Genomic DNA, 57,671 nt, shown 5'->3' with positions numbered 1-57,671 from the left:
AGTCTCAACTGCCGTGTTCGGCCACGATACAACCCAAAGCTGGCATTTAGGTGGATTAAGTTCAACACAACTGCTAGGAATTTTGGAAGTTATCTTCTTAGCAATCGTAACTTTCTGTGCTGCTAAGGGAATTGATAAAATAAAGGCCATCAACAATATTGGTGGGATCTTTACTTTGGCAATTGCCATTGGCTTTACAGCAGTATCATTATTCGTGTTTATTTTGAATCATGGTCAACTTGCTGAGCCTGTAACTGCACAAAACTTGGTTCACTCACCAAACCCATCATTCCAGTCACCAATTGCGGTTGTTTCATTCATCGTTTATGCATTGTTTGCTTATGGTGGTCTTGAAACAACATCAGGTGTTATTGACTCAGTTGATAAGCCAGAAAAGACTTATCCAAAGGCCTTGATTATTGCCATGGTAATGATGACTGCACTTTATGTAGTTAACATCTTCATGTGTGGTGTGGCTGTTAATTGGAACAAGGACTTAGGTGTTAAGGGCGTTGACCTTGCGAACGTAGAATATATCTTGATCAATAACTTGGGTGTAGTTACTGGCCACAGCTTAGGCTTGTCAGAATCAGCATCACTTGCCATTGGTTCTGCATTCTCACACTTTGCCGGAATTGCCGACGTATTGTCAGGTATCGCTGCTGCCTTTTTGATGGTTTACTCACCAATCAAGTCATTTATTGAAGGTTGTGATCCTCGACTTTTGCCTAAAAAGCTAGTTGAACTTAACAAGCACGGGATGCCTGAACGTTCAATGTGGGTACAAGCAATTATCGTTAGTGTAATTATCTTGTTCATCTCATTTGGTGGTAATGCTGCTAGCCAGTTCTACACAATCTTGATGGACATGATGAACGTATCTTCATCTGCGCCATACTTGTTCTTGATTGCGGCATATCCATTCTTTAAGGCAAAGAAGAATTTGGATCGTCCATTTGTCTTTATTGAAGGCAAAAAGAAGGTCTGGGCAACAACTATTGTTGTTTGGCTCGTTGTTGCAATTGGTATTATCTTCACTTGTATCGAACCACTCTTTACAGGCGACTACCAAACATCATTCTGGACAGCCATTGGTCCTGTAGCATTTGGTGTTGTGGCTTGGGTATACTACTCATACCGCGAACGCAAAGAAAAGGCTGCTTTATAATAGGAAAAAATAGCACTCGATTGAGTGCTATTTTTTATGTTGTTCAGTTGTTAAATTTAAATTCTTTGATACCAATTAGCTCTTGAGCCAGGTACTACGAAAAATGTTCGATGATTATGATAATATTTGCCACCTTTGATTACCCAAACACCACCTGTACTCATAAGCCATCTGGAAATATAAATCTTGGTACCTTTGTGGGCATGACCTGCATGATAAAATCTGTTTTCGGCTTCGCAATGTCCAGTTTTACATCTGTAAACAGGCATAGTCCTAGTAACTACTACATGACGAGTAGCCAATGAAGCGTAATTGTTTCCACTTAAATAGCTTGCTTGAACTTTATTGGAATTGGTGGCTGTAAAAATACCTGCGAATCCCAAAATCATAATTAAAAGTACAATAATTCTTTTGTTCTTCAAAACTAAATCCTCTCTATATCACTAAATAGCTTTCAAAACATCTATATTATAGGTCTAATAAAGTATGAGAGATTGGAAAATTAAATCACACAGTCTCCTTTTTGATTTAGCTTCATATATAATAAAGAAGACACGTATATGCAGAAATGGGTGACTATTATGGTATCTAATAATAAGATGAATCCTCTAGAAGATAAAATGAATCTTACAGAAGAGGACATAAAAGAAAGATATATTACTCCGGCTATTGAAAAAGCAGGATGGAAGAAATCAGATAAATTAATGGAATATTACTATACTGCTGGTAGGATTAACGTTGTTAATGATGTAGTGGAGCGAAAAAAAGGGAGGAAAGTAGACTATTTACTTTTTTATCGTCCTAATTATCCATTAGCGGTTATTGAAGCTAAAGATAGAAAAAATCATGCCTTACCAGGAGCAGGTTTGCAGCAGGGTATGAGATACGCAGATGATTTGAAAGTTCCATTTGCTTATTCATCTAATGGGGATGCTTTTGTAGAGCATGACATGATTACGGGTAAAGAAAGAGATATATCATTAGATGAATTTCCTACTAAAGAAGAGTTATGGACACGCTTTAAAGAAGAGCAGAAACTTACACCTGAACAAATTAATGCAATGGTTCAACCATATTATTCAAGTAGAGAAACATACCCACCACGTTATTACCAAAGAGTTGCTATTAATCGTGTTGTTGAAAGTATTGCTAATGGTCGCCCAAGAATTTTATTACTTATGGCAACTGGTACAGGTAAGACCTATACAGCCTTTCAAATTGTTTATCGATTACTTAAAGCAGGCATTAAGAAACATATTCTATATTTGGCAGATCGAAATATCTTAGTGGATCAGCCAATGCAGAATGACTTTAGTCCTCTGCAAAAGTTAACTACTAAAGTCCAGAAAGGTAAATTAGATAGTTCTTACCCAATTCATTTTGCCTTGTATCAACAACTTGTCGGTAGTGAAGAAGAACAAGCTCAAGGAAAAGAACCTTTCAGACAATTAAAGCGAGACTTCTTCGATATGATTATTATTGATGAAGCCCATCGTGGTTCTGCCAAAGCTGATAGTCAATGGAGAAAGATTCTAGATTACTTTGACGGACCAGGTGTTACTCATTTAGGAATGACGGCAACGCCGAATACTAAAGAAGGTTCATCTAATATTGCTTATTTTGGCGAGCCAATATACACTTATACTCTTAAACAAGGAATTGAAGATGGCTTCTTGGCTCCATACAAAGTCATTAGAGTTAATTTTGATGTTGATGTCAATGGCTTTAGACCAGCTAAGGGACAAGTCGATAAGCATGGTCAGGTAATTGAAGATAGATTGTATACTTCAAGAGACTTTGACAAAACTTTAATAATTGATGATCGTACTAAAGCTGTTGCACATTATGTTAGTGAGTATCTTAAGAAGAATAATTGTCGTTTTGATAAGACAATTGTCTTTTGTGAAGATATTGAACATGCAGAACGAATGCGTCAAGCATTTGTAAATGAAAATAGTGACTTAGTAGCTCAAGATCATCGCTATGTAATGAGAATCACGGGTGATGATAAGGAAGGTAAAGGCCAACTTGATAATTTTGAAGATGTATCAAGTAAATATCCAACAATAGTAACGACCTCTAAGCTGTTAACTACTGGTGTTAACGTTAAGATGTGTAAGATTATTGTTTTGGATTCTAATATCAATTCAATGACTGAATTTAAGCAAGTTATTGGTCGTGGTACTAGACTTGAAACCGATCATGGTAAATATTTCTTCACTATTATTGATTTTCGTGGTGTATCAAGATTATTTGCAGATCCAGAATTTGATGGCGAACCAATTGAAATTATTGATGGTGGCTCAGGTTCAGGCTCAGGTGGTAGCCATGGTGGTTCAGGCGGTGTATCAGAACCACCGAAGCCAAAATATGAGGTTACAAAGCCGGAAGTTAAAGTAATTAATGATCAAACACAATATTTAGATGAAAATGGTAGATTAATTACTACTTCATTGACTGATTACACTAAGAAAAATATTTTAGGCAAATATGCCACTTTGGATAAATTCTTAGCTGATTGGAATGCGGCAGATGATAAACAAAAATTGCTTGATGAAATGGAAGAGCATGGCATTTTCTACAAGCAAATTATGAAAAATGAACATATCAAAGATATGGATCCATTTGATTTGATTCTCCATCTAGCATACAATCAAAAGCCGCTTACAAAGTCTAAACGAATTAACAATGTGAAGAAATCAGGCATCTTAGATCATTACAAGGGTGCTGCTAGAGAAATCCTTGATAAGCTCCTTGAAAAATACAAAGATGATGGCATTGCTGATCTTGAAAATAAGAGTGTTCTTGGACTGCCAGAGTTTGAAAAATATGGTGGTACTATCAAAATTATTATGTCCTTTGGTGGTAAGAGAAATTACGAAGATGCAATTAAGCAGATAAAAGAAAAAATTTACGATTAGAAAGAAAGTATTAAATGGCTGGAACAACCCAATTTGTAAAACGAATTAGAGATATTATGCGTAATGATCCTGGTATCAATGGTGATGCGCAAAGAATTGAACAATTATCATGGATCCTATTTTTAAAGGTTTATGATGACCGTGAAATGGTTTGGGAGATTGACCAAGATGATTATGAATCAATCATTCCGGAAGGGATGCATTGGCGTGAATGGGCTAAAGATAATAAAGATGGTCAAGCTTTAACTGGTGATGAATTACTAGATTTTGTAAATAATCATTTATTACCGGCATTAAAAGGAATCACTGTTACTCCAAATACCCCAATCAGTAAGGCAATTGTTAAAGATGCTTTCATTGATGCTAACAATTACATGAAGAACGGTGTCTTATTGCGTCAAGTAGTTAACGTTGTTAATGAAGTTGACTTCACTGATCCAAAAGACCGTCACTTATTTGGTGATATTTACGAAAGTATCTTAAAGGAATTGCAAAGTGCTGGTAGTTCTGGTGAATTCTATACTCCACGTGCTTTAACTGATTTTATTGCTAGAACATTGCAGCCAAAATTAGGCGAAAGAATTGCTGACTTAGCTTGTGGTACTGGTGGCTTCCTTGTCAGTGCATTGAATATCTTGAAAGGTCAAGTTAAAAACGTTGAAGATCGTAAGAAATACAATGAAGCAGTCTTTGGTATTGAAAAGAAGGGTCAACCATATATCTTAGCAGTAACTAACTTGCTTCTTCATGATGTTGATAATCCAGATATTATTCATGGTAATTCATTAGAAAAGAAAGTTACTGAATATACTGATAAAGATAAGTTTGATGTCATTATGATGAATCCACCATTTGGTGGTTCTGAATTGCCAATCATTAAGCAAAACTTTCCAAGTGATTTGCAGACAAGTGAAACTGCTGACTTATTCTTGGCCTTAATTATGTATCGCCTTAAAGATAATGGCCGAGTTGGTGTGATTCTGCCTGATGGTTTCTTGTTTGGTAATGATGATGCCAAAATTAATTTAAAGAAGAGAATGCTAAAGGACTTTAACTTGCATACGATTATTAGATTGCCAGGCAGTATTTTTAGTCCTTACACTTCAATTGATACTAATATTCTGTTCTTTGATAAGACTGGTCCTACTAAAGAAACTTGGTTCTATCGTTTAGATATGCCTAAAGGATATAAGCACTTCTCTAAGACTAAGCCAATGAAGCTGGAACACTTTAAACCAGTTGAAGATTGGTGGAGTGATCGTCAGGAAATCCAAGACGATAAAGGTAACTATAAGTCTAAAGCTTATACTCCAGAAGAAATTGCAGATAATAACTACAATTTGGACTTATGCGGATTCCCTACTGAAACTGAGGAAGTATTGCCACCTGAAGAATTGATGCAAAAATATGAGGAAGAAAGAGCTGAATTGAATCAAAAGATTGATAAGACTTTAGCTGCTATTAAGAAGTTACTTGAGGAGGATGACTAATGACTCCTGAACAATTAAGAGCTTCTATTTTGCAATATGCAATGGAGGGTAAGCTGGTTAAGCAAGATCCTAATGATGAACCAGCAAGTGTATTGCTTGAGAAGATTAAGGCTGAAAAAGAGCAATTAATCAAAGAAAAGAAGATTAAACGTACTAAAGCGTTGCCTGAGATCACTGATGATGAAAAGTCTTTTGATATTCCTGATAATTGGGAATGGGTAAGATTAGGGGATGCTTTTACTATTTTACGTGGCGGATCCCCTAGACCTATAAAGAATTACCTTACAGATGATAAAGATGGTATTAATTGGATAAAAATTGGAGATACTGATCCTAACAATAAATATATTAATCATGCTCAAGAAAAAATAATTTCTGAAGGATTAAAAAAGACGAGAATTGTACATAAAGGAGATTTTATTCTTTCAAATTCCATGAGTTTTGGAAGACCTTATATTTTAAAAATAGATGGTGCAGTTCATGATGGATGGCTAATTATTTCTAATTATAAAAAACTATTTAATAAAGATTTTTTATACTATTTATTAATATCTCCTTTTATAAATAATCAGTTTACTTCATTAGCTACAGGATCTACTGTAAAAAACTTAAATAGAGAAAGGGTAGCTAAAACTATAGGAGTTATTCCACCATTAGAAGAGCAAAAACGTATCGTAGTTAAGATTGAAAAAATGCTACCACTTGTTGATCAATATGCTAAAGCATACAATCGATTGAAAGAGATTGATGATAATTTCAACGACAAGCTGAAGCAATCTATTTTGCAATACGCAATGGAAGGTAAGTTGGTTAAACAAGATTCTAATGATGAGCCAGCAAGTGTATTGCTTGAAAAGATCAAGGCGGAAAAGGCTGAACTTGTTAAGGAAAAGAAGATCAAGAAGAGTAGGCCACTTCCTCCGATTACCGATGACGAGAAACCTTTTGATATTCCTGATAGTTGGGAATGGGCAAGATTAGGGGATATTTTCTATCTAAAGGCTGGCAAGAATAAAAAATCATCAGAAATTAAATCTGTGCAAGATGCTATTTATAAATATCCTTGTTTTGGAGGAAATGGTATTAGAGGATATGTAAAAGATTTTAATAAAACTGGTGACTTTGCTTTGATAGGTAGACAAGGAGCATTATGCGGAAATATTAATTGGGCACAAGGAGATTTTTATGCTACCGAACATGCTGTAATTGTAAATACATTTGCAGAAGTAAGCTCTAAGTGGTCAGGTTATTTTTTACGTGCTCTAAATTTAAATCAATATTCCACTTCGACAGCTCAGCCAGGATTGTCAGTAAGTAAAATTAATTATGTACTAATTCCAGTTCCTCCATTATCAGAGCAAAATCGTATTGTTAATAAAATAGAACAACTTTACGGTCTGATATAGCTAACATTTCTAATTTTAAATTTTTTCTTTATAGGTGAAAATATGGAGAAATACGATATTTTAAAAAGAAGTTCAGTTGAGTTAATGTTAATTGGAGGATCAGGTGATATTTATTCAAATAAGGCAAATTCATATGAAAGAAATGAATTTCCGTATTTAAGTGGACCTGAAATATGTGATTTAGCGGAAGAATTTGGTCTGACAATTGAGTACGATAAACCATCGCTTAGTAGACAAATGTATTTAGACGAATTAATAGACTACTGTAAAGCGAATAATATGTTAGATAAATTAGCATCATATTTCTTTTCAGATAGGAACCTAATAAGAAGCTTTATTGATTTACCAGAATCTCAAATTATTAGAATGATGGATAATTATCGAACTAAATTGTTGGATAAAATAAATGGTTTAATCTTTGATACAGATTATAGATTTGTAAAAAATGGGGATAATGTATCCTTAAAACCCAAGGGAAGTCAGTTTAAAATTGAAAATTTTGATTTAACATCAAATAAAAGTGATTGGTTACGAAAAGAATACAAAAAAATAGATCATGAAATAAATAGGAAAGACTATTCATCGGCGCTAACTAAGACTGAAACAATGATTGATCAGGTTTTAAGATGGGGAGTTAAGAAAAAAGGAGATTCATTACCTGAAAATAGTAAATTTAAAGATAAATTTAACAAGGTTGCTGAATTGTATAAGATTGAAGCAGATAAGGTAACAGACAAACGAACTAAAAAATTAATAAGTGGTCTTAATACCATAGTTGATTCAATAAATGAAATGAGAAATTGGAATGGGGATGCCCATAGTCATACTCATCCAATTAAGATAAAAAAGTATCATGCGTATTAAGCATTAAATTCTGGTATAACGTTGTGTGAATTTTTATTGAATGTTTATGAAGAAAATTCATAAGTAATTATTTGTAAATGTTAACCTTCAATAGTGATATAGGATAAAGATTAATGAGTAAGAATGAATTGATAAATATATTAATTAGCAAAATTAATTCTAATATGGATAAATTTTTGCATTAATTGCGATTCTTATAGCGATATTTGCTTTTTTCAATGGAGACTGTCTAGTTCACAAGTTGAAAAGCTTAAACGTGAAGTAAAAGAAAATATTATAAAAGAATATCAGCTTGAAAGAATAAATTCGTTGATAAAAAAACAGATAGAAAATGAAAAAGTAGAACAACAATTAATGGAACAAATAGCAATATTGATGGAAATGCCATTTTTTGTATCTGTGGGTCGATTAGTAAATTTGGGTAAAAATAGATATGAAAGATATTTTGATTTGCAACAAATAGATACTTAACTGGTTTTGTTACTACTGATGGCTTATATAATAATTTATTCGCTATTATAAATCATTTAATTAAGGTATTTAAGGTTTGGAAAACTTTTGATTTAACTTCTAAAGATGAAACCGAATTATAAAAGATATATTTTACAATCGGCCAAAATTAATTTTCTAAGGAGTCTCTAAATAAAAGGATGGCATTTAAAATGAAGAAGCAAATTATTATTTTAGGAAATGGATTTGATTTAGCGTGTGGATTAAAAAGTAGATATGCAGATTTTTTTAAGAATAGATTCGAAAAACTATTTGGTAAGAAGGATCATGATGAAATACGTAAAGCCTTAACGAATGAAGATGAACTTAAACAATCTGTAAATATAAAAAAGGATTATTTTGCAGAAGTAGCAAATAAATATAACAATGAAAATATTACTAGATGGGATATTATTTTCCTTTTCGCTGAAAAGTACATGAATAATGAACAGGAAAATTGGAATGATATTGAAAATATGATTTCTAAAATAATTACTATCGCAGCAGATCCTTATGGTGAAGGATACTCTTTTCATGATACTGCTATGGAAAAGATAGTAAGAATGTTTTCTGGTTCGAGTGATACAGATGAATCAGGGGATCGAGAAAGAATAAAGGTATTATTTCATTCGCTATTAGCTTTTGAAAAGGTGTTTAGTAACTATATTTATGATCAGGTTTCTAATAATAAAGAATTCATTAGCAAGGCAAATGATTTGCTTAATAAGTTGATAAAGTATAAAGGGAAAAATGATCGAGTTGATATTATTTCGTTCAATTATTCATTAAACGAAAGTACTAAACGTTTTTTACCAGCAAATATAAACAGCTGGACTAATATACATGGGGTAGCTGGATATGATAAATTATCAATGAAAAATTTCTTTTCAAAGAATTCTCAAAATATTGTTGATACAATTCCTTCTCCTGTTTTCGGCATCGACAATCATGATATAAAAAATAGTAATGATTTGCGAATTTCTTTTACTAAATCATATAGGCTATTAAACAATAATATAAATAATATTAGATCTAAAGTTGATTACACAGGAACTGATTTAATTACAATTTATGGACATTCATTAGGAAGAGCAGACTATTCATATTTTGAAACACTTTTTGATTTAAACAATATGTATAATAGCAATACTGTTTTACAATATTATTACTACCCAGGAAGTAATGAAATTGAAAGTAGACAAAAGTATACTAAATTGTTAATGAATCTATTAACAGAATACGGATTATCTTTAAGTAATATTCACGGTGAAAATATTGTAAATAAATTGATATTAGAACAAAGAATTGAAATATTACCAACAAATAACTAAATGATGACAAAAAGTAAGTAATAATTAAAGTTAGCAAAACAGAATCGCTAACTTTTTTTATTAAAAAAACACGGGAGGCAATACATGAAGGCATTATCAGTGCGCGGCGACTACATCATGGACATGATCGCTGGCAAAAAGAAAATTGAATATAGGTCATGGAAGACGAATTATCGCGGGCCGATTCTGATGTGTTCAACTGCCAAGAAGGTGGCTGGTGCGGCACCTGGTTATGCTCTTTGCGTCGTGAATCTAACTGGCATTCAATATTTTCCATGGGAAGATCTCTACTATTGGAACATCGAGCTTGCCAATGTGATCAAGCCGATTCATGTGAAAGGTCAACTGAAGCTCTTCGATGTCAATGATGATTTGATTAAACCAATCAGTAGAAAAGAATTTGATTCAGAAGTAAAGCCATTGATTTATTCTCCAAGGAGAAAAAGCTTGCTGAATAATGAGTAATTTAGTCCTCGAAGTTAGGTAATTCCTAATTTCGAGGACTTTTTTTGTTAAAAAATCATGCATTTATTGTTAAAAGAAACACGAGAATGTAGTATAACGTAATACTTAATCTTAAAAACTGAAAATTAATAGCAAATCAATTGCTATTGTAGTGTTTAACGCTAATGAAATACTACAGCTTTTTAAAAGTTATTTGACAAAGTAAAACGTTATACTATAATAAACGGTGTAAAGAGAAAGCGCTTCCCAGATATAAAGAAAAAGGAGATAAAACTATGTTAAAAGGAATTGTTCCAGCAGTTGGTACTGCAAGTTTGGTTAATTCTCTTAAGCAAAAAGATAGAACTTATTTTTTAAGTGGCCGTCTTGTAGCTCAAGCATTATTAGGTAGCGATAATGAAGGACTAATTTCTCTTTCAGAATATGCCCAAGTTTTACGTGATATAAAAATTGAAACAGATCAATCAATCATCGCTGATGCACAATCTGGCTTTGGTAATCCACTCAGCATGTGGAATGCAGCTGTTGAATTAGATCGTTCTGGAGCAGATTACTTAATGATGAATGATCAATTATGGCCATCTCATTCAGAAAAAATATCGGGTTCTGATGATGATGCTAGTTTGCTTGGAAAGATTGAAGCTGCAATTGATGGTAGTAAGGACTCAGATGTTACGGTTTTAGTTAAATTAGAAGGCATTTCTAATTATGGCTACGATGGCTTAGTTGATCGTATTAAGCTCGCACTTAAAGCAGGTGTTAAGCAAGTTGTTGTGGCAAGACTTAACAAAGAGCAAGCAACTAAATTAAGTAAAGAATCATTCTACGATAAAGTTGGTCTAGAACTAGACGATGATAATTTGACTTTAGATGATGCTAAAAATTTGAAACCTGCCTTCATTATTCCAGTTGCTTCTTCTTTAAAGGCACTAGAACAAGCACGGACAAGTTTAAGCAATATTTTAGCTTAATGGATGGGGGATTTAACAATGAAGAATAAAGCCGAGAGAATGCGTGAAGCTTTTGATGAAATGATTCATAGACCTAATCACTTAGTAGCAATGCCAATTGCACCAGATGCTTTATCAGCTAAGATCTGTGAACAAGAGGGTTTTGAATGTATTAATGCTGCTGGTTATGCAACAAACGCAAGTGATTTGGCAGAGCCTGATCGTGGATTTGCTGATTTTGGTATTATGCTGAATAAAGCACGTGAAGTTATTAATGCAGTTAATATTCCAGTATTTTGTGATACTGATACTGGTTATGGTGATTCTGCAAATATTGCTAGAACTATTAGAAGCTATGAAGCAATTGGTGCAGCTGGTTGTTTTATTGAAGACCAAACGTGGCCTAAGCGTTGTGGGCATATGGCTAATAAGAGCGTTGTTTCAGCAGATGAGATGGTTGCCCGGTTAAAAGCAGCTCTTAATGCAAGAAAGCACAAGAACTATATGATTATGGCACGTACTGATGCTAGAGCCGTTTATGATTTGGATGAAGCAATTAGAAGAGCACATTTATATAAGGAAGCTGGAGCCGATATTATTTTTATTGAAGCCCCACAGAATATTGATGAATTAAAACGTATTGTTAAAGAATTTCCAGATACTCCATTACTTGCTAATATGCTTGAAGGTGGAAAGACTCCATTGGTAGATCTTGAAGATTTAAGAAAATTAGGCTTTTCATTATCAGCTCACCCAACTGCTCTGACTTATGGTCAAGTATATTCAGATAAAGAAATTGCCGATGATTTGCTTAAGAATGGTTCTACTAAAGATTCAATTAATCATATGATTACTTTTAGTAAATTTAATCAGATTGTTGGCCTTGATCAAGTTAATGCACGTGAGGCAATGTATTCAGATCAAAAAATGCAGGATAAAATCGATAATTGGAAAAAGGCAGGAGAACTTTAATCTTAATAAAAGGGGTAAGAACTCAAAGTTCTTACCCTTTGTTAATTGAAGGTTTCTCTTAAATGTAATTCTGGCGAAAGAAGAATATGCTGCGGAATATTTTTATTGTTTAATTGTTTCTGAATGATTGCAATTGATTCTTTTGCAATATCACTAGTTGAAAGACTAATAGTTGAAATCGAAGGTGTTTGATAAGCTGTGAAATTCTGCTCAAGTACACTCAAGGTTAACAATTTTAATTGCTGAGGGATTTGAACATTATGATGATTAAAGTAATAAACCATACCTATTGCGGTTAAGTCTGATTCAGCGATAACAGGATGAAAATCTTTTTTAGCAATCATTTGTTGAGCTACTTTTGTACCGGATTCATTACTATATTGTGATTGATAGGTTGCAAAAACTTTAATTCCAACTTTTTTTGCTCTAGAAATAATAGCTTCCATTCTAGTATTAGAAGCAGAATAATTATTAGCATCTAGTACTACAGAAATAGTTTTTATATGCTTTGCTTGAAGTAAAGTGATTGCTGTTTGAGCAATTAATTGTGGATCTACACCTACAGTTGATAATCTATCTGAAATTCGATTAAGTAGCACTATTGGTATTAATAAATCTGAGTTTTCAAGATCGTGAATATCTTTAGAACTTGCAGCCGCAATTAAAGCAGCATCATAGTTACCTTTTTTAAAGGTTTTAATAAGTTGATCAGCCTTATCATTTTGAAAAGGTTTAATAACTAAGTTCCAAGGCAGTTTCTTGCTTACAATTTCTTTTTGAATATAAGAAATGAGTGCTGGCAAAACTTCAATTAATCCAGTATTTGGATCAAGAGGAAAGCAAAGTGCAATTGATAGATTAGTTGGCCTAGCAGAGCGTAATTGTTGGGCGTTTCTATTAGGTTTATAGCCTAATTGTTGCATTGATTTGCGAACCTTATCGACGGTACTTTGAGGAATGTGACGTTCCTTTTGATGACCGTTAACAATTATGGAAACTGTTGAAACTGATACCCCCGCATTTTGGGCAACTTTTTTCATTGTAACGTGCATTAAAAAGCCTTCTTTCACCTTTTAGTAAAATTATACTAGTAAAATTAGCTAATTAAAAATAGAAAATGTGATTTTTATGAAAGAGCTAAACAAAATTAAAATTGCACATTTACCGCTAATAGATTTTTTGATTATTGCTGTAGTAGTTCTAGTGGCTACTTATACAGGGACTTTAGGTGAAAACAGTATTGGTGCATTAGCACTTCTCTTTGTACTCGGTGGAATTTTCTTCTATGTTGGTGGAATTTTGCCAATTATAGGTAAGTGGTTAGGTGGAGCGGTTCTACTACCATTATTTGGTGGATCAGCACTAGTATATTTTCATCTTTTACCTAAATATACTATCAAATCAATTTCGACTTTTATGTCTTCTGGATTTATTGATATTTATATCGTGGCAGTTATAGTTGGCTCTATCCTAGTTATGGATAAAAAATTACTATTGAAAGCAGCATGGAGAGTATTGCCAGTGATTATTGGCACGCAATTATTTATTGTTTTATTTCTATGGCTAGGTGGCTTGTTGTTACATTGGTCGCCACTTAAATCTATATTTATGACTGGCTTACCAACCTATGCTGGTGGGTCAAGTGGAGCTATTGTGGCAGTACCAAGTATTTATCAAAGTTTTTTCCATCATGATGTTGGATCATATGCTGCAAAATTCTTGGTGTTTTTAAACATTAATAATGTGCTCTGTGTCTTTTTATGCTCAGTTATGAATCAATTAGGTATGAAAAAACCGAATTGGACTGGTAATGGGCAATTGCTAAAAAGTTCTAGTGGAAATCAAGATATGGTTTCAACTAATGATTTAAGTCAGGTTAAAGTTACTCGTGAAGATATGCCAATAAGAATGAGCGTTGGATTTTTAGTTTGCTTAGCATTCATTATATGTGGACAAATATTAGGAAAATATATTCCACGAATTAGTGTGATCGCCTGGACTGCTATTTTAGTGATTTTATTTAAGGCAAGTCCTTTTGCCAGAAATGATTTATGTGTTGATGCTGGCTTATTCGAAAACTTTATGTTAAAAGGATTATTAGCAGCATTAATTACTGGAATAGGTATTTCATCTCTAAATTTGGCTCAAGTAGCAGAATATTTCAGTCCAGCTAATTTATTTGTTTTAGTAATGGGATTAATAGGTGCCGTTGTAGGATCTTTGATTTTTGGCTTAATCTTTCATTTCAATCCAATCGAATCTATTGTTTCAATTGGATTGCAAGTTGGAAATACCGGTGGATCTGGAGCGGTTGCTACTTTGACTGCTGCTAATCGAATGGAGCTAATGCCTTTTGCGACAATTGCCAATAGAATTGGTGGAGCAATCATGTTGATTTGGATTAGTTTATTATTACCATTGTTTCTTTAAAGAAAGAAGACTTTATTATGAAAATTGCATTATTTAACGCTAGTCAAAGTGAATTGAATGTTATCAATACTTGGAATGAAACACATGATGACAAAATTGATGTTAAAGAAGGAGTATTAACGGCCGAAAATGTTGATGAAGTAAAAGGCTATCAAGGAATTGATTTAAAGCAAACTGTGCCATTAAAAGATGAAGAAATCTATCGGAAACTTCATGAATTTGGCTTAAAATCCATTGGGTTGCGAATTGTTGGTACTGATATTATTAATATTGATTTAGCTAATAAATATAAGTTAAAGGTTACACATGTTCCGGTTTATTCACCACGCGCAATTGCTGAAATGGCAGTTACACAGGCAATGTATTTACTTCGCCATATCGGTGAATTTCGTGAAAATATGGATAAAAATGGTGATTTTACATATCCAGATGAATTAATCAGTGATGAGATTTTTAACAAGACAGTTGGTCTGATAGGTGTAGGGAATATCGGCTCAGCAGTTGCACAAATTTTCTCGGCCTTAGGTGCCAAAGTTTTAGCTTATGATGTCGTATATAATCCAGCTAATGAACCATTTTTAACTTACACTGATTTTGATACTGTAATTAAAGAATCAGATATTATTTCTTTACATACGCCTTTGTTACCATCTACTACAAATATGATAGGAGAAAAAGAATTAAAAGAAATGAAGAATTCTGCTTATCTTATCAATTGTGCACGTGGTGGTTTAATTGATACGCAAGCTTTAATTTCAGCTTTAAAGAACCATGAAATTTCTGGAGCAGGTCTTGATACATTAGCTGATGAAAACAGCTATTTTGGTTTAAAGGTGCAAAAAGATAAAATTCCAGCTGATTATAAAGAATTAGCTGCCATGCCAAATGTTGTAATTACTCCACACTCAGCTTTTTATACTAAAACTTCAGTTAAAAATATGGTTGGCATTAGTGCAAAAGATATTATTGATGTTTATAATGGTAAAAAATCACGTAATGCTATTAATTAATATGTTAATGTGAAATCAATTTAAATGTTAAAACAGTTTTGTTTTATAAAAATTTTGCCTGGGATACAATTAAAAGAAAGCGATTAGATAGAAAGATGAAATCCTATGGCATACGATTTTAAAAAAGAGCAAAAACAGTTCTATAAACCTGGTAAAAAGCCGGAAATTATTGAAGTTCCCAAGATGAATTGCATCGCGGTTCGCGGTAAAGGCGATCCTAATCAAGAAGATAGTGAGTATAAGAAGGCCATCCAGCTGCTCTATGGAGTTGCTTATACAATCAAGATGAGTAAAAAGAGTGATCATCAGATCAAGGATTACTTTGATTTTGTTGTTCCACCGCTAGAAGGACTGTGGTGGCAAGAAAACACTACTGGCATTGATTATGCGCACAAGGAAAACTTTGAATTCATTTCCATGATTCGCATGCCGGAGTTTGTTACTCAAGAAGTTTTTGATTGGGCAATTGAAGAAGCAAGTAAGAAAAAAGATGGTGATTTTTCTGAAGTAGAATTGATTACTTTGGAAGAAGGAAAATGCGTGCAGGTAATGCATGTGGGCTCTTATGACGATGAGCCAGCTACGATCGAGAAGATGAAAAAATTTGCTGAGCAAAACGGATTGACACCAGATTACTCAGATGCTCGTCGCCATCATGAAATATATTTGTCAGATCCAAGAAGAACCAAAGTTGAAAACTTGAAGACAGTTATCCGTATTCCGGTTAAGTAATGAAGTCAGTACAATATGCTGGCTTTTTTCATAACAAGATAGTTCACTTACATAAAATAAGTGCTATAATGAAATTGATTTAACTGATAAAAAGTAAGGAGAATTAAGATGGCTGAATTAAATGATTCTTTGACTTTTAAACACGGTGCAACTATTGCTAATCGCTTCGTTCAACCGCCAATGTTGACCAACAGCGGTATTGAAGGCGAGGCAAGTAGCGATACAATTAATTACTATAAGCACCACTCCAAGTCCGGCGGCATGATTATTACTGAATATATCTACGTCAGTCCTGAAGGTGGTCCTGCAATTTCTTGGGCTAAAGATCGTACGCAACTTGCTGTTTACGATGACAAATTTATTCCGCAATTGAAGAAAGTTGCTTCTGCAATGAAGAGTAGTGGCAATAAAGCAATTATGCAGATTGCTGACACTGGTCGTGAAGCAAGTGGCCGCGTAGCCCTTTACGGCAAGCCTGTTTATGCACCAAGCGCAATGGATTTTCCATTTTTGCCATATAAGGTTCATGAATATAGTGATGAACAAATTCAAAAGGTAGTGCGTGACTTCGGAGATGCTGTTAAGCGTGCAGTTGAAGCTGGCTTTGACGGTGTTGAAATCCACGGTGCTAACCACTACTTGATCCAACAATTTTTCTCCGTATATTCAAACCACCGTACTGATCATTGGGGCGGCAGCCTTGAGAAGAGAATGAACTTCCCACTTGCAGTAGTTGAATCAGTAATGAATGCAGTTAAGAAGTATGCACCAAAGGACTTTATCGTAGGCTATAGAATTAGTCCTGAAGAAATCAATCCAGATAATGTTGGCTATACTTGGCATGAGTCAACGCAACTGATTAAGGCAATTACTGATAAGTTTGATCTAGACTATATTCACTTGTCCTTGCCAGCATATAATCAAAAGCCTAAGGATAGCGACAAGACTTTTGCTGAATTATTCAGACCAGTTCTTGGCGAAGGCACTAAGGAGATTATCGTTGGCGGCGTTAATAGCCCAGAAAAAGCTAGGGATGCAATGAAGTATACTGACTTGGTTGCTGTCGGCAGAGAAAATATCATTGATCCATTATTTGCAGAGAAGATTTTGACTGGTCATGAAGATGAGATAGTTGATAAGATTACCATTGACCAGACTAAGAAGAATGGTATGACTCAAGGGATGATCGATAACTTTTCTGCTGAAAAGGTAGGCAATCCATTGCCAGGTGCTGAAAGTATTAGATCGTTGCACACAAAGCCAGGTGCTTGGTCAGAAATGTCTTATGTTGATAGTCCTGAAATGAAGTAATGAATAGAGAAATTGTCATCATAGATGGCAATTTTTTTATTTGCCTTTTCGCGATAAAATATAAGTGAAAGAATAAAATGCTTTCAATCCTTTGAAAAGAAGGGATTATCATGCTAAGAAATAATAAAAAGATTATTAGTGCAATGATCATAGCAGCTTTAGCTATGCCGATTTCAACGACAACTACTGTTTTAGCTGATGAAAATACTAATCAAACAACTACAACTAATACTAACCATGCAGTTAGTGTGCAAAAGCTCTATGCTAATGTTTATGATCAAGAAAATGGTCAATTTTTAGGACGATATTTGCTTGATATAGAGACTGGCTACACTGATAGTCCGCATCGAATGTTCCAATTTTACAGTTTTCCGCAAATTGATGGGTATGGTTATATCAGTAATCCGCCATCGATGATTCCCGTTGACTGGACGAATCCAAGTGGAATTACTGATATGAAGGTTTATGTGGTGAAAAAATCTTCTGAAGCTTATAAAAAGACTTATGGCATTCCAGATTCAAATACTAATCAAAATAATCACCACACAAATCATCAATCAAGCAATAATAGCCAAGCTTCAAATAATAAGCAAAACTCTCAAAGTAGCGCCAGTTCTTCATCTAAGCAAAGTTCAGATCAAGATGAAAACTCATCAGAAGATCAATCTCAATCTTCTACTAAGCCTAAAAAGTCAAAGAAATCTGCTACTCAGACTAAATCAGACCAAAATAAAACTAAGCAAAAAACTTCTGCTTGGCCAACAATAGTAATTAGTGGTGCAGTTTTAATCATCGCCGCCGTCGCAATTATTTGGGGCATTAACAAGACAAGAAAACCTCACAAAGTATATAAGCATCAGAAGAAATAATTTGAAATAGGTATTTCATAATCGAGGTGGATAACATGGTACAAAAGAAGCTAAGTAAAATTGAATTTGCTTTTGAAAACGTAGAAGTTGGCGAAGTACCAAGTGACGCAATTGAAGATATGAAATTTACTGGGTTGCACCAAATAGGTGAACAGCATTTTGAAGATGGTGCCATGGTTTTCTCTGGCAATCTTGTAGCAAAGAGATTTTTCATCAAATTGGATTATGAATTAGCTAATCAGAATCTTACTAATATGCAGGAGCCATTAGGTGAGCGACTGTATGCACATAATGATATTGTTAATGTAACGTTATATTTTGAAGATGGAACAAGTGAGACAATTGATTTGCCATGGAGCGAGAATTCTAATGATGATAATGATTGGCAAAGAAGCAGTATCAATATCAAGCGTCCATTAAACAAGGAGAGACTTGATCAGATTAGCCCTGATTTATCCGAATTGATGGAAAAGTTTGAGCGAAATGATAAGTTTACCAATCGCAAGATTTTAACAATTTCCGTCAGAAAATAAAAAATGGATCGGCCAGATTTGGTCGATCCATTTTATTTAATTGATTTTACCAAGTGTAATCAGTAGTGTCTTGTAATCCTCTACCAGTTGCTTTGTCTAAAAGGATTCTTTGTTCATAGTGAGCAACATTCAATTTGGTTTGCTTTACCATATCTGGGTTTACAGATACATAGTCAATGCCGCTTTGAACTAAGAATTGAGTGAATTCTGGGTATTCAGAAGGAGCTTGACCACAGATTGAAACTGTCTTGCCATCTTTATGAGCAACCTTAATTAAGTGACGAATTGCACGCTTAACTGCTAAGTTGCGCTCGTCGAACAAGTGAGCAACAGTATCGTTGTTTCTGTCACAGCCCAAGATAAGCATTGTTAAGTCGTTTGAACCGATGGAGTAGCCGTCAACATATTGGTTGAATTGATCAGCCAAAATAATGTTTGAAGGAATTTCTGCCATCATGTAAATCTTGAAGTTTTCGCTTCTTCTTAAGCCTTCTTCTGCCATGATGTCAGTAACTTTCTTAGCTTCTTCGACAGTTCTGCAGAATGGAATCATAACATTAACGTTAGTCAAACCGTATTCTTCGCGAACTTTCTTAATAGCCTTGATTTCAAGCTTGAAGGCATTAATGTATTTAGGATCGTAGTATCTTGAAGCACCACGCCAGCCAAGAAGGTCAGCTGATTCATGAGGCTCATACTTGTCGCCACCCTTTAAGTTACGGTATTCACCAGACTTGAAGTCTGAGAATCTTAAGACTACTGGACGAGGTGACATAGCACGAGCAACTTTACCGATACCGCTAGCTAATTCGTTAACAACTTTTTCTGGGTGACCAGATTCAATTAAGTAAAGTGGGTGCTCATGAATGTATGAAGTCCACAAGAATTCTTCACGCATTAATCCGATACCGTCAGCTGGAAGACTAGCATATTTTTCAGCTAAATCAGGGTCACCTAAGTTCATCATGACTCTGGTTGCTGTAGGTGGGAAGTATTCAGCTTGGACAATTTGACCAGTAGAAGCTTGAGATTCTTGCTTCTTTGGCTTCAAGGCATTAACAATATCGCCTTTGTAAACAACACCGTTTTTAGCATCGACTGTGATCATTTCACCGTCTTTAAGAACTTCAGTTGCTTTAACGCCGTGACTAGTCGTACCTACAATACATGGAATTTGCATTTCACGAGAAACGATAGCTGCGTGACAAGTCATACCACCGTTATTAGTGATAATGGCGTTAGCTTTTTGCATAGCTGGAACCCAGTCAGGTGAAGTCATTAGAGTAACTAAGATTTCGCCTTTCTTGAATTCATCAATGTCCTTTGGATCATCGATTATGTGAACTCTACCAGAAGCAAGGCCAGGAGCTGCAGTTAAACCTCTTAAAAGTACTTCTGCATCTGAAGCATTTGTACTTGAAGATTCTTCTTTAACTTCTTTTTGCTTATTCTTATTGCGTTGTGACCAAACAGTTTCAGGACGAGCTTGCACAAGCCATACTTTGTTAGTTCTGCTGTCTACTGCCCATTCCATATCCATGTAGCAACCATAGTGCTTTTCAATTGCTTTTGCATAACCAGCAAGTTCGATAACTTGTTGATCAGTCAATGAAGCTTCTTGCTGTTTATCTTCAGGGACATCAATTTGGTGAACACCACCATTAGGTTCTCTGATTAATTCAATCTTCTTAGTTGTGATAGCTTTGGAAACAATTTCAAGGCTCTTTTTGTCAACAACAAAGTGGTCTGGCGTTACTTTGCCGGAGACAATATATTCACCTAAGCCCCAAATAGAATCAATGACAATATTGTTGTCATTACCATTTGAAACATCAACAGTGAACATAATTCCTGAAGCCTTGGAGAAGACTTGCATTTGAATTGCTGCAGATAAGGCAACTTTTTGGTATGGGAACTTTGCCTTGTGACGATAGTAAGTTGCACGGTCAGTAAAGAGGGATGCGTAACATTCCTTTACTTTTTCAACGACGTCATCAGCTCCGCGAACATTCAAGTATGTATCTTGTTGACCAGCAAATGATGCATTTGGTAAATCTTCAGCAGTAGCAGATGAACGTACTGCGACAAATGGATTATTTCTGTGCATCTTTTCGGCTAATTTTTGATATGATGATTTAATATCATTAGCCAAATCTTCTGGCATTGGAGTTGAAGTCATGATTTCACGGATTTGTGAACAAACACGATGTAATTCATCCGAGTTTTCATAATCCTTGATTTCATTTAATAAAGCACTGACTTTATCGCTTAAACCAGTTGAATTTAAGAAATAACGATATGCATGTGCAGTTGTAGCAAATCCATATGGTACTGGAATATTAGTGGCAGAAGTCATTTCACCAAGTGATGATGATTTACCACCAACTAAAGCTACATCTGAGCGATGCAACTCATCGAACCAAAGAACATTTTTGTTAACTCTAGGGTCGGTAGTTTGATTAAGGACAACATTGTTTGTTATATTTTCGGTCATAATAAAAACCTCTCATTTAATTCTTGAAAGCCCTTACTTTACTCCTATGACTATATTGTAGGTGGTATTCTTTTTTTAAACAAATAATACAGCTTATGATTAAATAAGAATTTTTGAAGGATATTTTTTAAATTTCTTGTTGACAAATCATGTGAGTGAGATTAGTATAATATTAAATTTATTTAAGAAAGGAGCTACATATCATGTTAGAATCACAAAGCGTATCAACAGTAGAATTACGACGCCGCCACCAAAATGATGGTTTATTTTGTGATCCTAAATTATGGTGTGCGGCGATTTTTGTTAAATAATTAATTAAACGATTATTAAGCAAGGACTCACATCCCTAATTGGGATGTGGGTCTTTTTTTGTTAAAGAGAAAGAGTTAGAAATTATGAAAGCAATGAAGTTAGTCAGTTCAGCAAGTTTAATTATTGGTGCAGCATTAAGTTTGGCTGCATGTGGTCAAAGCAATAAGGATGCAACTAAGAGTGCTAAGAAGTTCCCAGAACAAACACCTCAAAAGACTGCCAAAAAGGGTGGTACTTTGAATTATGCGATTGAAACCGATACTCCTTTTAAGGGTATTTTTGATAGTCAATTATCAGTTGATCAAGTTGACACTGATGTAATGCAATTTGGTAATGAAGCTTTATTTGATACCGACAATAGTTACAAGATTACTAATAAAGGTCCAGCTACTTTTAAACTTGATAAGAAAGCTAAAACTGTCACGATTACCGTTAAAAAGGGTGTTAAGTGGTCAGATGGCAAGCAAGTTGTTGCTAAAGACCTTGAATATCCATATGAAATGACTGCTAATAAGGCAACTAACAGCTTGAGATATTCAGATTCATTGGCTAATATTGCTGGGATGAAAGCTTACCATGAAGGCAAGGCTAAGACGATTTCTGGAATTACTTATCCTGATGGTGAAAATGGTAGAACTATCGTCATTCACTTTATTGCGATGAAACCGGGGATGCTTCAATCAGGTAACGACTACTTCATTGAAACTGCCTCACCTTACCACTACTTGAAGGACGTTCCATTTAGCAAGTTAGTTTCTTGTGATCAAATCAGAAAAGATCCGCTTTTCTTTGGTCCATATAAGGTAAGTAAGGTCGTAAGAGGTCAATCAGTAACCTGGGTACCAAATAAGTACTACTGGAGAGGTACACCAAAATTAAGTAAGATTGTAGCTCAAGTTGTTTCAACTAATTCTGCTTCACAAGCAATTAAGAGCCACAAGTTCGATATTGCTGACGTTGTAAACTCACAATGGCAATCAGTTAAGGATGCCAAAGACACTAACTTTATCGCTCAAATTCCTTTGGCTTACAGCTACTTAGGCTTCAAAGTTGGTAAATGGGAGAATGGCAAGAACGTCATGGACAAGAATTCTAAGATGAACAATAAGTCCTTGCGGCAAGCAATGGCTTATGCCATGAACATTAATCAAGTTGAAAAGAGATACACTCAAGGTTTGACCTTCAGAGTACCAACTTTGATTCCAGAACAATTTGGTGACTACTTTGATAAAAATGCTAAGGGCTTCCCATACAACTTGAAGAAAGCTAATGAATTACTTGATAAAGCTGGCTACAAGAAGAAGGGTAAATGGAGAGTTCAACCTAACGGCAAGCCACTTAATATTCACTTTGCTGCAATGAGTGGTAGTGCTGTTCAAGAGCCAATTGTTCAAAATTACATCCAACAATGGAAGAAGATTGGTTTGCACGTAAGCTTGGCTGGCGGTAGATTAATGGAATTTAACTCTTTCTATGACAAGCTAGATCATGATGACAAGGGAATCGACATGTTTATGGCTGCTTGGTCATTATCAACTGAGCCTTCACCAAGAGGTTTATACAGTGAGACCAACCCAATGAACGATTCAAGATTTGCCACTAAGGAAAACAACAAATTGCTTGATGAAATTGATTCAACTAAGGCCTTTAACCACAAATACAGAGTTAATGCCTTCCACAAGTGGCAACAATACATGAATGATGAAGCTTATATTGTGCCACTTACAAATTCATATTCAATTAAGGCTGTAAATAGCAAATTGGTTAACTATTCACTTAAACCAGCAGATTCTAACAGTGTTTGGTACAAAGTTGGCTATGCTAAGTAAAAATTTTTTTAAATTGCTAGCGCCTAAACATACCAGTTGTTATATAATAAGGACGATTAATGTTTTGTACTAATTATTGGGGGATTACAAATGAACAAAAAATTGATCAAGATGACAATGGGTGTTGGTTTAAGTGCCGCAATGCTTTTTGCAGGTACTGCTAGTCTTGAATCTCAACCACAAGTTGTAAATGCTGCAAGCAGCTACAAGATTAAGTTGAATCATAATTCTGTAGTGTACAACGTAAGTGGTAAGAAAAAGGGTGCCGCTTTAAAGAATGGCAGAACTCTTACTGCATATGGTATCAAGAAGATTCATGGCAAGAGATACTATAATTTAGGCTCTGGCAAATATATTAAGGTTGCCAATGCATCAAAGGTAGTAGCTCCAAAAGAAACTGCAAATACTGATACTACTGCCGCAACTACTCAAGAAACTACTTCATCTAACAAGAGTGGCTTAATGGGTTTAGCTAACAAGAAATATGCAGATCAAGTTGCTTCATCATTTATTACTCAATTAAATGAAATGAGAAGTCAAAGAGGCTTGAAGAAGTTAACTGTTAAGCCAAAATTAAAGGCTTACGCAGAAATGCGTGCTAAAGAAGCTGTTAAGAAGTTCTCACACGTTCGTCCTAACGGTAAGATGACTTCATATGAAGAAGATATTGGTTTGAACAGTATTCAACTTTCAACTACACCTGAACAAGCTGCTAAAGCATTGCTTGATCAATTTATCTATCACGATGCCGCTTCAAACTGGGCTCACAAGAAGTCACTTTTGAACAAGACTAATAGAACTGTCGGTGCTGGAGTTGCCTTTGAAGCTAAGCCAGGTATGGCAACACAAGGTAACAAGTTCCCAGACTACTTAGGCGATAGAATTGTAGTTAACTTACAAAAATACTAAAAATAAATTTAAAGCATAAAAAAGCTCTCAACTGAAATAGTTGAGAGTTTTTTGATTACATTAAATTGCCTGTAACAAGCATCTTCCAAATTGCACTGCTTGTGTACCAGTTGTGGGGCTGAATTGCGGCAAGGCTGGCAACCACAATAAAAACGCCCATCATTGAGATCAACATCGAAAAAGCAAAGTTCGTCATGTTAGAAGGGTAGCCACTTTTCCGGCATCCCTTAAAGATTCGAAGAGAAAGACCGATGAAAAAGAAACCAATAAAAATCCCAATTTGATAGCAAAAATCCATATTTCTCCCTTAATTAATCCTTTTTCTCATAGCCAAAATATTCTTTAGCTGCATCACTCATTCTGTCTGGTGTCCAAACGGGATACCAGACAAATTCAACATCCACATTTTTAACTTCTTCTACTTTTTTGACTTCTTTGGTGATCAAATCGATTAAAACACCAGTTAATGGGCAAGCTGGAGTAGTTAGCGTCATATTAATTAGGCAGATTCCATCTTTATCTAAATCGATACCATAAATTAGTCCAAGATTGACCACGTCAACATTTAATTCAGGGTCGATGACTTGAGCTAGATGGTTGATAATGTCATTTTTGATTGTTTCGCTATCTCGCATTATGCATCCTCACCAAAAATCTTTGCTTTAATTGCTTGACCAGTTGGTGTACCAGCTAAGCCGCCGATTCCTGTTTCGCGTAGGGATGCTGGCATTTGATGACCAACTTTTTTCATAGCATCAATACATTCGTCAGCTGGAATTACGCTGGTGCATCCCGCAAGAGCCATATCTGCTGCAATCAACGCATTACCAGCACCAATCACATTTCTTTTAACGCATGGTACTTCAACTAATCCTGCAATTGGATCACAAACAAGCCCTAATAAATTAGACATGGCAATCGACAAAGCTTGCGCACTTTGTTCAGCTGTTCCGCCAGCTGCTTCAACTGCTGCGGCTGCACCCATTGCGGAGGCACTACCAACTTCGGCTTGGCAGCCGCCAGTAGCACCAGCAATTTCTGCATTGTTAGCAATCACCATGCCGAAGCCGCCTGCAGTAAATAAGAAGCGAATCATTTGATCTTCAGTTAGATCAATCCGCTTTTCTAATAAAAATAGTACGCCAGGTAAAGTGCCAGATGAGCCGGCAGTTGGCGTTGCGCAGATAACGCCCATTGCCGCATTGACCTCGTTAGTGGCAACCGCATTTTGCACTGCTGTCATGATTGTGTCGCCAGAAAGGGTGTGGCCCTTTTCACGATACTTCTTAATTTTAACGGCTTCACCACCGGTAAGACCAGTACTGGAGAAGACGCCTTTACCACTACGGCCTTTTTTAACTGCATCTCGCATCGTTGATAAATTGTATTTCATCTTGTTCCAGACCTTTTCGCGAGGCATGCCTGACAACTTACATTCTTGTTCAATAATTAATTCAGAGATAGGTTTGCCTGTTTTTTCAGAGTCTGCAACAATTTCTTTAATATGGTTATACATAATATCTTCCTATCTTATAAACAAATAATGTTAGGATATTTTTTACGCATTTCACCAGTTAAAGCTGGCTTAAAGTAGTTCTTGATGTCATATTCATAAATATAACAAGCTTGAGATTTATAGATCCGCTTTTGCTTAAAAGGAGCTTTTCTTTTTAAAAAATCTGTTAGCGACATTTCATGATTTAGCTTGCGTTCGTAGTCAACAAAAATAACGATAGGTAAAGAACCAGATGGCGTGATATTAATGCCATTTAAAACGATGTCGCGCACTTCAATGGCGCCACCACCGATGGAGCAACCTGATAATTGTGCTTTTTTCTGATCGTTTGACATGTCTAAAATCGCGGTATTAGGGTGACCGATTGGACTTTCGCCTTCTTCTTCAACGAAGCGAATATCAACTCCGCGCTGACGAGCAATTTCTGGTGCACGGGGTACGCGCAAGTCATCGGTATTAAAGCCCAAGATTCCTGCGGCAATAGCATAGTCAGTGCCGTGGCCGCGGTGCGTTTGAGCAAAAGAGCCATAATAATGAACAGTGACCTTTTTAGGTACACCGCCGAACAATCGATTACCTTCTCGGCCAATGGCAACGGCACCTGCAGTGTGTGAACTTGATGGTCCTACCATGACCGGTCCGATGATATCAAAAACACTCTTATAACGATTCTCCATTGTAAAAATCCCCTATGTATATTTCTCGTTTATCATTATAACGAATAATGGAGAATTGATAAGTAAAGATTGAAAATAATAGCAATTATGTTTAGGATTAAACTACTAATAGAAATGAGGGCAGAGTATATGACTGATGAAAAGAAAGAATTAAAGCAAAACTTGGAAAAAGTAGCTGAAGAAAAGGGTGGTCAACAAGCCGTTTCTTACCAGGATTTGTTCAATCCACGCTTTATGCAAAAGAATACGAGTTTTACAACAATCGATTTCTTTTTGAAAAACTTAGGTGCTAAGGACTTTACTGCAATTGAAAAGATGGCACCAAATGTGGTAGATAATTTTGTTAAAAAAGAAACCAAATTTACTAGTTGGGCAGAAATGCAACAACAAGCAATCAGTGAATACATGACTAGTTTGTTCTAGCAAAAAAGGTGATCGAGTAGATCACCTTTTCTTATTTTAATTTTACGTCCCAAGCGGCAATTTGCTTGTTGCCATAGTATTTCTTGTAGATTTGCTTAGTCTTCTTTGTTTGGTAAGCCTTAACAATCTCGCGGTAGATCTTCTTATTTTTATCCTTAGTGCGAGCACAAATAATGTTGATCCATTGTTCTGAATCTTTGTTAAGAGGTTCGACATAGATCGTTTGCTTGTCGCCTAAGCCAGCAGGACCTGCAAAGTCATTATTGACTACAGCTGCATCAACATCATTGATCACGCGGCTAGTTTGTTCAGAAGCAACTTCCTTAATCTTATAGTGGTTAGGATTGCTGGTGATGTCGGCAACTGAAACCAAGATTTTACCAGGCTTTAGTTTAATTAAACCAGCATTTTTCAAAACAAATAAAGCACGAGATTCATTAGTTGAATCGCTAGGAACAACAATAGTAGCACCATCAGGCAAGTCTCTTAAATGATGGTATTTTTTACTATAAAGACGAATTGGGGCAATGTAAGTTTTGCCGATTGGACTGATTCCACCGTGGTTAGACTTGTTCCAGGCATTTAAGAAGGCATAATGCTGGAATGCGTTAAGCTGCACGTCGCCAGATTTCAATGCTTTGTCTGGTTGATCGTAACCATCGAAGCTAGTCGTTTTAACGATCACGCCGTATTTTTCTTTAACGGTTTGTGCAACACTCTTCCAAATAGCGATGTCGCCTTTGTTAGCGCCAACGATACCCACTTTAACTACTTGAGGGCCACGACTTTTCGGCGTGTAAAAGAAGCTAAAGTAACCGGCAACCAAAATAAATAGGGCAAAGATTCCAAGGATTATCTCATTTCTACGTCTTCTCTTTCTCATATGTTTTCCTCCCGTGAAAATAAAAAAAGCACTCATCCCAAAAAGGACGAGTGCATCGCGTTACCACCTTTATTCGTCACTTGCTTGCGCAAATAACCTCAGAGCTATCCAACAATAGCTTGCGTTGTTAACGAGCGCAACCCCGTTACTGGCTAAATATCACCAATAAAATCATTCTGAACTCATTTTCACCAAAAGCTTCTTCTTGCTTCACACCAACCAGCAATTCTCTGAAAGAAGGGGTTTTAGTTACTCTATCCATCAAAATTTTTTAATTATTGCAATTAATTTATCATCATAATTTAATTTTGTCAATAAAAAATAAGTTACAGAACCAGCTAATAATTCTTAGTAATGGTATGATAATTATAGAAGAAAAAATTATTTTGGCGTATAAAAGAAAAGGAAGACAAAAATGGAAGATAAAGAAATTGTTCAAAAAATTGAGCAAAGCGTCAAAGAATCAGAAAATTGGAGTGTATATCACCACTTAAAGGATAAGTTAGGTTATCCAGCATTGATGCTTCGCCAAACTAACACAAGTGCTAATGGCTTCGGTGTAAATATCGACGTTTTTAAAGGATATGCCTACTTGTTCTTGGACAATGGTACACCTGCAGAACCTGGCAAGCCTTTCTCAGTACAAGAGATGACAGATTGGGAAGCTTTAAAAGAGCTGCTTGACATCATTAAGCCTTATATGAAAAAATAATCCATAAAAAATACGAATTTGCAGAAAAATGCAAATTCGTTTTTGTTTAATAAAAGGATTAAAGAATGCAAAAATACACTAGATTAGCTAAAAAAGATGATCTAACAGAAATCATGGCGATTATTGATGATGCTAAGGCTTTTTTGAAAAAATCGGGAAGTACGCAGTGGCAAAGTGGCTATCCAAATGAAGAAGTTATCCTAAATGATATTCAAAATAAGAATGCTTATGTCTTAGTTGCAGGAGATAAGGTGGCTGGCTATACTGCTGCTATTACTGGCATAGAGCCAACTTATCGAGATATTGATGGTGAATGGCACAACGATACAGATCTTTATACGACAATTCATCGGATCTGCTTGAGCGCAAATTATCAAGGACAGGGCCTGAGCAAAATTTTCATGTCTAACATTATTAGCTTGAAGTATGCAAGTGGCGTTAGAAACTTCCGCGTTGATACCCACCGCTTGAACAAACCAATGCAGGCCCTTGCAACAGGAAATGGCTTTAAGTATCGCGGTATTATTAAAGTTGATGATAAATTGGAGCCAGAACGTTTGGCATATGAATTGAATTTATAAAAAATAAACCCTTGTAATTACTTTAGATAGAAGTAGTTACAAGGGTTTTGATTATTTTTCGTTATACAGAGCTTTTACAGCTGCAATGTCGCATGGCTGAATAGTATAAGCACTTTGGTCAGTAATCGCGGAATTCATTACTGATGGCTCAGTATCGTTATGTTCAAGTCCAATAGCGTGACCCAATTCGTGTTCAGCTACGGACAATGCGATTTGCGGATTTACTTGATTTAAAAAGTAGTCATTTAAACTAATGATTGAACCATAAAGATATCCGCGTGGCACTGCAGGCATTTGGGTTATGCCTGCCCAACCAGTATTGCCATAATTACCAGCATTTACAATGATGTTTGCTTTGCGGTAATCAGTAACTTGTTTGAAGTTAATTGCCTTAGTATCATTCCAAGCATTCATTGCTTCTTGAGTTATTTGGTAATTACGACTTTCACTAGGCAAGTTAATGTAAACCTTAGCTGTTGGAATTTGAGTAGCTGGAGCTTTTTTGACAAAGTTGACAGGCTTATTTTTCTTCTTTTTGCTTGTGTCAACTTTGATTTTGACAGTACTCTTTTTGGTTTTAGTAGCTTTTTTAGTCTTCTTGGCTTTCTTAACCTTTTTGCCTTTTTTAGCAGACTTCTTACTCTTAACTGTTGCAGCCTGAGCAGGTTCAACTTGTTCCACAATAGGAGTAGCAATACCGCTCAGCAGCATAGTTAAGACAGCAAGTTTCTTTAAAAAGTTGAATTTCTTCATTATTCATCGCTTTCTATAATTATTTGTAAGTAATTATAATTTTTTGTAATTCATTTGCAAGCGTAATGCTTCGTAGATTGGCTTGCCACCGAGCAAATCAAGTACGTAGTAAGAAACAAAAGTTACGATAATTAATGGAAGAACTTGCTGAACTGTACCGACCATTTCGGTTAACAGCATGATAGCAGTAAATGGTGCTTTTTCAATTGCGCCAAAGTAGGCGGCCATTGAAATAACCATAATGTGAACGAAATACATTGAAGGAATGATGTTTGCTTTAATCATAACGTTAGCACAGATCATTCCTAAAATTGCACCTAGAACTAGGATCGGCATAAAAATACCACCAGGCACTGATGAACCATAGGAGAGCATTGAAAAGACAAATCTAACAATGAACAAAACAATTGGAATCAGTACCAAGCTCCATGGTCCAAGGAGCAAGCGCGTATCAAGTTTTTGACTGAAAAGTTCAGTGATTAATACGTGAGAACCACCAAGTAAATGAGAGTTCCAAAGCCCGACTGGAATAATCAAGATTAAAGGAATAATGCTGTGGTATGCAGCAGGGATTTTCTTAATGTGGCTAAACCAAGGCTTCAAGCTCAAAAGAACGTATTGATAGCAGTAAGCTAATAGGCCAAGTACGATACCGATTAATGGCAAAGTCCAATATGCATAAAGTGGGAAATAGCCACGAACTGGTAAGTACAAACATGGTTTGTTGCCAAAGAAAAGAATTGTCATGAAGTCAGCTGAGAAACTAGCAGCTAAAACAGAAACTACTTTTTTAGGTTTAAAGCTGAAAGAAATTTCTTCAACTAGGAACATCGCACCAGCTATTGGGGCACTAAAAGCAGCCGCAAGTCCAGCGGCTACACCGCATTCTTGCAATTCTCTTAATTGTTCTTTATCTGAATCAAATACTTTTTCTGCTAAGCCTTGGCCAACCATGGCGCCCATTTCAATACATGGACCTTCACGACCAAGCATTAAGCCGGGACAGATTGCGAGCAAGCCGCCTACAAACTTCCGCCAAAGTATAGACCACCATGGCATTTTATTTTCATCTAAAAAGACAGCTTCAATTTGTGGGACACCGGAGCCAACTAACTGACTCAAATATGGTTTAGTAATGTGACCTAGTGCAAGGCAGATGACAATCATCAAGATTACATAGGGAACTAGCCATAAGGGATGCACCGCCATTTTAGGATAGATAAAGTTCAGAATTTGCATCGTGTGATCGATGCACCAACGGAACACACTTACGATTAGTCCAGTGATTAATCCAACAAGGATGGCTCGATATAAACGATAAGACATTCCGCTGGAGAACGGTTTTCTTAAAATTTGTTTTGCAGTTTTTATCATAATCATTTCCTTATTACTTAAGATGTACACTGTTTATCTTATCAAAAAAATGGCTTTCCGGATCTTGAAAATAAACACCAATATAAGCCTATCAAAGATCAATTTTTACTTATGGATCTAAAAATATGCAATAATTAGATTGAAAGCGATAACATAAGGAGGATAATTATGAAAAATTATCTAAGCATTGATATTGGTGGTACGAAAATTAAATATGCAGAACTTGATCATGCAGGAAATATTATCACGAAGGGCAAAGTAGACAGCTCACATGATAAGGATGAATTTTTAGCGATTATTGATAAGATTGTGGCTCAATACAGCGCAAAGGGAACGAAAGGCGTAGCTTTTTGTGCTCCTGGCAAAATCGAGCATACTAAAATTCATTTTGGTGGGGCTTTGCCTTTTCTTGATGGAATAGATTTTGCTCAGCGATATAAGAATCTGAATGCCCCAATTGCAGTTATTAATGATGGTAAGGCTAGTGTTTTAGCAGAAAACTGGCTAGGTAGTCTTAAAGGAATGAAGAATTGTGCCGCAATAACGCTAGGAACTGCAGTTGGCGGCGGTATTATTGCTAATGGACGTTTGCTTAATGGCGCTCATTTTCAAGCTGGTGAATTTAGTTTTTTGAAGCTCAAGACTGATGGTAATAAGATGGATAACTTCTCTGGTTATATGGCATCAGCTGTAGGGATGATTCAACGAATCAATGAAAAGTTAGGTAATCCCGATAAAAAAGATGGCTTGGCAGCTTTTGACGCAATTAATGCCGGCAATCCTGATGCGCTTAATATTTTTCAAGATTTCTGTAAATTGATTGTGAGTGTTATTATCGATATCCAAGCTGTTGTTGACCTTGATGCAATTGCGATTGGTGGTGGCATTTCAGCTCAACCAATTGTGGTTCAAGAAATTAATAAGCAATATGACAAACTGTATGAGGATAATTCTTTGGTTAAAATGACTTTGACACGCCCACAAATCTTAGATGCTAAGTTTAAAAATGATGCCAATTTGTATGGTGCTCTTTATAACTTACTTGTTCATGCTAACGGAGAAAAATTGTAATATCAGCTAGTTATCAAGTAGTATCGATTATTTTCCTATATAAAAAACAGTCCGCTAAGTGCGAACTGTCTTTTTTGATTACTACGATAAATTATTTGTTTTCTTTAACAATTTTAATCAATTGAATCAAGATAGTTGGCATCAGTGCCAAAGCAGCAATCCACATGTATTGAGTATTAGTTAAAGGAGTTACTGCAAACAATGAATGCAATGCTGGTACGAAAAGAATTAAAGCAAGTAATAATGTACCAACAGCAAATGCGGCTAAGCTGTACCAATTATTCTTAAAGCCAATCTTGAAAATGCTGTGTTGTGAGCGGCAGTTGAAACCGTGAAGCAAACGTGCAAAGGTCAAAGTTGAGAAGACCATTGTAGTTGCAACAGCAGGACTAGCTTGAAGACCAATCATGAATGCGGCAATAACGCCGATAGAAATGATGATACCTTGAAGAGTTACCTTAGAAACTAATTCTTTATCTAAAATACCAACCTTAGGATCACGTGGCTTTCTATCTAAAATATCTGGAGCACCTGGTTCCATTCCGATTGCCAAAGCTGGAAGAGAGTCGGTTACCAAGTTGATGAACAAAAGTTGAACCGCGATGAATGGCACTGGCAATCCGCCGATTGAAGCAAACAATACTGTAATAATGGCAGACAAGTTACCAGAGAGTAAGTACATAATTGCGTTCTTGATATTTTCAAAAACGGTTCTACCGTTGGCAACCGCCTTAATAATAGTAGCGAAGTTGTCGTCAGCCAAAATCATGCTGGCTGCATCTTTAGATACTTCAGTACCGGTAATTCCCATGGCAACACCGATATCTGCCTTCTTTAAAGCAGGGGCATCGTTAACACCGTCACCGGTCATTGAAACGATCTTGTCTTTCTTTTGCCATGCATTAACAATACGGATCTTGTTTTCAGGAGATACACGAGCATAAACAGCAATCTTTTCAATCTTTTGTTCAAGTTCGTCATTGCTCATCTTATCAAGCTCTAATCCAGTAACGGCCATATCGCCATCGTTGAAGATACCGATCTTTTTAGCAATGGCTACAGCAGTAACCTTGTGGTCACCTGTGATCATTACAGTACGGATGCCGGCCTTCTTAGCACGAGCAACAGCTTCCACACTTTCAACGCGAGGTGGGTCCATTTCAGAAACCAAACCGATGAAAGTAAAGCCATTTTCTGTTTCAGGAGTTAAGTCTTCGTCTTTTTCTTTATAAGTAAAGGTTAAAACACGCAAACCGTTTTCTGAGAAGTGCTCGTTTTGAGCCAAGATCTTTTTCTTGTCTTCTTCAGTTATTGGCCGAACTTCATCACCGAAACGGATGTTGTCACAGCGGTCAAGCAAAACGTCGATCGCACCTTTAACGAAGATAGTTGGTTCATTATGGATGAGGTGCTTAGTACTCATCAACTTACGGTCAGAGTCGAATGGAATTTCTTGCTGACGAGTTAAAAGATTACGTAAATCAGTTTCGGATAAGCCAAGTTGATCGTTGCCCAGGTCAATGCCAGGCACTTTGCGGTACATTTCAAGCAAAGCTGATTCAGTTGGGTCACCGATGCTTTTACCATCTTTCAAACTTGAATCGTTGTTTAAAACTGCGTCGTAAAGAAGGTAGCGGTGAAGTTGATTACCAAGGTCTAATTGGTTAGGCTTTAAAACTTCGCCGCCAATGTAGATGTCTTCAACAGTCATCTTGTTTTGCGTTAAAGTACCGGTTTTATCGGAACAAATAACGGAAACTGAACCCAGTGATTCAACTGCAGCTAAATTCTTGATAATGGCATTTTCTTTAGCCATTTTTTGTGTACCCATTGCTTGAACAATTGTCACAATTGAACTTAAAGCTTCAGGAATTGCAGCTACGGCAAGTGCTACTGCAAAAAGCAAAGCATCCATAATTGGTTGACCACGCCAGATTTGCAAGCCTAGCACGATAGCACAGATAATCAAAATTGCAGTGGCAAGTTTAGATGAAAACTTATCAAGTGATACTTGAAGTGGGGTACGACGCTCTTTAGTTTCATTCATTAAGGAAGCAATCTTACCAATTTCAGTATTCATCCCTGTGCCGGTAACTAGGACGTTAGCACGGCCGTAGGTAACTAATGAACTAGAGTAAACCATATTAAGACGATCGCCCAGCGGAATTTCTTTATCAAAGTCAACGTCAGCTTTATCAATGTTGGTTGATTCACCAGTTAAAGAACTTTCGTTAACTTGAAGAGAATAGTTATCTAAGATTCGACCATCGGCGGTAACCATGTCGCCGGCTTCGAGTAGCATGATGTCGCCTGGAACCACATCTTTAGAATCGATTTCAACTTTTTCACCATTGCGCAGGACTTTAGCACTAGGTGAGGAGAGCGACTTGAGTGATTCAAGCGATTTTTCTGCTTTAACGTGTTGTACTGTTCCCAAGATCGCGTTCAAGATCAGCACGGCGATGATAACTAATGTACTTTCTAAATCACCAGTAAAAGCTGAAATTACGGCAGCGATGATTAAGATAATTACCATCAAGTCTTTAAATTGTTCTAAAAAGACCTGAAAAGCAGTTTTCTTTTTACCTTCAACTAAGGCATTTTTACCATACTTAGCTAAGTTCTCTTGAGCTTGCTCAGATGATAAACCATCGGTGCTGGTTTTAAATTCTTTTAAAACTTCTTCCTTGGTCTGTAAATAATACTGTTTCATAAAATCCTCCAGATTCAGGCAAGTCTCAGACAAAAAAAGAGACTATGCCAAACTAACAAAGTTTGTCATAATCTCACCATTTAAATTTACAGCGGAAATTGCTTTCGTGATATGACGCCGTAAATACAAAAAATATTTGTCGGTTACTCCCTACGTGTATGTATATTAAATTTATATCATACGGATGTGTTTTTGACAATAAAAAATAGTATAAATTTTTTCTAAATAAACTATCAATAATCAATTGACTTACAAAATATTAGTGATACTATAAATTTGTAAGTGAGAAAGCGGTTTTATAAAAGGAGAATACAATGTTTTTAACAGAAATTATTCCAGTTTGCACTGCACGCTAATCAGCTAGAAAACTTCTTAGCTGATTAGAAAATAAGTAGTTTTCATTAATAATCGGTTTTATAAGGAGATATAAAAATGACTAAAATTGCTGTATTAGGTGCTAGTGGACAAATTGCAAAGTTAGCAGAAGAATTTTTCTTAAAAGACGCAAATAATGAAATGATCTTGTTCTTGCGTCACCCAAATAAACTTGATAAGTCTAAGATTGACAATAGTCGTGAGAAGATTGTTGTTGGGGATGCAAGTAAAGAAGACGAAGTTGCTGCAGCTATTAAAGGTGCAAGCATTGTTTATGCAAACTTAGCTGGCAGTAATATTGAAGATCAAGCTAAGGCTGTTGTAAAGGCAATGGATGAAGATGGTATTAAGCGTTTGATCTGGATTTCTTCACTTGGCGTTTATGATGAAGTTCCAGGCAAGTTCGGCGAATGGAACAAGAATATCTTGGGTTCATACTTAACAACTTATCGTGCTGCAGCTGATGTAATTACTGCAAGTGATTTGGACTACACAATTATTCGTCCAGCATGGCTTACTAATAAAGATGAAGTTGACTACGAAGTTACTCGCGGTGCTCATACTGCATTTAAGGGTACAGAAGTATCACGCAAGAGTGTAGCTAGCTATATCAATGACTTGGTTGAAGATCCAAGTAGGGATGTCCGCGGAAACGTTGGCTTAAACAAGCCAAATACTGATGGTGACAAGCCAGCTTGGTATTAATTTAGATAATGAAAAATAAGAGAAGATCGTTGATGATCTTCTCTTATTTTTTATATTATTTTACTTTATTTACTTTTCGAATTTCTTGCCCCATGCCCATGGATCTTCGTGCCAAGTCTTTAAAACATCATATTGTTCTGAAGAAATGTGGCCTGATTCATTTTCCTTTTTAAGAAGTTCAGGGTAGGAAAGAAGAGGTGCATATTTAACACCGCTCTTAGCGAAGTTTTCTTTTGCATCTGGCAAGTAGTAAGTGAAGATTGATGATACACCGATAACGTTACCGCCATCTTTTTCAGTAGCTTTAACAGCGTTAAGAACTGAACCACCTGTAGTGATTAAATCATCGATTAAAACGATCTTGTCATCTTTTGAAAAGCGTCCTTCAATTTGACGGCCCTTGCCGTGATCCTTTGGCTTTGGACGAACATAGATCATTGGTAAGTGGAGCTTATCTGCAACCCAAGCTGCGTGAGGGATACCGGCAGTAGCTACACCACCGATAATAGTAGCTTCTGGGAATTCCTTAGCAATTAAATTAGCTAAGTCGCTAGCAATCATGTCGCGCAATTCTGGATAAGATACAGTTAAACGCAAGTCAGTGTAGATTGGTGAAAGCATCCCACTAGCGTAAGTAAATGGCTTGTCAGGTGAGATAGTAATGATTTTTTCTTGGATAAGTTGAGAAATAATTTGATCTTTATGCATTAGTTAAACTCCTTCTTGATTGCTTCATATGCTGCTTTTGGATCACTTGCTAAAGTAATTGGACGGCCGACTACAATAGCGCTTGATCCCCATTCTTTAGCCATAGTTGGTGTTGCTACACGAGATTGGTCATCATTAGCACTGCCTGCTGGACGAATTCCTGGGGTAACGTATAAGAAATCATCACCAATTTGTTCATGCAGTTCTTTTACTTCAAGTGGTGAGCAGATAACGCCATCTGCACCAGCATTTTTAGCCATTTTAGCTAAGCTCAAAACTTGCTTGTCCATTGGCAAGCGGCAATTTTGTTCATTTGCTAAAACATCATCGGAAATGGAAGTAAGTTCAGTTACAGCGAGCAATTTGGGTACGCTGTGACCAGCTGGCGTTCCTGCAATTAAACCGTCTTTAGCTGATTTAATCATTTGGCTGCCGCCAAGTGCGTGCACTGTAGTAAAGGTGATGCCAAGTTTTGCCAAGGCCTTAGCACCGTTATAAACAGTGTTAGGAATGTCGTGTATTTTAAGATCCAAGAAGATCTTGTAGCCTTTTGCAGTTAAATTCTTAACTACATCAATGCCAGCATTATAGAAAAGTTCCATGCCGACTTTAATAAAGACATCTTCCGGTTTGCCTAATTTGGCTAAAATTTCGTGTAGTTTTTCTTCATTGTCCAAATCAAGGGCGACGATAACAGGTCTAGTCATGTTTCCTCCACAAAAAAAGTCTATACATGGCGCAGAGAGACACCAGGTATAGACTTTTCCCAGATAATTTAAGTCAATATTTTGAACTTGCGGTCTCTCTGTACCGTTTAAAGTTTTGATCAAGGTGAAGTTTAACACCACTGAAAATAAATTACAAATAATTTTTTTGCTTTTAAAAAAATAAAAAAGCGAGTACAATCATTTCTTGAAAAATAAGCGGATGTCCGTGAGCATTCATTTTGGAGGAAAATTATGACAAATACACATGTAAAATTACCCGGCTTAGATTTGAAGAACCCAGTGATGCCAGCAAGTGGTACCTTTGGCTTTGGCGATGTGCCTGCTGCTAAGAAGTTTGACTTAAACGATCTTGGTGCAATGGTTATTAAGACGACAACGCCTAATGCTACAACTGGTAATCCTCAACCACAAATTGCAGTTTTAGATGATGCAGTATTAAATTCAGTGGGTTTAACTAATCCAGGCGTTGATGCGGTAATTAGTGAAAAATTGACTCCACTTAGAAAGCAATATCCTGACTTGCCAATCATGGCTAGTGTTGGTGGCGATAGCGAAGATGACTACGTAGAAGTAGCTAAGAAATTGTCTGATTCTGGTTTGGTTAATGCCTTAGAAATCAATGTTTCTTGTCCTAATGTGGCACGAGGTGGCATGAGCTTTGGTGTGCATGCTGACGTAGTTGAAAAATTAACTAAAAAAATTAAGGCAGTAGTTAATGTTCCAATCTACGTTAAGTTGACTCCTAATGTTACTGATGTTGTCGCAATTGCTAAAGCAGCCGAAAAAGGCGGTGCTGATGGTATTTCTATGATCAACACAGTTTTAGGCATGGATATTGATGTTAAAACTAGAAAGCCAGTTTTGGGTCACAATATGGGTGGCCTTTCTGGTGAAGCTGTTAAGCCAATTGCCATTAGAATGATTTCTCAAGTTTACCAAAATGTGGACTTGCCAATTATTGGTATGGGCGGCATTAGTAGTGCAGAAGATGTAGTCAAATTTATGTTAGCTGGTGCTAGTGCTGTGGCAGTAGGTACTGCACACTTCCATGACAGTATCGCTTCTAAGCATATTGCGGACAGTTTACCAGCTGAACTTGAGAAATTAGGCGTTGAAGATATTAACGATTTAGTAGGTCAAGTAAAATTTAATTGATAGCGCTTGCAACATTAGAATAACTATGTTAACATACTAATTGTCAAAAAAAGGATAGTTATTACGTAATGGTAAGCTAAACCAATATATATTACTCCTCGTGTTATAGGGGAGAGTGTATATTGGTTTTTTGTTTATTTTGAAAGAGGTGAGTTATATGAAAATTAAGAAGGTGATTAATAATAATATCGTTGTGGTTAACCAAGATGGCCAAGATGTGATAGTAATGGGTCGAGGCTTAGGCTTTAAGAAGCGTCCTGGAGCTGAAATAGATCAATCTTCTGTTGAAAAAGAATTTGTACCCAAAAAGGATACAAATATTGATCAATTAGGGAGTTTACTAACTAATATTTCAATTGAAGATGTTCAAGCAGCAACCAAGATATTGAATTTCGCTGAAAACAAATTAAACAGTAAATTAAATACTACTGAATTAATTTCTTTAAGCGACCACATTCATAATTCTCTAGAGAGAAATAAGCAGGGAATTGAATTAAAAAATAATCTTTTGTGGGATATCAAGCGCTTTTACCCGATAGAATTCCAAATTGGTCAAAAGGGTGTTGAAATTATTAAAGAACTCACAGGCATCACTCTTGAAGAAGATGAAGCTGGATTTTTAGCGCTACATATCGTGGATGCCGAAAATGAGCATGATTCACATAATGCAAATGAAATCACAAAATTTATTCAAAACATTATGCAAATCTTAAAGTTCAGCTGCCATCAGGAAATAGATGAAAATTCTGCTTATTATTATCGTTTTGCTACTCACTTAAAATATTTGGCACAAAGAGTGTTTGATTATAAAGATCTTGCTGAGCAAAAAACTGATGATGTAATGCTTAAATTGGTTTCTACACAGTATCCAGAAGCATTTAGTTACAGTAAAAAGGTTAAAGATTTTATTGATCAAACATATCATTGTAATTTGTCTGATGACGAATTAATGTATTTAACATTGCACATTCAAAAGATGTTGCAAAGAAAAGCTAAAGAATAAATCTGGATAGTTACATTAAGTTGGCTAAACCTTCATGTTATGGAGGTAAATTATGGAAAAATATAAGACTTTAGCAGAAAAAATTGTTAAGAACGTTGGCGGAAAACAAAATATTATTTCGCTTAAACACTGCATTACAAGACTAAGATTCCAATTAAAGGATGAAAGCATAGCTAATGACGATGTTCTGAAAAATATGGATGGTGTTGTCACAGTAATGAAGGCTGGTGGTCAATATCAGGTCGTTATTGGCAACCAGGTTGGCGAAGTTTATGATGCAGTTAATAAGGTTTTAGGCTGGAGTAACGATAGCGCTGCAGCTCAAGTCGATAATGCAGAAAAGAAAGATAAAAATTGGTTCAATAATCTGGTTGATATCATTTCAGGTATTTTCCAGCCGATTTTAATTGCTTTATCTGCAGCAGGTGTAATTAAAGGATTTAATACTCTCTTTGTAAGTATTAATTGGTATTCACAAACTTCAGGAACTTATAACGTTTTAAATGCTATTGGCGATGCAATGTTTATGTTTTTGCCAATTATTTTAGGATTAAGTGCTGCTAAGAAATTTAATCTGAATCAATACATGGGATTGATAATTGGTGCAGCTCTTTGTTATCCATCTATTCAATTAGATACTGTTTCTAAAGTTGGTAAACCTTTATTCAATTTGTTTGCTAATACGCCATTTCATTCAGAGGTATATCAAACATTTTTGGGATTGCCTATTATCTCAATGAATTATACTTCAACTGTTTTACCTGTAATTTTAATTTGTTACTTAGCTTCTAAAGTTGAGCATGGCTGTAACAAGATTATTCCAGATTCAGTTAAATTCTTCTTCGTGCCATTATTTACATTGTTAATTTCATTACCTTTAGGATTTTTGCTAATTGGGCCAATCGCAACTTGGGGTTCAAACCTTATTGGAGCAGGTATTTTAGCTGTTAGAAATATCTCACCAGTTTTATCAGGCGCACTTATTGCAGGTTTATGGCAAATTCTTGTTATTTTCGGACTTCACTGGGGTATTATTCCTATTTACTTTAATAATATTATTACTAATGGTTTTGATAACTTTATGATGCCCGTTTATTGCTGTACATTTGTAACTACTGCTGTAGTTATTGCAATGATTGTCAAAAACAAGAGTAAGAAGTTTAGAAAAGTTGCTGTACCTGCTGCAATTTCAGGTGCATTAGGTGTAACTGAACCAGCTATTTATGGTGTTTTGTTACCTAAGAAAAAGCCTTTGATTATTAGTTGTATTATTTCAGCCCTTGTTGGTGGATTTTACGGATTCTTTGATTTAAGAAAATTTGCTATGGGCGGTATGGGATTCTTTGAATTACCAGGTATGATTGATCCTAAAACTCATAGTTTGAACAATATGTATATTGCTTTAATTGGTATTGCCTTATCTGTTGTGTTAGGTTTTGTTGCTACTTTAATTTTCTGGAAGAATAATTCACAACAAGAAGAAACTGTTAAGGAAAAATCAAATAACAAAATTCAATTAGATTCTGATAACGATATTGTCATTGAAAGACCTATTCAAGGTAAAGTTGTTCCTTTGTCAGAAGTAAAAGACGATGTTTTCTCAAAAGGATTTATTGGTAAGGGAGTTGCAATTATCCCAAGTAAAGGTGAAGTTGTAGCTCCAATTTCAGGAACTATTACTAGCTTTTTCCCAACAGGACATGCTCTAGGTATTACTGGTGATGATGGTATCGAATTATTGATTCATATTGGGATGGATACAGTTAACCTGAATGGAAAATACTTTACTCCGTTAGTGAAGAAGGGAGATAAAGTTAAGGTTGGACAAAAATTATTAAAGTTTGACGTTGAAGCTATTAAAAAAGCCGGTTATTCAACGATTTCTCCTGTAGTTGTTACTAACACTGATAAATATAAAGAGATTGAAACTCCACTCTTAACTAAAGATTCAGGTCCATTACTAGTAGCAATTCAATAATTGGAGAAGAAAATGAATAAACAATTTCCTAAAGATTTTTTATTGGGTGGCGCAACGGCCGCTAACCAATACGAAGGATTTTTCGATGCTGATAATCGAGGATTGTCTAACGTTGATTTTTTACCAAATGGAAAAAATAGATTGGCAGTAGCCAAGGGAGATCTTGATCCAAAATTATTGGAAAAAGGTGAAGTATATCCATCTAGAAAAGCGGTTAAAGGTTATAGTTATTATCAAGAAGATATTGCCTTGATGGCTGAGATGGGATGCAAAGTTTATCGCTTTTCGATCTCATGGTCACGAATTTTCCCTAATGGGGATGATCAGGAACCTAATGAACTTGGCTTGCAGTATTATGAAAAAGTAGTTGACGAATGCTTGAAATATGGAATCGAGCCACTGATTACAATTAATCATTTCGATGTGCCATATCATTTGATTGAAAAATATGGTTCGTGGCGAAATCCGATAATGATAGAACTGTATTTAAATTTATGTAAAGTATTATTTACAAGATTTAAAGGTAAAGTGCATTATTGGCTGACTTTCAATGAGATTAATATGATTTTGCATTTGCCATATTTAGCAGCAGGTTTAATTTTTAAAGATGGTGATGATAAGGAGCAGGTAATTTATACAGCTTCTCATTATCAATTACTTGCTAGTGCTAAGGCGGTAATATTAGCGCACGAAGTTGATTCAGAAAATAAAGTGGGCAATATGTTGGCAGCAGGCTGTATTTATCCATATACTTGTAAACCGGAAGATTACTTTAAGGCAATGAATGAAGAGCGTAACAGTTATTTCTTTTCCGATGTTCAAGTAAGAGGCCAATATCCCAGATATGCTTTAAAGTATTTTGATAGAAAAAATATTAAGATCAAAATTACAAAAAATGACCAAGAAATTCTGAGACAGGGTCAAGTTGATTTCGTTTCATTTTCTTATTACAACAGTCGAGTTGTTGGAACGGATGAAGGAATCAAATCAGCAGGAAATTTATTTGCTTCTTTGAAGAATCCTTACTTGAAATCTAGTGAGTGGGGTTGGCAAATAGATCCTCAAGGATTTCGTATTACTCTAAATCAAATTTATGATCGTTATCAAAAACCACTTTTTGTCGTAGAAAATGGTTTGGGTGCAACTGATAAGTTTGAAAATGGAAAGATTCATGATCAATATCGAATCGCATATCATCGTGATCATCTTGTGGCATTGAGAAATGCAATCAACGAAGATGGAGTCGATGTACTAGGCTACACTAGTTGGGGTATTGTTGACTTGATTAGTGCAAGTTCAGGTGAAATGAAAAAGCGCTATGGTTTTATCTATGTCGATCTGAATGAAAACGGTCATGGAAGCTTTAAGAGATATAAAAAAGATTCTTTTGATTGGTATAAAGAAGTAATCTCAACTAATGGTGAATCTTTGTAATGAAAACGAGTGAATGCTCTACATAGGCATTCACTTTTTTTCATGATTAGAATATTTTAATTAATCCCTTGACAAACGCGTCTAATTACAGTAACTTTAAAGCAATGAATGTCCTTTAAAATTAGTCCCGTGAGGCTAGCAAGGCAGGCTTAAATTAAGTTTCGACTTTACTGAAAGCTCCTAGTCTCAAGCAGACAGGAGCTTTTTTCATGGGCAAAAATTAGGAGGCTGTAAATTTGGCAAAAGAAATTTGGGATGCACTTGCAATGAAGCGTGCACTTACACGAATTACCTACGAAATTATCGAACAAAATAAAGGTACCGATGATTTAGTACTAGTTGGTATTAAGACACGCGGCGTTTACTTGGCTAACCGCATTCATGACAGAATTCAAAAACTTGAAGGTGTAGATGTTCCAGTTGGTCAACTAGACATCACCCTTTACCGTGATGACCGTCATGATGCTTCCTTGAAGCAAGATCCTGTTGTTAACTCTGATCAAGTTGGTGTTAACATCGATGATAAGCATGTTGTCTTGATCGACGATGTTATCTACACCGGTAGAACAATCAGAGCAGCGATGGATGCGTTAATGCATGTTGGTCGACCAAGTTCGATTAGAGTTGCAGTTTTGGTTGACCGCGGTCACCGCGAACTTCCAATTCGTGCAGACTTTGTTGGTAAAAACATCCCAACTTCTGCTGATGAACAAGTCGCTGTTAATGTAGTTGAAAAGGACGGCAAAGATTCAGTTGAACTGAAGGCTTTACCAAAATAAAAGAGTTTAAAAGTTAAATATCCAACCATTTAATTGACTCCAGAGAGGGCCAGAAGGGTTGCTAGTTTTTCGTATACAAAAATACGAGAAAAAGCCTGGAGCAATTAAATGCTGCAGGCTTTTTTGTATAGAAAGAATAAAAGATGGAAAATTTAAATCTTGTTAGTTTACCACATTTTGTTAGTGTTGAAAATTTACATGTTGACGAAGTTGAAGCATTAATTAAAAGAGCTGAATACTTCAAAAAGGGTGGCGCAACTCCACGTTTAACTAAACCGGTTTATGTCACCAACATGTTCTTTGAAGATTCAAGCAGAACTCATACAAGTTTTGAAATGGCTGAAAGAAAATTGGGCTTAACTGTTATCCCATTTGCCCCAGCTCACTCATCTGTTAACAAAGGTGAAACTTTATATGACACTTCTTTAATCATGAATGCTTTGGGCGTCGACTTAGAAGTAATTCGTCACTCACAAAATGAATACTACAACGATTTGATTAACTTAAAAGATCACCAACATTTAAATATTGGTGTAGTCAATGCAGGTGACGGTAGCGGTCAACACCCAAGTCAATGTATGCTTGACATGATGACCATTCACGAACACTTCGGCCACTTCAAAGGCTTGAAGGTAGCTATCGTCGGCGACATCACTAACTCAAGAGTAGCTAAGAGTGACATGGAACTCCTTACTAGATTAGGTGCAGAAGTTTACTTCTCAGGCCCAAGCTACTGGTACGACAAAGAATTTGATAAATACGGCAAGTTCGAAGAACTAGATAAGTTGATTCCTGATATGGATGTCATGATGCTTTTAAGAGTACAACATGAACGTCATGCAGGCGATCCTAATGAAAAGAAATTCGATGCTAAAGCATATCATGAAAAATACGGCATCAACCACAAACGCTATGAAGAATTAAAGCCAGACACTATCATCATGCACCCAGGTCCAATTAACCATGACGTTGAACTTAGCGGTGACTTAGTAGAAAGCGACAAGTGCATGTTTGTCCGTCAAATGCAAAACGGCGTCTTTATGAGAATGGCAATGCTTGAAGCAGTATTACGCGGCAGAAAACTCGGAGGACTTGAATAATGACAACAGTAATTAAGAACGGTACCGTTTATCAAAATGGCCGCTTGATCAAAGCAGATGTTTTAATTGAAGACAAAAAAATTAAAGCAATCGGCACTGATTTAAACGGCGATCACGTAATCGATGCAACTGGTAAGTTAGTTAGCCCAGGTTTAGTTGATGTTCACGTTCACTACCGTGATCCTGGTCAAACATATAAGGAAGATATTAAAACAGGAAGCGAGGCTGCAGCACACGGCGGCTTTACTACAGTAGGTGCTATGCCTAACGTAACTCCTGTACCTAACACGCCAGAATTGATGAAAAAGATGGTAGAAGAAAACAAGAAAAAGGGTGTTGTTCACATCTACCAATATGGCCCAATCACTAATGATGAAACAACTGATGTCATTCCTGATTATGCCGCTTTGAAAAAGGCTGGTGCTTTTGCCTTAAGTAACGACGGTCACGGCGTACAAACTGCTCAAACCATGTACTTGGCTATGCAAAAGGCTAAGGAAAACGACTTAATTATCGCAACTCACGCTCAAGACGATTCACTTTTTAACCACGGTATTGTTAATGAAGGTAAAAAAGCTGAAGAATTAAACTTGCCTCCTGTTACTGAATTAGCCGAAACCACACAAATTGCACGTGACTTGTTGCTTGCACAAAAAACAGGTGTCCATTACCACATTTGCCACGTTTCAACTAAGACTAGCGTAGAACTAGTTCGTATGGCTAAGGCTCGCGGCATTAATGTAACTTGTGAAGTTGCTCCTCACCACATTTTGTTAACTGATGACGATATTCCAAAGGATAACGGCTACTACAAGATGAACCCACCTTTGAGAAACAAAAAAGATCAAGCAGCACTTTTAGTAGGTTTACTTGATGGCACAATTGACTTGATTGCAACCGACCATGCGCCACATGCTTTAAATGAAAAGCAAGGCGGAATGAAAGGTGCCGCATTCGGAATTACAGGTAGTGAAACTGCTTTCAGTACGTTATATACTAAGTTTGTAAAAAACGAAAAAGTCTTTACTCTCGAACAACTATTATCATGGCTCAGTGATAAGCCAGCTAAGGTCTTCGGTCTTGATGCCGGTGTCCTTGAACCAGGCAAAGCCGCAGATATCGCAATCTTTGATATCGATCATGAAGAAACAATCGAAGAAAAAGACTATAAGTCAAAGGGTGTAAATACCCCATTTACTGGCCAAAAGGTTTACGGCTCAACAGTAATGACAATGGTTGACGGTAAGATTGTATACCAAAAGGAGGCACATTAATGCGCTATTTAATTTTAGAAGATGGCAGTATTTATGCTGGTGAAGGCTTCGGCGCAGACCGCGAAACAACAGGTGAGGTTGTTTTTACAACGGGGATGACCGGATATCAAGAAGCAATTACTGACCAAAGTTATGCAGATCAAATTTTGGTATTTACTAACCCATTAATTGGTAACTACGGAATTACTTTAGCCGATTATGAATCACTTGAACCAAAGATTAAGGGTGTCATTTGTCACCAAGTAGCACGCCACCCAGATAACTGGAGAATGCAAACAACTTTGCCAAAGTTCTTAAAGCATTTGGATATTCCTGGCATTCAAGGAATTGATACACGTGAATTAGTTAAAAAATTACGTATCCACGGTACTTTAAGAGGTAAGATTGCAAACTCTAAGGAAGATGCAGATAAGATCGCTAAGATTTTAAAGACCGAAAACGTTACTAAAGGTGTAATTAGTAGAGTTTCAACTAAGAGTCCGTACCCAGTTCCAGGCTCCAAGCGCAACATTGTAGTTATTGACTTTGGTATCAAGCACAGTATTTTGCGTGAACTTGCTGAACGTGACTGCAACTGTATTGTTTTGCCATATACTGCAACAGCTGAAGAAGTACTTGAACTTCACCCAGATGGTGTACTTCTTTCAAACGGCCCTGGTGACCCAGAAGAAATGGATAAAAATGGTGCTACAGCAATGGTCCGTGAAGTAGAAAAGCATGTTCCATTGATGGGAATTTGTATGGGACACCAAGTCTTCGCTTTAGCAAACGGTGCTAAGACTTACAAGATGAAGTTCGGTCACCGTGGTTTCAACCACCCAGTTAGAGAAATTGCTACTGGTAACATCGGTTTTACTTCACAAAACCACGGTTACGCTGTAGATGGTAACTCAATCGATAAAGACAACTTGATGATTACTCATGTTGAAGTAAACGATGGTACAGTTGAAGGTTTACGTCACAAGAAGTATCCAGCATTCTCAGTTCAGTTCCACCCAGATGCAACTCCAGGACCACACGATGAAGTTTCATTGTTTGATGACTTTATGTCAATGATTGACCAAAGAAAGGAAGAAGAGCGTCATGCCTAAGAGAAAAGATATTCATAAAATTATGGTGATTGGTTCTGGTCCAATTATTATTGGCCAGGCCGCAGAATTTGACTATTCTGGTACCCAGGCTTGTCTTGCTCTTCGTGAAGAAGGTTACCAAGTAGTTTTGGTTAACTCAAACCCGGCAACGATCATGACTGATACAACAATTGCTGACAAGGTTTATATTGAACCATTGACTGTTGAGTCAATTTCAAGAATTATTCGTCAAGAATATCCAGATGCTATTTTGCCAACCTTGGGTGGTCAAGTTGGTTTGAACATGGCTTTAGCTTTGGCTAAGACTGGTATCTTAGATGAATTAAACATTGAACTTTTGGGTACTAAGCTTGATTCAATAGAACAAGCTGAAGACCGTGAGAAGTTTAAGGAATTATGTAAAAAGTTGGGTGAACCTGTTCCACCTTCAAAGACTGTTAATACAGTTGAAGATGCCTTAACTTTTGGTGATGAAATTGGTTATCCAATCATCGTTCGTCCAGCATTCACTATGGGTGGTACTGGTGGTGGTATCTGCCACAATCGTGAAGAACTTGCAGAAATTGCCAAGAATGGTTTGGAACTTTCACCAGTAACTGAATGTTTAATTGAAAAATCAATTGCTGGCTACAAAGAAATCGAATTCGAAGTAATGCGCGACCACGATGACAATGCAATGATCGTCTGCTGTATGGAAAACTTCGATCCAGTTGGTATTCACACTGGTGACTCAATCGTATTTTCACCAAGTCAAACCTTGTCAGACAAGGAATATCAAATGCTTCGTGACTGTTCACTTCGTCTTATCCGTGCACTTAAGATTGAAGGGGGATGTAACGTTCAGCTTGCCCTTGATCCAAACAGCTTCAACTACGATGTTATCGAAGTAAACCCAAGAGTTTCTCGTTCAAGTGCTTTGGCATCAAAGGCTACTGGTTACCCAATTGCCAAGATGGCTGCTAAAATTGCGGTTGGTATGACACTTGATGAAATCAAGAACCCAGTAACTGGTACTACTTATGCAGAATTTGAACCAGCATTAGACTACGTTGTCTGCAAGATTCCACGCTGGCCATTTGATAAATTCCCTAAGGCTGACAGAGTATTAGGTACACAAATGAAGGCTACCGGTGAAGTTATGGCTATCGGTAGAACTGCTGAAGAAGCAATGCAAAAGGCTGTAAGATCACTTGAAATTGATGAAAAAGATCTTTACTCAGAAGAGGCTCATAAAGCAAGTGATGATAAGCTTGAACAAAAATTAGTTAAGGCTCAAGACGATCGTTTATTCTACTTAGCTGAAGCTTTCAGACGTGGCTACTCACTAGAAGATGTACACGAATTAACTAAGATTAACTTCTACTTCTTGGACATCGTTAAGCATATGGTCGAAATGGAAAAGACCTTGCAAGAAAACAAGGACGATGTAGATACATTACGCCTTGCTAAAAAGTACGGCTTTAGCGATCCAACAATTGCCTCATTATGGGATGAAAATGCTGATGAGGTAAGAGACTTTAGAAAAGCACATGGCATTATCCCAGTCTACAAGATGGTTGATACCTGTGCAGCTGAATTTGAATCAAAGACACCATATTTCTACTCAACTTATGACACAGAAAATGAATCACACAAGTCAGGCAAGAAGTCAGTTATCGTTATTGGTTCAGGTCCAATCAGAATTGGTCAAGGTGTAGAATTCGACTACGCAACTGTTCACTGTGTTAAGGCTTTGCAAAAGATGGGGTATGAAGCAATTGTTATTAACTCAAACCCAGAAACTGTTTCAACTGACTTCTCGGTATCAGACAAGCTTTACTTTGAACCATTAACACTTGAAGATGTCTTGAATGTTTGCGACTTGGAACAACCAGTTGGTGTAATTGTTCAATTCGGTGGTCAAACTTCAATCAACTTAGCAGCTGGTCTTGAAGCACATGGCGTAAAGATCTTAGGCACTAAGGTCAAGGATGTTAACCGTGCTGAAGATCGTGAATTGTTCGATGAAATTATCAAGCAATTAAAGTTGAACCAACCAAAGGGCTTGACTGCTACAACTCACGAAGGTGTTATCGAAGCTGCAGAAAAACTTGGTTACCCAGTCTTAGTTCGTCCAAGTTATGTCTTAGGTGGTAAGGCAATGGAAATTGTCTACAGTAAGAAAGAACTTGAAGAATACTTGCAAGATCACGTTGATATTGCAGCCGATCACCCAATCTTGGTTGATGATTATCTTGATGGTCGTGAATGTGATGTCGATGCAATCAGCGACGGTCACGATGTTCTTTTACCAGGAATTATGGAACACATCGAACACGCTGGTGTTCACTCAGGTGACTCAATGGCAGTTTACCCACCTCAAACCTTCTCTGAAGAAGTTAAGGAAAAGATCACTGACGTGACTAGAAAGTTAGCTTTGACCTTAAACTGTGTTGGTATTATGAACATTCAATTCATTGTACGTGACGGCGAAGTTTATGTTATCGAAGTAAACCCAAGAGCTTCTAGAACTGTTCCATTCTTGAGCAAGATCACAGGCATTGAAATGGCTCAAGTAGCAACCCGCGTAATTATGGGCGAAAGCTTGGCAGAACAGGGCTACAGTGATGGCTTAGCACCAGAACCAGACATGATCTCAGTTAAGGCTCCAGTATTCAGCTTCAGCAAGTTAGCCGATGTTGACTCATACTTAGGACCAGAAATGAAGTCAACTGGTGAAGTAATGGGTAGTGATCATACCTTTGCTAAGGCATTATACAAGGCATTTGCTGGTGAAAAGATGAAGTTGCCAGAAAATGGTAATGTCTTGCTCACAATTGAAGACAGAGATAAGGATAAGATTTTACCAATTGCCAAGAGATTCGCTAGAATTGGTTACCGTATCTTTGCAACTAAGGGTACTGCAGACTTCCTTAAGAACAATGGCTTGCATGTTGACTTAGTAACTAAGGTTCATGAAGATGAAGAAGCCGACGACAACATCTTGAATGAATTGAAAGATGATAAGATCGACTTAGTAATCAACACGATGGGTCACGATATTGAAAAGAACTCTGATGGATTCATCATTAGACAAATGGCTATTCAACAAAATGTACCATTGCTTACTGCACTGGACACCGCGGATGCACTTCTTACTGCACTTGAAAATAGATCATTTGCAACTGATGCACTTCAATAGATCAATTTAGAATAATAATTAAAATAAGACTCTTGCATGAAAAGCAGGAGTCTTATTTTTTAATGTTTTTTCCCTTAATAATAAAAATTAAAGCGTTTTACACTTTTTGTTTGCTATGAAAACGCTTTTGTTGATAGAATGCTTTTTGTAACTTTTTACAAGTAAGGGAGAAAATTGATGAGATATTTATATCTATTTATTCCCGCAATTGGATGGGGCCTTATGCCACTATTTGTTGCAGGAGTCAAAAAGAGTAATGTTTATCACCAAATTGTAGGGTCGGTATTAGGGGCATTTTTATTTGGTGCAGTAGTTACTCTGTTTACACGTCCAGCTTTCAACACTACTACATTTTTACTTGCTATGTTAGCTGGTGCTGCTTGGGTAATTGGTCAATGCGGACAATATTACAGTTACTCAAAAGTTGGTGTTTCTGAAACTATGCCAATTTCAACCGGTTTACAATTGATCGGTGTGCCACTTGTTGGTGTGTTGATTTTTGGCGAATGGGCAAGTACACAAGCTAAGTTATTTGGCTTTATCGGCATTATTGCTTTGATTATTGGTGTTGCCTGCACTTCTTTAACTGATAAAGGAACTGCAGAAGGTGGCAAGAAGAATCAAACAACTACTATGATTGTGTTAGTTTTGACTACTTTAGGATACATTACTTCAAGTTCAATTCCTAAGGCCTTAAAGGGCGATGGAGTAATGATCTTCTTAGGTGAAACAGTTGGTATGTTGATTGCAACTTTCATCTATCTTGTAGGTACCAAGCAACTTCAAGTTTTGAAAGAAAAGCAAAGTTATCAAGTTATTCCAGCTGGTGTAATTTATGCAATTGCCGCACTTTCATACATTATTTCAGTTCAAAAGAATGGTGTTAACTTAGCATTTGTTATGTCACAACTTTGCGTGGTTATTTCAACTCTTGGTGGTATCATCTTCTTGCATGAAAAGAAGACCAAGAAGGGCTACATTTATACTGGAATCGGTTTAGTCTTGATTGTTCTTGGAGCAGTTTTGACTTCAGTATTTAAATAAATCAGTAAGTGTTAGATGTTTTCATCTGACATTTTTTTAATGCAAAAGAAATATAATCCAACCTGTTTTGCATTAAAATAGAGGTAAGGGAGAATCGAATAAAGGAGAACTTTTTTATGAATGACAATACAGTTTACGTAATTAATGCACGGAGATATTCTCGCAATGGCGAAATTATTGAGCATAATGTTCACGTTTATAGTTCTTATCAAAATATTATTGCTGCATTTAAGCCATTTTTGGAAGTACCAAATAAAGAGGTCCACATGAATGGCAAGAATGAAATGTTGCAAGTTAGAATTTACGATCCATCCAACGAATTTTTGACTAAATATAAATTCGACATCTATGAAAAGCAAATTGATAATTTCTTCCCTAAGACTACTGAACATATTTAATTTAAGGCGACGGATAATTTCTGTCGCTATTTTTTTGAGCATATTTTTATTATGATTAGTTTTTTCTTGTTATAGTTGTGAAAACGAGGTGAATGAGATGGTTTTGGACGAAAAGAAGAAGCAAGCTTTAAAGAAACTAACTAAAGAAGAATACGAAGTAACCCAGAATGCGGCAACGGAGTATCCTTTTTTGGGGAAATATGATGATTTTTATCAAAAAGGGATTTACGTGGATGTGGTCTCAGGTGAACCACTATTTTCAAGTGAAGATAAATATGATGCGGGATGCGGCTGGCCTAGCTTTACTAAGCCAATTGAAAAGCTAGTATATCATCGCGATCAATCTCATGGTATGGAGCGTACTGAAGTAGTAAGTCCAGAGGCACAGTCACATTTGGGTCATGTTTTCACCGATGGACCAGTTGATCAAGGCGGATTACGTTATTGTATTAATTCTGCTGCACTTCGATTCATTCCATATGATGAACTTGATCAAGACGGTTATGGTGAATATAAGAAATTATTTGTAAACTAAAAAAAGCGAGAAGAATTAATCTTCTCGCTTTTTAAATATCTATGACTCTATTCCATAAATTGCTTGAAACTAAATGCATAGTTATCAGCATAACCGCGATCATAAGATGCAACTCTAGCACCATAGCCAGGGTATTCACCTGCATCGCCCCAATAGATTAATTGTTTAGTACCTGCAACATGGAAGTAAAGTTGTGGATCACTCAAGCTAAAATCTACTGCAGATTTATCAAGCTTAACAGTGGTACCAGCTTTTAACTTCTTAGTAGTTTCTTTAAATTTATCAGTATAAACAGTTGTAGGGTTAGGAAGCTTAATTGTAATTGGACCTTTGGTGAACAAAATCATCCCATTAGCTGCAATTACATTACTTGCTTTGATATAGCCACCATTACCAATAGCAAAGTAATCTACACCTTTGATTTTTGTAGTAGCAAAGGTTGACTTGGACTTGTTACTTTCTTCTGTACTGTCATAGAAGTAGTATTGACTAGAATCTGTAGCCTTCTTTACTTTGCTTGTAGTTATAACAGCTGCATTCTTTAACAATTTGCTTTGGCCATGGAAGTTTCTGATTCTTTGACCTTTCTTGTTATAAATATAAGAATTGCTGTTTAAAGTGATGAGTGACTTACCATTCAATTGCGTTACATATGATGAGTGACTTACCATTCAATTGCGTTACATATGATGCTTTAACGTATTGGTTGTTGCCAATTTTGACGTAAGCTGCTGGTACATTGTAGGTACCTACAACCTTAATTTTTGTTTTTGCTTTAACGTAAGCACTTTTGCCGCGGAATGAACGCAAACGTTTACCGTTTTTGTCAACGACATAGGTACCTTTAAGCACATCAATTGTATCCCCAGTACCAACAGTTTTGTCGGCACTAATGTAGCCATCGCCTAAAGTGAAGTAATCTTTACCATTAATTACCACAAGATTAATTTGGTTATGATAATTTGGCCCTTTTAAAATTACAGGATTACCATAAGCTTTTACGCTGCTACCTGAAGCAAGTGTCTTTGAAAGACGTTTACCATTTTTGTTAAAAACAGGGATTTTGTGATCTGTATTATGAAAATCTATTAGCTTAGCTGTGCCTTTAGTAGTTGCAGCTTGCGCAATTGCACTATTACCGGTCGAATTAGTAAAAGTGCCAATAGCTGGTGTAGCAACTAGAGTCAAAGCTAAAGCAGAGATTAATGCTAATTTATTTTTCTTCATTATAATCATCCTTTAGTCAAAGGTATTAGATTTATTTTTCGTAAAACTTAATTTCAGTATTAGCTAAGTCAACAGTATAAGTTTCTTCTTCAAGTGGACGCTTGGTCATTCCTTCGTCAGTTGAGTAGATGATCAAAGCTAATTTACTACCAGCTGGGAGAGTGTAGTAGGTAGGTTGAAGCAAGAAATCAAGATCGTAGAATTTGTCTGCATCAATATGTTCAGGCTTCTTCATGTCCTTGAAGTTTTGCATGTTCATGTGAGCCTTAGTGATCAGCTTAGCCTTAGTCTTTTTATCAGGGACAAATTCTTGAAGAGTATCAGTACCGAATCTGTAGCCTAATTCTTGACCGCCGCGCATCAAGAACTTAGGAGTAGCAGTCAAACGTCTTCTTTCGCCTAATTCAACTAAAGCAACAGAAATTTGGCCTTTAGGTAAAGATCCTTTAACTCTAATCTTAACTTCAGGACGACCTACGATTGTAGTAGGGTGGATAAATTCATCAGAGATAAAGCGCAAGCTTGGCTTTGCCCACTTTTTATCGCCGCAGATAAACTTGTATTGCCAATCGCTTTCAGAAATTCCGGCCTTCTTGAATTCGATTCCGCCCATATCAGTAAATGATTGCTTAGCTTGACCATTACCATCTGCATAAAGTTCACCATCATCAGTTGGGTAGTAGATCTTTTCTTGACCTAATTTATCATTCCAGTCTTTTTCTTCGTGCCACTTGTCAGCTTGCAAGTTGTCTTGAATCATGACTGTTGGCCATTGGTTATAAGCATTGTTTTCAATACCTAATAATTCATGAACAAACCAGAGGTTCATCAAATCGGTAAAGTCGATAGAAACGAAGTTGTTCATGTTGTAGTGAGGACCTTGGTGCAAGAAAAGGTGGTGCTTCATTGGCATCTTAGAAACAAGTTGCCAAATCTTGTAGACATTCTTAGGTTTAACGTTCCAGTCGTTTAAACCATGAACAGAAATCCAGGAGCACTTAATGCCATCTGCGTGGTGACGGTAGTTTCTTGCTTCCCAGAAGTTAGAATATTGACCAGTTGTACGATCTTCTTTTTTAAGTAATTCTTTTTGCATCTTGTCGTATTCTGGTTTGATCTTGAGGTATGAACCTGCATCCCACAAGTTAGATTGGCAAGTTTCAGCTAAAAGATCTAAGTCTTCACCTTGGCAAGCTTCAGGAGCAATTACCAAGCCATGTTCACGGTAGTAGTCATACCATGATGAAATTGCGGCTTCAGAAACAACGGTCTTAAGACCCTTAACGCCAGTTGTTGCAATCGCAATTTGCAAAGTACCAAGATATGAACGACCAGTCATACCGATACTACCATTACACCAGTCAGCCTTAGTTTGAACAGTTCTAGTTCTGTCAGTGTAGGCAACGCGATCGCCGTGAAGCCATTCAATTACGGCTGCAGCTGATTCAGTTTCTTCAGGAGCACCTGTGATTCTAACACCGTCACTGCCGCGAGTACCAATGGCACCGGCAAAGACGCTAGCAAAACCACGGGCAAGCATGTATTCGTTTAATGGATATGATGACTTATGAACGGCTTCTTCAGTAGCTGGGTGGTTTGAACCATCGGGCTTTTCTGCTTTGACGATAGGTGAGTGAACGTATTGTGGGTCGTTCCATTCGGTAGCATCAGACAAGTTTTCATCGACGTTGTGATTACGCTTTTCGTTAGCAATAATTCCGCCAAAGTATGGGGATGCAGTGTAAAGTGCTGGAACTTTCAAGCCCTTGTTAGTTTCGGCAGGACGAAAGACAGTTACTTGAATTAAGTCACTCTTGCCGTCGTGGTCAGTATCCAAGTCAGTTTCTACATAAACGACTTCACGGATAACCTTGTTAGTGTCAAAGACAGGGATAGACTTACCGTTAAAGAATTTAAATTCATTTTGGCCCCAGAATTGAGTGAAGTAGCCTTTACCAGCCATTACATCGAGCAAGATTTGACCATTTTTACTACGAGTATTAAGCAAACGATAAAAGGCAGAGATTAACTTGTGGTTGTCACTAATGTCTTGAACAAATGGCAAGGCATTCTTTTGCATAAAGCCAGTAGGGTCGGCAAAATCGTAGTCGTAGTGAACGTGGTAGCCGAGTAGTTGCAAAGCTACGTTGTAGAATTGAGCAGTGCCAATAGATTCAGGCTTTTGCTTTAAAAAGTCGGCAAGTGTTTCGTGATCTGAAACCGCAAATTCGTTTAACTTAGCAGTTTTAGCTGCATCAGTTTTTGCTTCAGCAATCGCATTTTTGACTAATTTAGCAAGCAAATCGCTGAATGACCAGTCTTCATAATTTCTAGGTAAAAAGTTGATGTCGATGAGTTCTTTGACTTGTTCAGCAAAGTCAGTTTCAACATAGGCATATTGGTTATATTTCATAATTTTCTCCTTTTTAGTATTTGTTACTATCTAGTTTACCTGTTTAAGCAGTGATAACCAATTGAAATGAGGTTGTTTGTGGGAATTTTTTTAGAAGATGAAAATTTTGAAAGGCGTATAAACGTAAAGCATTGCGAGAACGACCACTACAATTAATTCAATGGTGTTTCGTTTGGATAAGCGTTCATAATCTTCTTCCTTAATTTTCTTACTACGCAAATTTTGGATTAGGTAAAAGCGTCTGACTGCTAAAACGATTGCGATAATAAGGTAGATGCTGATGCCGATAATGTTAAGTGTTCTCATTTTTCCCTCTTTAGTTGTGTTTAGACTATTTTTTTAATAGAATTATATCAAACAAACGTTTGAATTTCGATAAATCTTGGAAAGGAAAACTATGGAAAATAATACAAAACGTGCTCATTACCGTGCTGTAGCTCGCAAGCATGAAGCAATGGTTGAAAAATTATTTACACGCCAGATTCAGGATTCGATTAAAAAGACTGTGGTTTATGATGTCGATGCTTTTGCGAGTCAAGGGGATGCCAATTTTGCTAAAAAAGCAGAACAAGTTGTCTGGCCACTTGCTATTGATCAGGCTGTGATTAAGGCTAACAAAACGTATAATGACAAAAAAATTGCTGCTTTAAATTTTGCTTCATATGTTAATCCTGGTGGTGGCTTTTTAGATGGTGCTGTGGCACAGGAAGAAGCAATCTGCAGACAGTCTGATCTTTATCCTGTGATTGCTAGTCAAACCGAATTTTATAATTGGAATAGACAGCATGAAAATCGCGGTATTTATATGAATCGTGCTCTTTATACTCCTAATATTCTTTGGGGAGCTACCAAATTAGAAGGTAAAAGTGATGTAATTACTTGTGCTGCGCCAAATAAAACAGCTGGCAGTTTTGCATTACGAGATCCAGAAGAGCAGATGAAATTTTATAGTGATGCTGACCGTGCTATGCTTAGTCGAATGAACTTTGTTAAAAAAAATCGCTGAAGACCAGCATGTTGATATTCTGATCCTGGGTGCATGGGGAGCTGGAGTTTTTGGTTTTAAACCACTTGAAGTTGCAAAAATGTGGCAGAGAATATTTGAGCAGCCAACTAGTATTTCAAAAGTCATTTATGCGGTAATTCCAGATGAAAATAGACGAAACAGTGCAGTTGAAGACTTTAAAAAAGTATTTGGATAAATAGACTAATGAAGTGGGACCTAAAAAGTAGACATTTTAAAACATAGGATTAATAGAGGCTTGATTCCGATATTCTTTCGGAGTTAAGCCTTTTAATCTGCTCTTTATCCTTTCTTCGTTATAGTATTTGATATATTCCTCTATAGCTTGAGC

55 protein-coding genes and 1 other annotated feature (1 of these 56 running past the window's edge) are annotated in these 57,671 nt (G+C 36.5%); of the genes, 37 read left to right on the top strand and 18 right to left on the bottom strand.

Annotation, left to right across the window (positions count from 1 at the left end; all coding sequences use genetic code 11):
- Window positions 1–1,168: the 3' portion of a glutamate/gamma-aminobutyrate family transporter YjeM gene (gene yjeM, locus RDN22_RS02150; RefSeq protein WP_308555452.1), read on the top strand. Its footprint begins 332 nt before the window's first position; 1,168 of the gene's 1,500 nt are visible here — the last part of the coding sequence; the start codon falls outside the window, past its left edge; the stop codon is at window positions 1,166–1,168.
- Between the two features lie 56 nt (window positions 1,169–1,224).
- Here yjeM and RDN22_RS02145 read toward each other — a convergent pair whose 3' ends face one another.
- Window positions 1,225–1,590, bottom strand: a complete 366-nt coding sequence (locus RDN22_RS02145; RefSeq protein ID WP_308555450.1) for a hypothetical protein — start codon at window positions 1,588–1,590, stop codon at window positions 1,225–1,227.
- 177 nt (window positions 1,591–1,767) lie between these two features.
- Between RDN22_RS02145 and hsdR the strand changes: the two genes are divergently transcribed.
- The 9 genes from hsdR (at window position 1,768) to RDN22_RS02100 (ending at window position 12,056) form a co-directional block, all read left to right on the top strand.
- On the top strand, window positions 1,768–4,089 hold the full coding sequence (hsdR, locus tag RDN22_RS02140) for an EcoAI/FtnUII family type I restriction enzme subunit R (protein WP_308555468.1): 2,322 nt from the start codon (window positions 1,768–1,770) through the stop codon (window positions 4,087–4,089).
- 14 nt (window positions 4,090–4,103) lie between these two features.
- On the top strand, window positions 4,104–5,579 hold the full coding sequence (locus RDN22_RS02135; protein ID WP_308555448.1) for a class I SAM-dependent DNA methyltransferase: 1,476 nt from the start codon (window positions 4,104–4,106) through the stop codon (window positions 5,577–5,579).
- Window positions 5,579–6,985: a restriction endonuclease subunit S gene (locus tag RDN22_RS02130; protein ID WP_308555446.1), complete on the top strand. Its 1,407-nt coding sequence runs from the start codon at window positions 5,579–5,581 to the stop codon at window positions 6,983–6,985. The genes RDN22_RS02135 and RDN22_RS02130 overlap by 1 nt, the downstream gene beginning before the upstream one ends.
- A gap of 42 nt (window positions 6,986–7,027) precedes the next feature.
- Window positions 7,028–7,849: an abortive infection family protein gene (locus tag RDN22_RS02125; protein ID WP_308555444.1), complete on the top strand. Its 822-nt coding sequence runs from the start codon at window positions 7,028–7,030 to the stop codon at window positions 7,847–7,849.
- Between the two features lie 309 nt (window positions 7,850–8,158).
- Window positions 8,159–8,320, top strand: a complete 162-nt coding sequence (locus tag RDN22_RS02120; RefSeq protein WP_308555442.1) for a hypothetical protein — start codon at window positions 8,159–8,161, stop codon at window positions 8,318–8,320.
- Window positions 8,321–8,511: 191 nt separating this feature from the next.
- Window positions 8,512–9,669, top strand: coding sequence for an AbiH family protein (locus RDN22_RS02115; protein WP_308555440.1), 1,158 nt, complete (start codon window positions 8,512–8,514; stop codon window positions 9,667–9,669).
- 84 nt (window positions 9,670–9,753) lie between these two features.
- Complete coding sequence (locus RDN22_RS02110; protein WP_308555438.1) at window positions 9,754–10,134, top strand: ASCH domain-containing protein; 381 nt, start codon at window positions 9,754–9,756, stop codon at window positions 10,132–10,134.
- Between the two features lie 275 nt (window positions 10,135–10,409).
- Entirely contained in the window at window positions 10,410–11,105 is a 696-nt protein-coding gene (locus RDN22_RS02105; protein WP_308555436.1) for a hypothetical protein, read from the top strand.
- An 18-nt stretch (window positions 11,106–11,123) separates the two neighbouring features.
- A complete protein-coding gene (locus tag RDN22_RS02100; protein ID WP_308555434.1) occupies window positions 11,124–12,056 on the top strand; it encodes an oxaloacetate decarboxylase in 933 nt (310 codons plus the stop codon).
- 41 nt (window positions 12,057–12,097) lie between these two features.
- Here the strand turns inward: RDN22_RS02100 and RDN22_RS02095 are convergent, their stop codons facing one another.
- On the bottom strand, window positions 12,098–13,108 hold the full coding sequence (locus RDN22_RS02095; RefSeq protein WP_308555432.1) for a LacI family DNA-binding transcriptional regulator: 1,011 nt from the start codon (window positions 13,106–13,108) through the stop codon (window positions 12,098–12,100).
- Window positions 13,109–13,184: 76 nt separating this feature from the next.
- On the opposite strand from RDN22_RS02095, the gene RDN22_RS02090 reads away from it, so the two are divergent.
- From RDN22_RS02090 to RDN22_RS02065, 6 genes are all read left to right on the top strand, one after another.
- Window positions 13,185–14,486, top strand: coding sequence for a 2-hydroxycarboxylate transporter family protein (locus tag RDN22_RS02090; protein ID WP_308555430.1), 1,302 nt, complete (start codon window positions 13,185–13,187; stop codon window positions 14,484–14,486).
- 17 nt (window positions 14,487–14,503) lie between these two features.
- Window positions 14,504–15,496, top strand: coding sequence for a D-2-hydroxyacid dehydrogenase (locus tag RDN22_RS02085; RefSeq protein ID WP_308555428.1), 993 nt, complete (start codon window positions 14,504–14,506; stop codon window positions 15,494–15,496).
- Between the two features lie 105 nt (window positions 15,497–15,601).
- Complete coding sequence (locus tag RDN22_RS02080; protein WP_308555426.1) at window positions 15,602–16,228, top strand: GyrI-like domain-containing protein; 627 nt, start codon at window positions 15,602–15,604, stop codon at window positions 16,226–16,228.
- Window positions 16,229–16,336: 108 nt separating this feature from the next.
- Window positions 16,337–17,539 (top strand): NADH-dependent oxidoreductase, encoded by a 1,203-nt coding sequence (locus RDN22_RS02075; RefSeq protein ID WP_308555424.1) that lies wholly within the window; start codon window positions 16,337–16,339, stop codon window positions 17,537–17,539.
- A 110-nt stretch (window positions 17,540–17,649) separates the two neighbouring features.
- A complete protein-coding gene (locus RDN22_RS02070) occupies window positions 17,650–18,408 on the top strand; it encodes a hypothetical protein (protein WP_308555422.1) in 759 nt (252 codons plus the stop codon).
- A 35-nt stretch (window positions 18,409–18,443) separates the two neighbouring features.
- Window positions 18,444–18,941 (top strand): hypothetical protein, encoded by a 498-nt coding sequence (locus tag RDN22_RS02065; RefSeq protein ID WP_308555420.1) that lies wholly within the window; start codon window positions 18,444–18,446, stop codon window positions 18,939–18,941.
- 46 nt (window positions 18,942–18,987) lie between these two features.
- On the opposite strand, the gene ppsA is transcribed toward RDN22_RS02065, so the two are convergent.
- The gene (ppsA, locus tag RDN22_RS02060) at window positions 18,988–21,435 is read right to left on the bottom strand and encodes a phosphoenolpyruvate synthase (RefSeq protein ID WP_308555418.1); all 2,448 of its coding nucleotides are present in this window, start codon (window positions 21,433–21,435) and stop codon (window positions 18,988–18,990) included.
- 395 nt (window positions 21,436–21,830) lie between these two features.
- Between ppsA and RDN22_RS02055 the strand changes: the two genes are divergently transcribed.
- Window positions 21,831–23,576 (top strand): oligopeptide ABC transporter substrate-binding protein, encoded by a 1,746-nt coding sequence (locus tag RDN22_RS02055; RefSeq protein WP_308555416.1) that lies wholly within the window; start codon window positions 21,831–21,833, stop codon window positions 23,574–23,576.
- Between the two features lie 90 nt (window positions 23,577–23,666).
- Window positions 23,667–24,485 carry an SLAP domain-containing protein gene (locus RDN22_RS02050; RefSeq protein ID WP_308555413.1) on the top strand — a complete coding sequence of 273 codons (819 nt, stop codon included), beginning with the start codon at window positions 23,667–23,669 and terminating at the stop codon, window positions 24,483–24,485.
- A gap of 55 nt (window positions 24,486–24,540) precedes the next feature.
- Here the strand turns inward: RDN22_RS02050 and RDN22_RS02045 are convergent, their stop codons facing one another.
- Genes RDN22_RS02045 through RDN22_RS02030 form a run of 4 tightly spaced genes read right to left on the bottom strand, consistent with a single transcriptional unit; the run spans window position 24,541 to window position 26,678 of the window.
- Window positions 24,541–24,783 carry a hypothetical protein gene (locus RDN22_RS02045; protein ID WP_308555411.1) on the bottom strand — a complete coding sequence of 81 codons (243 nt, stop codon included), beginning with the start codon at window positions 24,781–24,783 and terminating at the stop codon, window positions 24,541–24,543.
- Window positions 24,784–24,796: 13 nt separating this feature from the next.
- Window positions 24,797–25,120: a metal-sulfur cluster assembly factor gene (locus RDN22_RS02040; RefSeq protein ID WP_308555409.1), complete on the bottom strand. Its 324-nt coding sequence runs from the start codon at window positions 25,118–25,120 to the stop codon at window positions 24,797–24,799.
- Complete coding sequence (gene sdaAA / locus RDN22_RS02035) at window positions 25,120–26,001, bottom strand: L-serine ammonia-lyase, iron-sulfur-dependent, subunit alpha (RefSeq protein WP_308555407.1); 882 nt, start codon at window positions 25,999–26,001, stop codon at window positions 25,120–25,122. Before sdaAA ends, RDN22_RS02040 begins: the two co-directional genes overlap by 1 nt.
- Window positions 26,002–26,015: 14 nt before the next feature.
- On the bottom strand, window positions 26,016–26,678 hold the full coding sequence (locus RDN22_RS02030; RefSeq protein WP_308555405.1) for a serine dehydratase beta chain: 663 nt from the start codon (window positions 26,676–26,678) through the stop codon (window positions 26,016–26,018).
- 129 nt (window positions 26,679–26,807) lie between these two features.
- Here RDN22_RS02030 and RDN22_RS02025 point away from each other — a divergent pair, with 129 nt between their 5' ends.
- Window positions 26,808–27,101 (top strand): hypothetical protein, encoded by a 294-nt coding sequence (locus tag RDN22_RS02025; RefSeq protein ID WP_308555403.1) that lies wholly within the window; start codon window positions 26,808–26,810, stop codon window positions 27,099–27,101.
- Between the two features lie 31 nt (window positions 27,102–27,132).
- Here RDN22_RS02025 and RDN22_RS02020 read toward each other — a convergent pair whose 3' ends face one another.
- The gene (locus RDN22_RS02020; RefSeq protein ID WP_308555401.1) at window positions 27,133–27,984 is read right to left on the bottom strand and encodes a lipoprotein; all 852 of its coding nucleotides are present in this window, start codon (window positions 27,982–27,984) and stop codon (window positions 27,133–27,135) included.
- Window positions 27,985–28,023: 39 nt separating this feature from the next.
- Window positions 28,024–28,258 (bottom strand) — a binding site (T-box leader).
- A gap of 141 nt (window positions 28,259–28,399) precedes the next feature.
- Between RDN22_RS02020 and RDN22_RS02015 the strand changes: the two genes are divergently transcribed.
- Together RDN22_RS02015 and RDN22_RS02010 are read left to right on the top strand one after the other, a co-directional pair.
- A complete protein-coding gene (locus tag RDN22_RS02015; RefSeq protein WP_308555399.1) occupies window positions 28,400–28,696 on the top strand; it encodes a hypothetical protein in 297 nt (98 codons plus the stop codon).
- Window positions 28,697–28,761: 65 nt separating this feature from the next.
- Complete coding sequence (locus RDN22_RS02010; RefSeq protein WP_308555397.1) at window positions 28,762–29,277, top strand: GNAT family protein; 516 nt, start codon at window positions 28,762–28,764, stop codon at window positions 29,275–29,277.
- Between the two features lie 51 nt (window positions 29,278–29,328).
- On the opposite strand, the gene RDN22_RS02005 is transcribed toward RDN22_RS02010, so the two are convergent.
- Both RDN22_RS02005 and RDN22_RS02000 read right to left on the bottom strand, forming a co-directional pair.
- The gene (locus tag RDN22_RS02005; RefSeq protein ID WP_308555395.1) at window positions 29,329–30,030 is read right to left on the bottom strand and encodes a M57 family metalloprotease; all 702 of its coding nucleotides are present in this window, start codon (window positions 30,028–30,030) and stop codon (window positions 29,329–29,331) included.
- A gap of 33 nt (window positions 30,031–30,063) precedes the next feature.
- Complete coding sequence (locus RDN22_RS02000) at window positions 30,064–31,404, bottom strand: ClC family H(+)/Cl(-) exchange transporter (protein WP_308555393.1); 1,341 nt, start codon at window positions 31,402–31,404, stop codon at window positions 30,064–30,066.
- Between the two features lie 168 nt (window positions 31,405–31,572).
- Here RDN22_RS02000 and RDN22_RS01995 point away from each other — a divergent pair, with 168 nt between their 5' ends.
- A complete protein-coding gene (locus tag RDN22_RS01995) occupies window positions 31,573–32,475 on the top strand; it encodes an ROK family protein (RefSeq protein WP_308555391.1) in 903 nt (300 codons plus the stop codon).
- Between the two features lie 91 nt (window positions 32,476–32,566).
- On the opposite strand, the gene RDN22_RS01990 is transcribed toward RDN22_RS01995, so the two are convergent.
- A complete protein-coding gene (locus RDN22_RS01990; RefSeq protein WP_308555389.1) occupies window positions 32,567–35,188 on the bottom strand; it encodes a cation-translocating P-type ATPase in 2,622 nt (873 codons plus the stop codon).
- A gap of 432 nt (window positions 35,189–35,620) precedes the next feature.
- On the opposite strand from RDN22_RS01990, the gene RDN22_RS01985 reads away from it, so the two are divergent.
- Window positions 35,621–36,268: an NAD(P)H-binding protein gene (locus RDN22_RS01985; protein ID WP_308555387.1), complete on the top strand. Its 648-nt coding sequence runs from the start codon at window positions 35,621–35,623 to the stop codon at window positions 36,266–36,268.
- A gap of 69 nt (window positions 36,269–36,337) precedes the next feature.
- Here the strand turns inward: RDN22_RS01985 and pyrE are convergent, their stop codons facing one another.
- The gene (gene pyrE / locus RDN22_RS01980) at window positions 36,338–36,976 is read right to left on the bottom strand and encodes an orotate phosphoribosyltransferase (protein WP_098044124.1); all 639 of its coding nucleotides are present in this window, start codon (window positions 36,974–36,976) and stop codon (window positions 36,338–36,340) included.
- A complete protein-coding gene (pyrF, locus tag RDN22_RS01975; protein ID WP_308555384.1) occupies window positions 36,976–37,683 on the bottom strand; it encodes an orotidine-5'-phosphate decarboxylase in 708 nt (235 codons plus the stop codon). The genes pyrE and pyrF overlap by 1 nt, the downstream gene beginning before the upstream one ends.
- 252 nt (window positions 37,684–37,935) lie before the next feature.
- On the opposite strand from pyrF, the gene RDN22_RS01970 reads away from it, so the two are divergent.
- From RDN22_RS01970 to msrB, 12 genes are all read left to right on the top strand, one after another.
- The gene (locus tag RDN22_RS01970; RefSeq protein WP_308555382.1) at window positions 37,936–38,859 is read left to right on the top strand and encodes a dihydroorotate dehydrogenase; all 924 of its coding nucleotides are present in this window, start codon (window positions 37,936–37,938) and stop codon (window positions 38,857–38,859) included.
- Between the two features lie 157 nt (window positions 38,860–39,016).
- Window positions 39,017–39,862: a BglG family transcription antiterminator LicT gene (licT, locus tag RDN22_RS01965; RefSeq protein ID WP_308555380.1), complete on the top strand. Its 846-nt coding sequence runs from the start codon at window positions 39,017–39,019 to the stop codon at window positions 39,860–39,862.
- 52 nt (window positions 39,863–39,914) lie between these two features.
- On the top strand, window positions 39,915–41,840 hold the full coding sequence (locus RDN22_RS01960; RefSeq protein ID WP_308555378.1) for a beta-glucoside-specific PTS transporter subunit IIABC: 1,926 nt from the start codon (window positions 39,915–39,917) through the stop codon (window positions 41,838–41,840).
- A 12-nt stretch (window positions 41,841–41,852) separates the two neighbouring features.
- Window positions 41,853–43,274 carry a 6-phospho-beta-glucosidase gene (locus RDN22_RS01955; RefSeq protein ID WP_308555376.1) on the top strand — a complete coding sequence of 474 codons (1,422 nt, stop codon included), beginning with the start codon at window positions 41,853–41,855 and terminating at the stop codon, window positions 43,272–43,274.
- Window positions 43,275–43,510: 236 nt separating this feature from the next.
- Complete coding sequence (pyrR, locus tag RDN22_RS01950; RefSeq protein ID WP_025006322.1) at window positions 43,511–44,053, top strand: bifunctional pyr operon transcriptional regulator/uracil phosphoribosyltransferase PyrR; 543 nt, start codon at window positions 43,511–43,513, stop codon at window positions 44,051–44,053.
- Between the two features lie 143 nt (window positions 44,054–44,196).
- Complete coding sequence (locus tag RDN22_RS01945) at window positions 44,197–45,153, top strand: aspartate carbamoyltransferase catalytic subunit (RefSeq protein ID WP_308555374.1); 957 nt, start codon at window positions 44,197–44,199, stop codon at window positions 45,151–45,153.
- Entirely contained in the window at window positions 45,153–46,427 is a 1,275-nt protein-coding gene (locus RDN22_RS01940; RefSeq protein WP_308555372.1) for a dihydroorotase, read from the top strand. Before RDN22_RS01945 ends, RDN22_RS01940 begins: the two co-directional genes overlap by 1 nt.
- Window positions 46,427–47,518, top strand: a complete 1,092-nt coding sequence (carA, locus tag RDN22_RS01935) for a glutamine-hydrolyzing carbamoyl-phosphate synthase small subunit (RefSeq protein ID WP_308555370.1) — start codon at window positions 46,427–46,429, stop codon at window positions 47,516–47,518. The genes RDN22_RS01940 and carA overlap by 1 nt, the downstream gene beginning before the upstream one ends.
- A complete protein-coding gene (carB, locus tag RDN22_RS01930) occupies window positions 47,511–50,699 on the top strand; it encodes a carbamoyl-phosphate synthase large subunit (protein ID WP_308555368.1) in 3,189 nt (1,062 codons plus the stop codon). Before carA ends, carB begins: the two co-directional genes overlap by 8 nt.
- Before the next feature lie 177 nt (window positions 50,700–50,876).
- The gene (locus RDN22_RS01925) at window positions 50,877–51,743 is read left to right on the top strand and encodes a GRP family sugar transporter (RefSeq protein WP_308555366.1); all 867 of its coding nucleotides are present in this window, start codon (window positions 50,877–50,879) and stop codon (window positions 51,741–51,743) included.
- Between the two features lie 116 nt (window positions 51,744–51,859).
- Window positions 51,860–52,141, top strand: coding sequence for a hypothetical protein (locus RDN22_RS01920; protein WP_308555364.1), 282 nt, complete (start codon window positions 51,860–51,862; stop codon window positions 52,139–52,141).
- Between the two features lie 97 nt (window positions 52,142–52,238).
- On the top strand, window positions 52,239–52,676 hold the full coding sequence (msrB, locus tag RDN22_RS01915) for a peptide-methionine (R)-S-oxide reductase MsrB (protein ID WP_308555362.1): 438 nt from the start codon (window positions 52,239–52,241) through the stop codon (window positions 52,674–52,676).
- A gap of 47 nt (window positions 52,677–52,723) precedes the next feature.
- On the opposite strand, the gene RDN22_RS01910 is transcribed toward msrB, so the two are convergent.
- From RDN22_RS01910 to RDN22_RS01895, 4 genes are all read right to left on the bottom strand, one after another.
- Window positions 52,724–53,347 carry an SLAP domain-containing protein gene (locus tag RDN22_RS01910; protein WP_308555359.1) on the bottom strand — a complete coding sequence of 208 codons (624 nt, stop codon included), beginning with the start codon at window positions 53,345–53,347 and terminating at the stop codon, window positions 52,724–52,726.
- Window positions 53,307–53,903 (bottom strand): SLAP domain-containing protein, encoded by a 597-nt coding sequence (locus tag RDN22_RS01905; RefSeq protein ID WP_308555358.1) that lies wholly within the window; start codon window positions 53,901–53,903, stop codon window positions 53,307–53,309. Before RDN22_RS01905 ends, RDN22_RS01910 begins: the two co-directional genes overlap by 41 nt.
- Window positions 53,904–53,934: 31 nt before the next feature.
- Window positions 53,935–56,316 (bottom strand): Xaa-Pro dipeptidyl-peptidase, encoded by a 2,382-nt coding sequence (locus tag RDN22_RS01900; RefSeq protein ID WP_308555356.1) that lies wholly within the window; start codon window positions 56,314–56,316, stop codon window positions 53,935–53,937.
- Window positions 56,317–56,406: 90 nt separating this feature from the next.
- Window positions 56,407–56,622, bottom strand: coding sequence for a hypothetical protein (locus RDN22_RS01895; RefSeq protein ID WP_308555354.1), 216 nt, complete (start codon window positions 56,620–56,622; stop codon window positions 56,407–56,409).
- Window positions 56,623–56,713: 91 nt separating this feature from the next.
- Here RDN22_RS01895 and RDN22_RS01890 point away from each other — a divergent pair, with 91 nt between their 5' ends.
- Together RDN22_RS01890 and RDN22_RS01885 are read left to right on the top strand one after the other, a co-directional pair.
- On the top strand, window positions 56,714–57,322 hold the full coding sequence (locus RDN22_RS01890; protein WP_308555352.1) for a TIGR02452 family protein: 609 nt from the start codon (window positions 56,714–56,716) through the stop codon (window positions 57,320–57,322).
- Window positions 57,303–57,518 (top strand): TIGR02452 family protein, encoded by a 216-nt coding sequence (locus RDN22_RS01885; protein WP_308555350.1) that lies wholly within the window; start codon window positions 57,303–57,305, stop codon window positions 57,516–57,518. Before RDN22_RS01890 ends, RDN22_RS01885 begins: the two co-directional genes overlap by 20 nt.
- 36 nt (window positions 57,519–57,554) lie before the next feature.
- On the opposite strand, the gene RDN22_RS01880 is transcribed toward RDN22_RS01885, so the two are convergent.
- On the bottom strand, window positions 57,555–57,671 hold a 117-nt coding region (locus tag RDN22_RS01880), incomplete at its 5' end, for an IS3 family transposase (RefSeq protein WP_308554877.1).

Source organism: uncultured Lactobacillus sp. (assembly GCF_902491705.1).
Lineage (GTDB): Bacteria > Bacillota > Bacilli > Lactobacillales > Lactobacillaceae > Lactobacillus.
Note: the sequence above shows the minus strand (reverse complement) of the source record. Positions and strands in the feature narration are given on the sequence as shown.

Excerpts from the sequence above, each read along its gene's own strand:
- RDN22_RS02070 (WP_308555422.1), top strand. The coding sequence starts at position 17,650 with ATGCTAAGAAATAATAAAAAGATTATTAGTGCAATGATCATAGCAGCT.
- carA (WP_308555370.1), top strand. The coding sequence starts at position 46,427 with ATGCGCTATTTAATTTTAGAAGATGGCAGTATTTATGCTGGTGAAGGC.
- RDN22_RS02025 (WP_308555403.1), top strand. The coding sequence starts at position 26,808 with ATGACTGATGAAAAGAAAGAATTAAAGCAAAACTTGGAAAAAGTAGCT.
- RDN22_RS02015 (WP_308555399.1), top strand. The coding sequence starts at position 28,400 with ATGGAAGATAAAGAAATTGTTCAAAAAATTGAGCAAAGCGTCAAAGAA.
- RDN22_RS02045 (WP_308555411.1), bottom strand. The coding sequence starts at position 24,783 with ATGGATTTTTGCTATCAAATTGGGATTTTTATTGGTTTCTTTTTCATC.
- RDN22_RS01985 (WP_308555387.1), top strand. The coding sequence starts at position 35,621 with ATGACTAAAATTGCTGTATTAGGTGCTAGTGGACAAATTGCAAAGTTA.
- RDN22_RS01900 (WP_308555356.1), bottom strand. The coding sequence starts at position 56,316 with ATGAAATATAACCAATATGCCTATGTTGAAACTGACTTTGCTGAACAA.
- RDN22_RS01890 (WP_308555352.1), top strand. The coding sequence starts at position 56,714 with ATGGAAAATAATACAAAACGTGCTCATTACCGTGCTGTAGCTCGCAAG.
- RDN22_RS02040 (WP_308555409.1), bottom strand. The coding sequence starts at position 25,120 with ATGCGAGATAGCGAAACAATCAAAAATGACATTATCAACCATCTAGCT.
- RDN22_RS01995 (WP_308555391.1), top strand. The coding sequence starts at position 31,573 with ATGAAAAATTATCTAAGCATTGATATTGGTGGTACGAAAATTAAATAT.
- RDN22_RS01940 (WP_308555372.1), top strand. The coding sequence starts at position 45,153 with ATGACAACAGTAATTAAGAACGGTACCGTTTATCAAAATGGCCGCTTG.
- RDN22_RS02105 (WP_308555436.1), top strand. The coding sequence starts at position 10,410 with ATGTTAAAAGGAATTGTTCCAGCAGTTGGTACTGCAAGTTTGGTTAAT.
- ppsA (WP_308555418.1), bottom strand. The coding sequence starts at position 21,435 with ATGACCGAAAATATAACAAACAATGTTGTCCTTAATCAAACTACCGAC.
- RDN22_RS02065 (WP_308555420.1), top strand. The coding sequence starts at position 18,444 with ATGGTACAAAAGAAGCTAAGTAAAATTGAATTTGCTTTTGAAAACGTA.
- RDN22_RS02100 (WP_308555434.1), top strand. The coding sequence starts at position 11,124 with ATGAAGAATAAAGCCGAGAGAATGCGTGAAGCTTTTGATGAAATGATT.
- RDN22_RS02005 (WP_308555395.1), bottom strand. The coding sequence starts at position 30,030 with ATGAAGAAATTCAACTTTTTAAAGAAACTTGCTGTCTTAACTATGCTG.
- RDN22_RS01960 (WP_308555378.1), top strand. The coding sequence starts at position 39,915 with ATGGAAAAATATAAGACTTTAGCAGAAAAAATTGTTAAGAACGTTGGC.
- RDN22_RS02075 (WP_308555424.1), top strand. The coding sequence starts at position 16,337 with ATGGCTGAATTAAATGATTCTTTGACTTTTAAACACGGTGCAACTATT.
- RDN22_RS01925 (WP_308555366.1), top strand. The coding sequence starts at position 50,877 with ATGAGATATTTATATCTATTTATTCCCGCAATTGGATGGGGCCTTATG.
- pyrE (WP_098044124.1), bottom strand. The coding sequence starts at position 36,976 with ATGCATAAAGATCAAATTATTTCTCAACTTATCCAAGAAAAAATCATT.
- RDN22_RS02010 (WP_308555397.1), top strand. The coding sequence starts at position 28,762 with ATGCAAAAATACACTAGATTAGCTAAAAAAGATGATCTAACAGAAATC.
- RDN22_RS02135 (WP_308555448.1), top strand. The coding sequence starts at position 4,104 with ATGGCTGGAACAACCCAATTTGTAAAACGAATTAGAGATATTATGCGT.
- RDN22_RS02020 (WP_308555401.1), bottom strand. The coding sequence starts at position 27,984 with ATGAGAAAGAGAAGACGTAGAAATGAGATAATCCTTGGAATCTTTGCC.
- RDN22_RS01955 (WP_308555376.1), top strand. The coding sequence starts at position 41,853 with ATGAATAAACAATTTCCTAAAGATTTTTTATTGGGTGGCGCAACGGCC.
- RDN22_RS02085 (WP_308555428.1), top strand. The coding sequence starts at position 14,504 with ATGAAAATTGCATTATTTAACGCTAGTCAAAGTGAATTGAATGTTATC.
- RDN22_RS01905 (WP_308555358.1), bottom strand. The coding sequence starts at position 53,903 with ATGAAGAAAAATAAATTAGCATTAATCTCTGCTTTAGCTTTGACTCTA.
- RDN22_RS01895 (WP_308555354.1), bottom strand. The coding sequence starts at position 56,622 with ATGAGAACACTTAACATTATCGGCATCAGCATCTACCTTATTATCGCA.
- RDN22_RS02110 (WP_308555438.1), top strand. The coding sequence starts at position 9,754 with ATGAAGGCATTATCAGTGCGCGGCGACTACATCATGGACATGATCGCT.
- RDN22_RS02000 (WP_308555393.1), bottom strand. The coding sequence starts at position 31,404 with ATGATAAAAACTGCAAAACAAATTTTAAGAAAACCGTTCTCCAGCGGA.
- pyrF (WP_308555384.1), bottom strand. The coding sequence starts at position 37,683 with ATGACTAGACCTGTTATCGTCGCCCTTGATTTGGACAATGAAGAAAAA.
- RDN22_RS02055 (WP_308555416.1), top strand. The coding sequence starts at position 21,831 with ATGAAAGCAATGAAGTTAGTCAGTTCAGCAAGTTTAATTATTGGTGCA.
- RDN22_RS01970 (WP_308555382.1), top strand. The coding sequence starts at position 37,936 with ATGACAAATACACATGTAAAATTACCCGGCTTAGATTTGAAGAACCCA.
- RDN22_RS02115 (WP_308555440.1), top strand. The coding sequence starts at position 8,512 with ATGAAGAAGCAAATTATTATTTTAGGAAATGGATTTGATTTAGCGTGT.
- RDN22_RS02130 (WP_308555446.1), top strand. The coding sequence starts at position 5,579 with ATGACTCCTGAACAATTAAGAGCTTCTATTTTGCAATATGCAATGGAG.
- msrB (WP_308555362.1), top strand. The coding sequence starts at position 52,239 with ATGGTTTTGGACGAAAAGAAGAAGCAAGCTTTAAAGAAACTAACTAAA.
- carB (WP_308555368.1), top strand. The coding sequence starts at position 47,511 with ATGCCTAAGAGAAAAGATATTCATAAAATTATGGTGATTGGTTCTGGT.
- RDN22_RS01990 (WP_308555389.1), bottom strand. The coding sequence starts at position 35,188 with ATGAAACAGTATTATTTACAGACCAAGGAAGAAGTTTTAAAAGAATTT.
- RDN22_RS01920 (WP_308555364.1), top strand. The coding sequence starts at position 51,860 with ATGAATGACAATACAGTTTACGTAATTAATGCACGGAGATATTCTCGC.
- RDN22_RS02030 (WP_308555405.1), bottom strand. The coding sequence starts at position 26,678 with ATGGAGAATCGTTATAAGAGTGTTTTTGATATCATCGGACCGGTCATG.
- RDN22_RS02125 (WP_308555444.1), top strand. The coding sequence starts at position 7,028 with ATGGAGAAATACGATATTTTAAAAAGAAGTTCAGTTGAGTTAATGTTA.
- RDN22_RS02050 (WP_308555413.1), top strand. The coding sequence starts at position 23,667 with ATGAACAAAAAATTGATCAAGATGACAATGGGTGTTGGTTTAAGTGCC.
- RDN22_RS02090 (WP_308555430.1), top strand. The coding sequence starts at position 13,185 with ATGAAAGAGCTAAACAAAATTAAAATTGCACATTTACCGCTAATAGAT.
- licT (WP_308555380.1), top strand. The coding sequence starts at position 39,017 with ATGAAAATTAAGAAGGTGATTAATAATAATATCGTTGTGGTTAACCAA.
- RDN22_RS02095 (WP_308555432.1), bottom strand. The coding sequence starts at position 13,108 with ATGCACGTTACAATGAAAAAAGTTGCCCAAAATGCGGGGGTATCAGTT.
- sdaAA (WP_308555407.1), bottom strand. The coding sequence starts at position 26,001 with ATGTATAACCATATTAAAGAAATTGTTGCAGACTCTGAAAAAACAGGC.
- RDN22_RS01945 (WP_308555374.1), top strand. The coding sequence starts at position 44,197 with ATGGAAAATTTAAATCTTGTTAGTTTACCACATTTTGTTAGTGTTGAA.
- hsdR (WP_308555468.1), top strand. The coding sequence starts at position 1,768 with ATGAATCCTCTAGAAGATAAAATGAATCTTACAGAAGAGGACATAAAA.
- RDN22_RS02080 (WP_308555426.1), top strand. The coding sequence starts at position 15,602 with ATGGCATACGATTTTAAAAAAGAGCAAAAACAGTTCTATAAACCTGGT.
- RDN22_RS01910 (WP_308555359.1), bottom strand. The coding sequence starts at position 53,347 with ATGGTAAGTCACTCATCATATGTAACGCAATTGAATGGTAAGTCACTC.